This is a genomic window from Xanthomonas sp. LF07-6 (assembly GCF_034105445.1).
Lineage (GTDB): Bacteria > Pseudomonadota > Gammaproteobacteria > Xanthomonadales > Xanthomonadaceae > Xanthomonas_A > Xanthomonas_A sontii.
This window is the reverse complement of the sequence record NZ_JAXGGI010000016.1, coordinates 1-55,716: the sequence shown is the minus strand read 5'-3', so window position 1 is coordinate 55,716 and position 55,716 is coordinate 1. Positions and strand designations below refer to the sequence as shown.

Below are 55,716 nucleotides of genomic sequence, written 5' to 3'. Positions count from 1 at the left end.
GCCGCAGCGCAGCCGCGCCAGCTGGACCACGCGGGCGCTGGTCGCCGCCGCGCTGCTGCAGGCGGTGGGCCTGGGCGTGCTGGGCATGCGCCTGTCCGCCGAGCACGAACGCAGCACCGCCTACCGCACCCTCAGCGATGCCGCGCAGCCGCTGGCGGCCGACGCGATCCGGGTGGTGCCGGACGCGCGCATGACCCTGGCCGACTGGGACGCGCTGTTGCGCAAGCTGCAGCTGCGGGTGATCGGCGGCCCCAACGCCGCCGGCGCCTACACCGTGGTGCCGATCCAGGCCGGGTCGCCGGCGCAGCCGCAGCGCAGCGTGCAGCAGTTGCGCGCCACCGCCGGCATCCGCCTGGCGGAGCCGATCGCCGCGCCATGAAGCTGCGTCTCGCCAGCCTGCTCCTCGCCTGCCTGGGCCTGGGCGCCTGCGCCCATGCCGCGCCGGCGGCCGTCGCCGATCCGGCGCCTGCCACGGACGCCAAGGCGCCCAGCCTGGATCCGTCGCCGGCGCTGGACAGCCAGCGCCAGATCGTCCTCGCCGTGGCCAACCCGATGGCCGCGCCGAGCCGCCACGCCGGCTCCAACCTGCTCGGCTACGCCTCCGCCCGCTACTACGGCGCCGGCACCCAGGCGGTCGCCACCCTGGACGCGCTGAACAAGCGCTACGGCCTGCGCCAGGTCGCCGGCTGGCCGATCAAGGCGCTGGGGCTGTACTGCGTGGTGCTGGAGCCGGCGCCGGGCAGCGACCGCGCCGCGCTGCTGGCGCAACTGGCCAAGGACGACCGGGTGGCGCTGTCGCAGCCGCTGCAGGACTTCGGCACCTATTCGACCGACAGCCAGGCTGCGGCCGCACCGGCGCAGCCGCTGCGCTACAACGATCCCTACGTGGACATGCAGCGCGGCTTCGCCGCGACCAACGCGGCCACCGCGCAGGCGCTGAGCCAGGGCCAGGGCGTGGACGTGGCGATCGTCGACACCGGCGTGGACACCGCGCACCCGGACCTGCGCGGGCGCCTGCGCAACACCCGCGACCTGGTCGCCGCCGACCCGGGCGCGTTCAACCGCGACCACCACGGCACCGAGGTCGCCGGCATCATCGCCGCCGGCAGCAACAACCACCTGGGCATCGTCGGCATCGCGCCGAAGGCGATGCTCGACGTGTACAAGGCCTGCTGGTATCCGCAGCGCCCCGGCGCCGGCGCCGGCTGCAACTCCTTCACCCTGGCCAAGGCGCTGGCAGCGATCGGCGACACCCGCACCCGCATCGTCAATCTCAGCCTCGGCGGCCCGGCCGACCCACTCCTGCGCAAGCTGCTGGAACAGTTGCTGCGCGAGGGCCGCATCGTGGTCGCGGCGATGCCGCCCAACGGCCGCCTGGACGGGTTTCCCGACGGCATTCCCGGGGTGATCGTGGTGCGCAGCAGCGCCGCCGCCCCGGCGCCGGCGGGCGTGCTCAGCGCGCCGGGCGAGGACATCCTCACCACCCAGCCCAACGGCGGCTACGACTTCACTTCCGGCTCGTCGATGGCCACTGCCCACGTCAGCGGCGTGGTCGCGCTATTGCTGGCGCTGGCGCCGCAACTGGATGCGCGCAGCGTGCACGAGCTGCTGCTGCGCACCAGCCGCACGCGCGACGGCCTATTGCAGGTCGACGCCGCCGCCGCGGTACAGGCGTTGCCGCGCAGCGCTCCCCTCGCCCGCTGAAGGCCCCCATGCGTTCCTGGATTCCGCTCTGGTTGCACCGGCTCGGCGCGCCGCCGACCTTCTACCGCGTGGCCGGCGCGGTGCGCCCGTGGAGTCTGGCCGCGGCCGTGCTGCTCGGCGCCGTGGCCTGTTACGGCGGGCTGGTGCTGGCGCCGCCGGATTACCAGCAGCATGACGCCTACCGCATCATGTTCGTGCACGTGCCGTGCGCGTGGATGAGCCTGTTCGTCTACGCCGCGATGGGCCTGGCCGGCCTGGTCGCGCTGGTGTGGCGGGTGAAACTGGCGGAAATCGCCTGCATGGCCTCGGCGCCGATCGGCGCGGCCTTCACCTTCGTCACCCTGTGCACCGGCTCGCTGTGGGGCCGGCCGATGTGGGGCACCTGGTGGACCTGGGACGCGCGGCTGACCTCGGAACTGGTGCTGCTGTTCCTGTACCTGGGCGTGATCGGCCTGCACCGTGCCATCGACGATCCGCGCCAGGGCGCGCGCGCCGCCGCGCTGCTGGCGCTGGTCGGACTGATCAACCTGCCGATCGTGCATTACTCGGTGGTGTGGTGGAACACCCTGCACCAGGGCTCCACGGTGCGCGTGCTCGGCCCGTCGACGATGCCGCTGTCGATGCTATGGCCGCTGCTGACCGGCGTGGTCGCCAGCAAGTGCTACTACGTCGCCAGCCTGTGCGGGCGCATGCGCAGCGACCTGCTGGCGCTGGAGCGCGGCAAGGCCTGGGTGCGTGCGATCGCGCTGCAGGCCGCGCCGGTGCCGGCGACGCCCGCCGATGTCGTGCCGCTGCCCGCGGAACACGCGGCATGAACGCGTTCTGGGCGATGGGCGGCTACGCCGTCTACGTATGGAGCGCGTACGCGCTGGCCTTGCTGGTGCTGATTCTGGACAGCCTGCTGCCGCGCCGCCGCCAGCGCCGCCTGCTCGCCGACATCCGTGCGCAAGTGGCGCGCGAACAGGCACGCCGTGCCCGCGGCAACGTTGCGACCAATGGAGCGCACGATGCATCCCACCCGTAAGCGCCGCCTGCTGCTGGTGCTGCTGTTGCTCGGCGCCGCGGCGCTGGCCACCGGCCTGTTCGTGCTGGCCCTGCAGCACAACGTCAGCTACCTGTTCACGCCCAGCCAGGTGCAGGCCGGCGCGGCCCGGGACTACCGGGTGTTCCGGCTCGGCGGCATGGTCAAGGCCGGCTCGATCACGCGCAGCGCCGATGCGCTGCAGGTGCAGTTCACCGTGATCGACAAGGCCGGTGCCACCGCGGTCGCCTACACCGGCATCCTGCCCGACCTGTTCCGCGACAACCAGGCGGTGATCGCCACCGGCTCGATGCAGGGTGCGCGCTTCGTCGCCACCGAGGTGCTGGCCAAGCACGACGAGACCTACATGCCGCAGGAACTGAAGGACGCGATGGCGCAGGCGCATGCCGATCGCGCCCACGTCGGCAACACCGCGGCGGCCGCTGCAGCGACGGCACGGCCATGAGGCCGATCGCGCCCCACCGCGCCGGGAACGACGCGCGATGAGCGCCGAACTCGGCCAGTGCGCGCTGATCCTGGCCCTGCTGCTGGCATTGGTGCAGGCCGTATTGCCGCTGCTCGGCGCCTGGCGCGACCAGCGCGCCTGGATGGCGGTGGCGCGGCCGGCCGCCTACGCCCAGGCCGGCTTCGCCTGGCTGGCCTTCGGCCTGCTCGGCTACGTGTTGCTGCAACTGGATTTCTCGGTGCGCTATGTCGCTGCCAACGCCAACCTGTCGCAACCCTGGTACTACCGGCTGGCCGCGGTGTGGGGCGCGCACGAAGGCTCGCTGCTGCTGTGGATCGCCATCCTCAACCTGTGGACGGTGGCGCTGGCACGCAGCGGCCGGCATCTGCCCGAGGCCTTCGCCGCGCGCGTGCTCGGCGTGCTCGGGCTGATCTCCAGCGGCTTCCTGGCCTTCGTCCTGTTCACCTCCAACCCGTTCGTACGGCTGTCGCCGATGCCGCGCGACGGCAGCGAGCTCAATCCGGTGCTGCAGGATCCGGGCATGGTGCTGCATCCGCCGGTGCTGTACACCGGCTACGTCGGCTTCTCGGTGGCCTTCGCCTTCGCCATCGCCGCCCTGCTCGGCGGCGAGCAACAGCAGGCCTGGGTGCGCTGGGCGCGGCCATGGACCAATGTCGCCTGGGGCTTTCTCAGCGCCGGCATCGTTGCCGGCAGCTGGTGGGCCTATGCCGAGCTGGGCTGGGGCGGCTGGTGGTTCTGGGACCCGGTGGAGAACGCCAGCTTCATGCCGTGGCTGGTCGGCGCCGCGCTGATCCACACCCAGGCGGTCACCGAGAAACGCGGCGCGCTCGGCGCCTGGACCCTGCTGCTGTCGATCCTGGCGTTCTCGCTGTCGCTGCTGGGCACCTTCCTGGTGCGCTCGGGCGTGCTGACTTCGGTGCACGCCTTCGCCGCCGACCCGCGTCGCGGCCTGTACATCCTCGGCTTCCTGGTGCTGGTGGTCGGCGGCTCGCTGCTGCTGTACGCGCTGCGTGCGCCGCGCCTGGCCGCAGGCAAGCCGTTCGCCGCGCTGTCGCGGGAGACCGCGATCCTGGTCGGCAATCTGATGCTCAGCGTGGCCGCGGCGATGGTGCTGCTGGGCACGCTGTTCCCGCTGCTCGGCGATGCGCTGCGGCTGGGCAAGATCTCGGTCGGGCCGCCCTACTTCGGCCTGCTGTTCCCGCTGCTGATGCTGCCGGTGGTGCTGCTGTTGCCGTTCGGTCCCTACCTGCGCTGGGGCCGCACCGAACCTGGCGCACTGCGCGCGGTGGCCGCGCGCGCCGGGCTGGCCGCACTGGCCTGCGCGCTGCTGGCGTGGCTGTTGAGCGCGGGCACGCTGCGCGCGGTGGCCGGCGTCGCCGCCGCGGCCTGGGTCGGCGTCGGCACCGCCCTGTATGCGCTGACCCGCTGGCGCAGCGCCCCGCGCGGCCGGCGCTTTCCCGCCGAACTGGCCGGCATGCTGCTGGCGCATGCCGGGGTCGCGGTGTTCATGGCCGGTGTGCTGTTGTCGGAAAGCCTGTCGGTGGAACGCGATGTGCGCTTGGATCCCGGCCAGAGCGCGCAGATCGGCGCGCACAGCTTTCGCTTCGATGGCGTGCGCCTGGTCGATGGCCCCAACTGGAAGGCCGAGCAAGGCACGGTGAGCGTGCTGCGCGACGGCGCCGTAGTGGCGGTGCTGCATCCGCAGAAGCGCCTGTACAGCAGCGAGCGGATCCAGACCGAGGCGGCGATCGACGCCGGCGTGCTGCGCGACCTGTACGTCGCCCTGGGCGAGCCGGTCGACGACCAGCACATCGAGTACGGCTGGACCCTGCGCCTGTACGACAAGCCGTTCATCCGCTGGATCTGGGCCGGCGGCCTGCTGATGATGCTCGGTGGCTTCGTCAGCGCCGGCGCGCGCCGCTTGCGTGCGCAGCCGGCCGCGGACAACCCCGCCACGCCGGCCGCGCTCGCCGGAGCCGTACCATGAGCCGGTTGCTGCCGCTGGCCGCGTTCGTGCTGCTGGCCGCGTTGTTCGGGTTCGGCCTGTGGTGGAGCCGCAGCCACGATCCGCGCGAGGTCCCTTCGCCGCTGCTGGGCAAGCCGGTGCCGGCATTCGCGTTGCCGCGCCTGGACCGCCCGGACCTGCGCAGCGGCAGCCAGGAACTGCGCGGCCGCCCGTATCTGCTCAACGTGTTCGGCAGTTGGTGCATGGCCTGCAGCGAGGAGCATCCGCTGCTGATGGCGCAGGCCCGGCAACTGGGTGTGCCCCTGGTCGGCTACGCCTACCGCGACGCGCCGCACGACACCGGCGACTGGCTGGCGCAGCGCGGCAATCCGTATGCGCTGGTGCTGGTGGACGCCGATGGCCAGCAGGCGATCGACCTGGGTGTGTACGGCGCGCCTGAGACCTTCCTGATCGATCCCGAAGGCGTGGTCCGCTACAAGCACGTCGGCGTACTGACGCCGCAGGTGCTGGCAGACGAACTGCGTCCGGCGATTGCCGCGCTCAAGGGAGCACGTCGATGAGCGTGCTGGTCGCACGGACGCGCAGGCGCACGCCGTGGTGGCGGCTGTTGGTGCTGCTGTGGCTATTGGGCGGTGCATTGCCGGCCTTCGCCCAGGCAGTGGACCCACTCCCGTTCAAGGACCGCGCGCAGGAACAACGCTTCCAGCACCTGACCGCGCAGTTGCGCTGCCTGGTGTGCCAGAACGAGAACCTGGCCGACTCCGACGCGACGCTGGCGCGCGACCTGCGCCATCAGGTGTTCGCGCAACTGCAGGCCGGGCGCAGCGATGCGCAGATCAAGCAGTACATGGTCGATCGCTACTCCGCCTTCGTGCTGTACGACCCGCCGCTGGCGCCGGGCACCTGGCTGCTGTGGTTCGGGCCGGCACTGTTGCTGCTGGGCGGCGCCACGATAATGCTGGCGACGCTGCGGCAACGCCGCCGCGCCCTTGGCGCCGTCACGACGGAAGCGGAGGACGCCTGGTGACGCCCGGCTTTCTGCTCGCCGCCGCCGCGATGCTCGGCATTGCCCTGTTCGCGGTGTTGCGCCCGTTGCTCGTCCAGCGTTCCGGCGCAGGTCGGCAACGCGGCGTCGCGCTGCTGCTTGCGCTGCTGCTGCCGTTGCTGGGCGCCGGCCTGTACTGGCGGATCGGCACACCCGCGGCCCTGGCCGGCGTCCCGCTGCAACCGCTGCCGCCGCCCGCGCCGGACCAGACCGCGCAACTGCTGCAAGGCTGGCTGCAGCAGGCCTGGGATGCGCAACAGGCGCAGCACCCGCACGAAGCGCAGCAGGCCTATGCGCAGGCGCTGCGGGTCGCCCCGGACAACGTCGAGGCCCTGCTCGGCTGGGCCGAGACCGACATGGCGCAACGCGCCGATCTCACGGTGGGCAGCGCCGCACGCGCCATGCTCGACCGGGTGCTGGCGCAGCAGCCGGACAATCAGCGCGCGTTATGGATGCACGGCATCGCCGCCTTCCAGCAGCAGCGCTATGCCGATGCGGCCGGCGACTGGCACCATCTGTCTACCTTGCTGCCGGCGTCGTCGCCACTGCGCGAGGCGGTGACGCAGAAGATCGCCGCTGCAGAAGCGATGGTCACCACGCCCGTCCCAGCGGCTAGCACCGAGCCGCGTTGAAATCGTCGCATCGACCGAATGGACGCCGGCGGTCCGTTCAAACGAAATAGTCCAGGGTCTGCTTCAACGTGTCCGCCGTGAACGGCCTGACGAGGTACGCGCTCACTCCGGCCTCGCGGATTGAGATAATTTTCTCGCTGCGATCGTCCATTACTAGCATCACGAACGGCGTGTCTTTCAGTCCTGCGTCGTAGCGAACCCACTGCAACAACTCTAGGCCGCTCATCGGCTCCGTATTTGCGTCGGCAATGACCAAATCAATCCGTTGCGCGCGCATTGCCGCCAGCGCTGCCTCGCCATCGTTCACTTCCACCACGTCCTCGTAGCCGAGCTGGCGCAATAGATGGCGAGTGATGCGCCGCATCGTTCGGTTTTCATCGACTATCAAAATCTTCATGACATGCACCCGTTTGGTAAATGGCGTTGTCGATGGTGCAGAAGTCCGGCGGACACCGCCACCGTCAACTGGCTGGTCGCCCGTGCATATGCGCCGCACGTGCGCATCAGCGAGGCGCGATCACGGGACACGCAACGATGCATCCCTGCCCGGCGGCGTACCGCGACCTCTGTGTTGCCGCATTCGCTACCGGGACGGTGTTCACTCCACATTTGCGCCGCAATAATAAGAATGAGTATCATTAACCAACTGCCATCCACCACCGTCGCCACGCGCTGCCTCGCTGCCCAGCCGGTGCCTTTACCACGGGCCTGCATGTCTTCTTCCACTTCGCTTCGCGATCTTGACGCTTCGGCCAAGCCGCCAGGGCGCACCTGGCCGCCCTGGCTGAGCGTGCTGGCGCGGACCCTGGCCGCGATCGTCGGCGGCTATGCGCTGGCCGCGGCCACCTCCGTGCTGCTGCCATTGCTCTGGCCATCGGTGCGTGCGCAGGCGGTGTTGAGCGGCATGATGCTGGGCATCCTGGTCTGCGCCTGCACCGCGCTGTGGGCGTTCGCCGCGCGCAGCGCCGGGCGCGCCTGGCTGGGCATCGCCGCGCTGCTGGCGCCGATGGCGCTGGCCATCGCCTGGCTGCAGCAGCACGCGCCATGAAGCAGGGATTCCGCCAATCGATGGCCTGGCTGCACACCTGGAGCGGCCTGCTGGTGTCGTGGGTGCTGCTGCTGATCTTCATGGCCGGCACCGCCAGCTATTTCCGCAACGAGATCAGCCAGTGGATGCGCCCGGAACTGCCGCGTGCGCAGCCGAGTACCGACGTGGTGGCCGCACGCGCGGTGGCGCTGCTGCAGCGCGAGGCGCCGCAGTCGCCGCAATGGTTCGTGTCGCTGGCCAACCCGCGCGCGCCGTTCACCGACCTGTTCTGGCGCAATCCGCCGCCGGCCGACGGCAGCCGCCCGAGCCGCAAGGAACTGTTCGGCAACGCACTGCTCGACCCGGTCAGCGGCGAGGCCAGCGAGACACGCGAGACCCGCGGCGGCGACTTCTTCTACCGCCTGCACTTCGACCTGCACTACATCCCGGCGCTGTGGGCGCGCTACATCGTCGGCTTCTGCGCGATGTTCATGCTGGTGGCGATCATCAGCGGCGTGATCACCCACAAGAAGATCTTCAAGGACTTCTTCACCTTCCGCCCCGCCAAGGGCCAGCGCTCGTGGCTGGACTTCCACAATGCCAGCGCGGTGCTCGCCCTGCCCTACCACGCGATGATCACCTACACCGGGCTGGTCACGCTGATGTTGATGTACCTGCCCTGGGGCATCCAGACCGCCTATCCGGACGCCGAGCAGGCGTTCTATGCCGAAGCGTTCCAGGAGCCGCAGAACCTGCGCGAGGCCAGCGGCACGCCGGGGCACATGCTGCCGATCGCGCAACTGCTGGACGTGGCCCGCCGCGAATGGGGCGCGCAGGCGCCGATCGCCGGCTTCACCGTGTACAACGCCGGCGACGCCGCCGCGGCGATCCAGATCCGCCAGGGCGACGGCCAGCGGTTGGGCTACAGCACACCGTCGCTGCTGCTGGACGCGGCAAGCGGGCAGATCCTCGGCCGCAGCGGCGAACTCGGCGCCGCCGCGGAAACCCGCAGCACCCTGTACGGCCTGCATCTGGCGCACTTCGCCGGTCCCTGGCTGCGCTGGCTGTTCTTCGGCTGCGGCCTGCTCGGCTGCCTGATGGTGGCCAGCGGCGCGATCCTGTGGGCGGTCAAGGAGCGGCCCAAGCACGCCAAGGCCGGCCGCATCGGCCTGGGCCTGCGTCTGGTCGACGCACTCAACATCGGCACCGTGGCCGGGCTGCCGATCGCCTTCGCCGCCTATTTCTGGGGCAACCGGCTGCTGCCGCTGCACCTGGAATCGCGCCCGGAAAGCGAAGCGGCGGTGTTCTTCCTGGCCTGGGCCGCGGCCCTGGTCGCCGCGCAGGTGTGGCCAAAGCGCGCGATGTGGGCCTGGCAACTGTACGCGGGCGCGGCACTGTTCGGCCTGCTGCCGCTGCTCAACGCCGTCACCACCGATGCGCACCTGGGCGTGAGCCTGCTGGCCGGCGACTGGGCGCTGGCCGGATTCGACCTGGTCTGCCTGTTACTCGGTATCGCGCTGGCGCTGGCCGCGCGGCGCATGCAGCGCTGGCAACCGCCGCTGTCGGCGGCCGAACGCCGCGCCCGCGACCGCGGCGGATCTGGCAAGCCGGTCCTGGCCACGGAGGCCGCATGACCGTCCTCGGCCTGTGCCTGGCCTTCTCCGGCTTCGTCGCGCTGTGCCTGGGCATGGAGAAGCACCAACTCGACCTGTACGGCGCACGCCGCGCCACCGCGCCGCGCCTGCGGCAACTGCAGGCCGCCGGCTGGCTGCTGCTGGGCACGGCGTTCGCCTGCTGCGTGGCCGCGCGCGGCTGGGGCATCGGCCCGGTGCTGTGGGTGGGCTCGCTCAGCGCCAGCGCGGCGCTGCTGACCCTGGGCCTGCTGCCGTACCGGCCGCGGCTGATCGTGCCGCTGGCGTTGCTGGCGCCGCCGCTGGGCGTGGGCGCGGCCCTATTAGGCTAGGCGCCCCGCCTCGCTCAGCGGTCGGCGGTCACCGTCGGTGCCCGCAGTTCGGCCGCGGTGCGCGCGCCGGCGAACACCAGCACCAGCCCCGCCGCCAGGGTGATCGCCAGGTACAACGGCACCATGCCGAGGCGGCCGTTACGCACGAACACCATGCTTTCCATCATCAGCGAGGAGAACGTGGTCAGCCCGCCGACCAGGCCGACGATCAGCAGCGCCCGCCAGTACGGCGCGCTGGCGCCGCGACCCTCGATCCACACCAGCAGGAAACCGCCGACGAAGGCGCCGGCCAGGTTCACCGCCAGCGTACCCCACGGGAAGCCGGCGCCGTAGCGCTGCAGCAGCGCACTGCCCACCGCGAAACGCAGACCGGAGCCGACCGCACCGCCGGCCATCGCCAGCAGCAATTGCTGCCACCACAGGGTCAGGTTCATGCGCGCCTCCGCGAAACGAACGCGGGAGCGGCAGCAGAAAAAAGAGAAGGAACGGGCATCGGATTCTCCACAAGGACGATGCCGGGGCGCACGCCTGCCACCCCGGCGGGGGTTGGGCAGGCATCATCAGCGCGCAATGCTGCGGGCGGTTCGAGGAGGAATGCCATCTCCTGTACGCCGATTATGAAGCCGATCGCCCGGCCTTGTCAGCCCGCGCCTGCTCGCGCGCGGCGCGCAGGCGATCCAGCTTGTCCTTGAGCTTGATCTCCAGGCCGCGTTCCACCGGCCGGTAGTAGACGCGCTCGCCCATCGCATCGGGAAAGCCGGTCTGGTCCAGGGCGATGCCGCCCTCGGCATCGTGGTCGTACTGGTAGTCGGCGCCATAACCCAGGGTCTTCATCAGCTTGGTCGGCGCGTTGCGCAGGTGCAGCGGCACCTCCTGGGTGCCGGTCTCGCGCACTTCGGCCTTGGCCTGGTTGAACGCGGCATAGCCGGCATTCGACTTGGCAGTGCTGGCCAGGTACAGCACCAGCTGCGCGAAGGCCAGTTCGCCTTCGGGGCTGCCCAGGCGCTCGTAGATATCCCAGGCTTCCAGCGCCATCGACTGCGCGCGCGGATCGGCCAGGCCGATGTCCTCGATCGCCATGCGGGTCAGCCGCCGTGCCAGGTAGGACGGGTCGCAGCCGCCATCGAGCATGCGCGTGAGCCAGTACAGCGCCGCATCCGGATTGGAGCTGCGTACCGACTTGTGCAACGCCGAGATCTGGTCGTAGAACTGCTCGCCGCCCTTGTCGAAGCGGCGGGTGCGGTCGGCCAGCACCTGCTGCAGGGTCTGCGCAGTGATCTCCCCGCCCTCGTCCTGGGCCAGTTCGGCGGCGATTTCCAACAGGGTCAGCGCGCGCCGCACGTCGCCATCGGCGGCGCCGGCGATCTCCAGCAGCGCCGCATCGGAGACCCGCAACGGCTCGGCGCCGAGCCCACGCTCTGGATCGTGCAGCGCCCGCTGCAGCGCCTCGGCGATGTCCTGCGGCGACACCGCCTCCAGCACGTGCACGCGGCAGCGCGACAGCAGCGCCGAATTCAGCTCGAACGAGGGATTCTCGGTGGTGGCGCCGACGAACAGGATGGTGCCGCGTTCGATATGCGGCAGGAACGCGTCCTGCTGCGCCTTGTTGAAGCGATGCACCTCGTCGACGAACAGCACCGTGCGGCGCCCGTCGGCGAAACGCTGCGCGGCCTCGGCCAGCACCCCCCGCACCTCCGGCAGGCCGGACAGCACCGCCGAGATCGCCTTGAACTCGGCTTCGGCGTACTGCGCCAACAGCAGCGCCAGGGTGGTCTTGCCGCAGCCCGGCGGCCCCCACAGGATCATCGAATGCACCCGGCCGGACGCGACCGCACGGCGCAGCGCACTGGTCGGCGCCAGCAGGCGCTTCTGCCCGACCATCTCGTCGAGCGTGCGCGGACGCATGCGCTCGGCCAGCGGGCGCATGGCCTCGCGGTCGACGCTCAACAGGTCGGGGGTATCGGAAGCGAAGGGTCTGCGTTTGGCCATCTGCCCATTCTATCGCCGAGGCCCGTATACGCCGTGCCGCAATCCTGCGTGGCACCGACGCCAGCGCTAGAATCGCGGCGCCTCCCTGCCCGGCCGACCCCGCCATGAGCCACCACGACACCCTGGACGCGTTCACCCATCAGCACGACTTCCTCGGCACCCGCCACGAGCGCAATGCGCGCCGGACCTGGTCGGTGGTGGCGCTGACCGCCGCGATGATGTTCGTGGAGATCGTCGCTGGCTGGTGGACCGGCTCGATGGCGCTGCTGGCCGATGGCCTGCACATGGCCACCCATGCCGGCGCGCTGTCGCTGGCCGGCTTCGCCTACTGGTTCGCGCGCCGGCACCGGCACAACCCGCGCTTCACCTTCGGCACCGGCAAGGTCGGCGACCTGGCCGGCTTCTCCAGCGCGCTCATCCTGGCGCTGATCGCCCTGGGCATCGGCGTGGAGTCGGCACTGCGCCTGGCGCAGCCGGTCCATATCGCCTACGACGAGGCGCTGTGGATCGCGGCGCTGGGCCTGCTGGTGAACCTGCTCAGCGCCTGGATGCTCGGCGCCGATCACCACCACGATCACGGGCATGGCCATGGTCACGGTCACGGGCACGGGCACGGGCACGGGCACGGGCACGGGCATTATCACGACCACGCTCATGCCGCGCACCGGCATGGCAACCATGCGCACGCGCACCACGATGGGCACGACCACGATCACGACCACGATCACGCGCACGGTCACGGCCATCACCACCCGCACGATCACCACGGGCATGCGCACGCCCATGCCGCGCCTGCGCCGACGCACAGCCACGACCGCCACACGCACGCCGACCACAACCTGCGCTCGGCCTACATGCACGTGCTGGCCGACGCGCTGACCTCGGTGATGGCGATCGTCGCCCTGTTGCTGGCCAAGTACCTGGGCTGGACCTGGACCGATGCGTTGATGGGCATCGTCGGCGCCATCGTCATCGCCCGCTGGTCGCTGGCGCTGCTGCGCGACACCGGCGCGGTGCTGCTCGACGCCTCGGCGCCGGCGGCGCTGCAGGCGCAGATCCGGGACCGCCTGCAGCAGGACGACGAGCGCATCGCCGACCTGCACGTGTGGCGGGTCGGCCCCGGCCAGCATGCGGCGATCGTGTCGCTGGTGACGCACAAGCCGCGGCCGGCGGCGTTCTACCACGCACGCCTGCAGGGCGTGGCCACGCTGGGCCACGTCAGCATCGAAGTGCAGACCTGCCCCAACTGAGCGGAAAGGCCGCCGCGCACCGACCCGGCGCGCGGCGGCGGGGCGGCTGGCTCAGCGGTCGCCGACCACGTCCACGTCCTTGTCCGGGACGTAGCGGAAGGTGCCCGCGGCGAAGGCCGGATTGCGCTTCCAGTCGCTGAAGCTGATGTCGGTGCGCTGGCCGACCGGATCGACCACTTCCATACGCGCCAGGCCGTTGCGGTCGAAGCCGAGCTTGGCCATCTGGAAGCTGGCCTCGGTGTCCACCTTCGGGGTCATGGTCAGCCACTGCAGCCCGTCGCGGGCCACCGCCTCCTCGCTGACGTCGTACTGGCGGTCGAGCTTGCCTGGGTCGATCAGCGCGGTCAGCGGGCTGTTCTGCTCCTCGCTGCCCTGTGCGCGCACCGTGGCCTGCTTCAGGTCCGGGTCGTAGACCCAGACCTTGCTGCCGTCGGCGACGATCAGCTGGGTATACGGCTTGCGGTACTCCCAGCGGAACAGGCGCGGCGCCGACAGCGCGACGCGGCCGCTGGAGCTTTCCTTCAGCGTGCCCTTGCCGTCGTAGACCTTCTGCGCGAACTGACCGTCCAGGCCCTTCAGCCCGCGGGTGAAGGCGGTGAGGTCCTCGCGGGCGCCGGCGAAGGCGGAGCCGGCCAGCAGCGCGGTGGCGAGGACGGTGTAGCGGAGTGTGCGAAGCATGCGGATGGGTTTCCGGATGGAGTGTGGGAAGTGTGACGCGCCGCGCCTGAATAGGCGATCAGAGGATGGCCGGCCGCGCCAGGTCTACGGCCCGGTCTGCATCCGGCCGAGGTCGCCGTACAGGATCTGGCCGCGGAAGCCGCGCCGCACCTGCTGGTACAGCTCGCGGAAGGCGGCGTAGTCCTGCGGCTGGCACAGCGCCGCCGGGCCGTGGATCGCGCGGCGGTGCAGCGTATGCGTGGCGGTCACGGTCTGCCCGTCGCGCACCCAGGTCGCGGCGTACTCGCCGGCGGCGTTGCGGAAATGCGTGTCGGCCGGAATCGCGATGATCGGCACGCTGTCCGGGAAGGTGAGCCGGTAGGTCTCGCTGCGCGCGTTGTCGTTGCAGTAGAACGGGGTCAGGTTGCGCTCGGCCGAGGCGGTGCTGTAGACCCCGCGCACCGAATCGGCGCCGGGCATCAACGGCAGGCTCATGCCGCCAACCACGCCGAAGTCGACGTAGTCGTGGGCCTGGAAGCGGTAGGCGTAGCCGAACGGCCGGCTCAGGTCCTGCGGCGTGCCCTGCAGCAGCAACTCGCCGCTGCCGTCGAAGCCGGACGCGGCGATGATCGACTCCTCGATGCGGGTGCGGTTCTGCGCGTTGAGCTGCACGAACATCGTGCGCAGGCCGACCTCGCCGACGTCGCCGCTATCCAGCCGGGTGATGCCGCTGACGCCGCCGTCGGCGTCGAAGCGGTAGTCGGTCTCGGCCAGGTAGCGGTTGCGCTTGGCGTCGTCCGGCGGCGTGCGCGCCACGGTGCCGTCGGCCGTGTGCAGCACCGGCGCGCCCAGATCGCCGGCCGGCAACTGGCCGAAACGCGCGTATGGGCTGGTCGAATCCACGTACAGCTTGAACTCGGGCAGATAGGTGATGGCGTGGTTGAACCGGCCCAGCACCGGCACCTCCGGCAGGGTCGGCCCGCCCTGCGCGCCGATCAGCACCGGCGTACTGGCGATGCCCTTGGCCGCCAGCAGCGCTTCCAGCACCACGGTGTGGTCCTTGCAGTCGCCGTAGTGGTTGTCGAGGATGCTGTCGGCGCTGTTCGGCTGCAGCCCGCCGTTGCCCAGGTACACCGCCACGTAGCGGATGTTGCGCGCCACCCACTCGTACAGCGCCGCGGCCTGCGCGCGGCGATCGACGATGCCGGCGGTGATCTGCTCGGCGCGGGCGCGCACCTTGGGCGTGACCTGCGCGGCGGCGGCGCTGCTGTGCTGGTAGGCCTGGGCCATCTGCGACCAGCGGCGGAAGCTGCTGGCCATGATGGTCGGGCTGAATTCCCAGGTGGCCGCCGACCAGTTCTGGCTCTTCATCGGCTCGCGGCGGCTGTAGCGCCACTCCCAGCGGGCCTGTTCGCCGTCGATCGTCGGCGTATCGCTGCCCTGCACGCCGCGCGTGTACAGGTGCATCTGCAGGCGCCGCGGCGCCACCAGGGTCACCGTGGCGTCGTCGTACTGGGAGAACACGCTGAAGGTCTCCCATAGGCTGAAGTAGCCGGGGAAGTACGGCACGTTCTGGGTGCGCCGCACCCGGTACACCAGGCGCGCGCCGGGCATCAGGTTGGGGAACACCACCACCTTGACCTTGCGGTCGGCGTACATCGCCGCCGTCGCGCTGGAATAGCTCTCCTGGGTATAGATCTTGTCGGCCGGCACGTCGTGGCGCAGCCCGTCCGGAGTCAACGTGTAGGCGGCCAGCACCTCCAGCGTCTCCAGCTTCTCGCTGTAGCCCAGCCGCACCTGGCTGAACTGGTCGACGCCGGCCTTGGTCTTGAGCAGCAGCTCGTACTCGTCGGTCTCGACGCTGGTGGCGTCCTCGCGCACCTCGTAATCGGCACGGTAGCGCACGTAGCTGTAGTTGTTGCTGACCACGGGGGCAGTCGCCGCGCCCGCGGTCTGGTCGGCATTGGAATGCGCGGCCGGCGCCGGTTGCGCGCCGGCGAGGCCGGACAGCGCCAGCAGCGCCGCGCCGAACAGCCAGCGCGAGGCGCGCGCAGGCCTCCGGTCAGGCAGACGCCGGCCACGGCCGGCGGACGGCGCGGTGCGCGTCACTTCGGCGGCGGCGGCGCCAGCACGCTGCGGTCGCCGTTGTGTTCGGGCGGGCTGACCACGCCGGCGGCTTCCATCGCCTCGATCAGCCGCGCGGCGCGGTTGTAGCCGATCTTCAGCCGCCGCTGCACGCCGGAGATCGAGGCGCGGCGGGTCTCGGTGACGATGCGCAGGGCCTCGTCGTACAGCGGGTCGGATTCGTCGCCGCCACCGCCGCCGGCTTCGGGCAGTCCGGTGGCGCCGATCACGGTGCCGTCGCCCATGGTCTGCACTTCGTCGAGCACGCCCTCGATGTAGTCGGCCGGGCCGCTGGCCTTGAGGTGCTCGACCACCCGGTGCACTTCCTCGTCGCTGACGAAGGCGCCGTGCACGCGGTCCGGCATCGCCGTGCCCGGCGGCAGGTACAGCATGTCGCCATGGCCCAGCAGGGTCTCGGCGCCGGACTGGTCGAGGATGGTGCGCGAGTCGATCTTGGAGCTGACCTGGAAGGCGATGCGGGTCGGGATATTGGCCTTGATCAGGCCGGTGATCACGTCCACCGACGGGCGCTGGGTGGCCAGGATCAGGTGGATGCCGGCGGCGCGGGCCTTCTGCGCCAGGCGCGCGATCAGCTCTTCGACCTTCTTGCCGACGATCATCATCATGTCGGCGAATTCGTCGATGAAGATGACGATGAACGGCAGTGTGTCCAACGGCCTCGGCGCCTCGGCCAGGTCCGGGTTGGGCTTGAACAGCGGGTCCATCAGCGGCTGCCCGGCGTCCTGCGCATCCTTGACCTTCTTGTTGAAGCCGGCCAGGTTGCGCACGCCGACCGCGCTCATCAGCTTGTAGCGGCGCTCCATCTCCGCCACGCACCAGCGCAGGCCGTTGGCGGCCTCCTTCATGTCGGTGACCACCGGCGCCAGCAGATGCGGGATGCCCTGGTAGACGCTCAGTTCGAGCATCTTCGGGTCGATCATCAGCATCCGCAGGTCCTTGGCCGAGGCCTTGTACAGCAGGCTCAGCACCATGGCGTTGACCGCCACCGACTTGCCCGAGCCGGTGGTACCGGCGACCAGCAGGTGCGGCATGCGCGCCAGGTCGGCCACGGTCGGACGCCCGGCGATGTCCTTGCCCAGGGCCAGGGTCAGCGGACTGGCCGACTTGTCGTATTCCTTGGAGCGCAGCAGCTCGCTGAGATAGATCATCTCGCGGCTGACGTTGGGGATCTCCAGGCCGATCACCGACTTGCCCGGGATCACGTCGACCACGCGCACCGACTTCACCGACAGGCCGCGGGCGATGTCCTTGTCCAGCGAACTGATCTGGCTGACCTTGATGCCTGGCGCCGGTTCGATCTCGAAGCGGGTGATGACCGGGCCCGGATAGGCGCCGACCACCTGCGCCTCGATGCGGAAGTCCTTCAGCTTGAACTCGATCTGCCGCGACAGGGTTTCCAGGGTCTCCTCGGAATAGCCCTTGGCCTGCGGCTTGGGGTCGTCCAGCAGGGCCAGCGGCGGCACCCCGGACGGGTCGCTGCCGGTGCCGTGGAACAGCGGGATCTGCTGCTCGCGCTTGGCGCGCTCGCTCTTCTCCACCACCGGCGCCGGCGGCGGCTCGATCTTGACCGGCTCGCGCTTGGCGCGCTGCACCGCGTCGACCTTGCGCACTTCCTCGCGTTCCTCGCGCATGGCGCGGGTCTGCTGCCATTCGTTGGCCTGCTGGGTGCCGCGGCGGGCCAGCGCCGGCAGGGTCATCACCGCCTTGCCGATGCGCTCCATCACCGCGAACCAGGACAGCCCGGTGGCCAGGGTCACCGACACCAGCAGCAGCACCAGCACGAACAGGTTGGCGCCGAGCGCGCCGAAGCCGGCGCCCAGCGAATTGCCGACCAGCTTGCCGAGGATGCCGCCGGCCCCGGCCACGTCGCCGGCGAACAAGCGCAGGTGCAGCAGCCCGGTGGCGGCGATCAGGAAGCCGACGATGCCGACCAGGCGCAGCGCCGGGCCGAGATCGGCCTCGCCATCGCCGTCCTGGTCCATGCCGAACAGCGCGATCCAGGAGATCGCGCCGATCACCACCGGCAGCAGGAAAGCCACGTAGCCGAACAGTTGCAGCAGCACGTCGGCGATCCAGGCGCCGAACTTGCCGCCCATGTTGTGCACCGGCGCGACCACGCTGCCGGTATGCGACCAGCCTGGATCGGTCGCCGAGTACGTGGCCAGGCTGGCCAGCAGGTACAGCAACAGCGGCGCGATCGCGATCAGCGCCAGATCGCGCCACAGCTTCTGCCGGCGTGGGTTGGGCGCGGCGCCCTGCTTGCGTGCCGCCGCGTTGGCGCCCTGGGATTTGCCGCGTTCCGGAACCTGCTTCGCCACGCTATGACCAGACCTTAGAAATGCATCGTTAGTGATTGATAATAAACGACTCGCCCTTGCATTTCAGCAGTCGGTACCTGAATCGTCCGGACTTGCGCAGGCCGACGCTGGCAGCGCCCGATCGAGGCGGGCAACGACGCGCGAAATCCGCTGTCTGTCGCAGCGGGCCGCAGCGTTTCCGCCACGCGGCTTGATTCGTTCCAGGCCGGCCGCCACTCTATGCGCCTTCGCCGGAACCCGCGCTACGCCGCGTTTCCGCCGCCATTTCACCCTGTTCGCGAGTATACATGAGCCCCTCTGCCGCCAATTCCGCCAAGCATTCCCGCCTGCTGATCCTGGGTTCCGGCCCGGCCGGCTGGACCGCCGCGGTCTACGCCGCGCGCGCCAACCTCAAGCCGGTGGTGATCACCGGCCTGCAGCAGGGCGGCCAGCTGATGACCACCACCGAGGTCGACAACTGGCCCGGCGACCCGCACGGCCTGATGGGCCCGGACCTGATGGCGCGCATGCAGGCGCATGCCGAGCGCTTCGAGACCGAGGTGATCTTCGACCACATCCATACCGCCGACCTGTCGCAGCGCCCGTTCCGGCTCAGCGGCGACAGCGGCGACTACACCTGCGATGCATTGATCATCGCCACCGGCGCCACCGCCAAGTACCTGGGCATTCCCTCGGAAGAGGCGTTCAAGGGCCGCGGCGTGTCCGCCTGCGCCACCTGCGACGGCTTCTTCTACAAGGACCAGGACGTGGTCGTGGTCGGCGGCGGCAACACCGCCGTGGAAGAGGCGCTGTACCTGTCCAATATCGCCCGCAAGGTCTACCTGGTGCATCGCCGCGACACCCTGCGCGCGGAAAAGATCATGCAGGACAAGCTGTTCGCCAAGGTCGCCGCCGGCAAGATCGAGACCGTCTGGCATCACCAGGTGGACGAGGTGCTGGGCAACGAGGCCGGCGTCACCGGCGTGCGGGTCAAGTCGGTGCAGGACGGCAGCACCCGCGACCTGGAGGCGCACGGCTTCTTCGTCGCCATCGGCCATCACCCGAACACCCAGCTGTTCGACGGCCAGTTGACCATGCACAACGGCTACCTGGAGATCCGCTCCGGCCTCGGCGGCGCTGCCACCGAGACCTCGGTGCCGGGCGTGTTCGCCGCCGGCGACGTCGCCGACCAGCACTACCGCCAGGCGATCACCTCGGCCGGCTTCGGCTGCATGGCCGCGCTGGACGCCGAGCGCTATCTGGACAAGGGTGCCTGAGTCCGCGCACGCCTTGAACTGCCGGCGTCAGGCCGGCAGCGGCCGTGCGCCCGCGCGCGCGGCCGGTGACGCCAGCCGCCGCTGCGCCGCCTTCCACCGCGAGCAGCGCCGGCGATGAGCCGAATCCGCTGGCTGCGCCAGCTCGACACGGTCGCTGCCGCCGACTGGGACGCCCTGCACGACGGCCGCAATCCGTTCGTGGCCCACGCCTTCCTGGCAGGCCTGGAGCAGCATGGCTGCCTGCGCCCGGACTGGGGCTGGAGCCCGCTGCATCTCACCGTGTGGGACGGCGAGGCCCTGGTCGCGGCGGCGCCCGGCTACGTCAAAAGCAACTCGCACGGCGAATTCGTGTTCGACCATGCCTGGGCGCACGCCTACGCGCGCTACGGCCAGGACTACTTCCCCAAGTGGCTGTGCGCGGTGCCGTACTCGCCGGTCACCGGGCCGCGGCTGCTCGCCCGCGACCTGGCGGCGCAGCAGGACCTGCTCGCGGCCATGCGGGCGCTGACCGAGCGCACCGGCCTGTCCTCGGCCCACGTCAATTTCCACCGCGCCGACGAGGACGCCGCGTTCGGCACCGACTGGCTGGAACGCAACGACGTGCAGTACCAGTGGCACAACGACGCCGGCTGGACCGGGTTCGACGATTACCTGGGCGCGATGGACCACAAGCACCGCAAGAACATCCGCCAGGAGCGGGCCAAGGTGCAGCGCGCCGGCATCGGCTTCCGCGTGCTGCACGGCGACGAGGCCAGCGCCGCCGACCTGCAGGCGATGTACGGCTTCTATCTGCGCACCTTCGACGACTACGGCAATTCGCCGGCGCTGACCCTGGACTTCTTCTCGCATCTTGCGCGAACGATGCCGCGCAACCTGCTGATCTTCCTGGCCATGCATGACGGCGCGCCGGTGGCCGGTGCGTTCTGCCTGCGCGGCGGCGACACCCTGTACGGCCGGTACTGGGGCGGCGAGCCCCTGCCCGGCCTGCACTTCGAGACCTGCTACTACCAGGGCATCGAGTACTGCCTGCGCGAGGGCCTGACCCGCTTCGAGCCGGGCGCGCAGGGCCAGCACAAGATCGCCCGCGGCTTCCTGCCGCGGCTGGTGCGCAGCCGCCACTGGATCGCCGACCCCGGTTTCCGTGTGCCGCTGGCCGACTGGTGCGCGCAGGAACGCGCCGAGGTGCGCCAGCACGCGGCGGCGCTGCAGCGCCACTCGCCATTCCGCCACGACGCCTGAGGCATCGGCTACGCTGCCGACGATGCGTCGTCTCCCTGTCCTGCTCGCGGCCGATCCCGCCGCCCCGTTCCCGCCACCGTCCAGCGCCCTGCGCGAGCCGGACGGCCTGCTCGCGGTCGGCGGCGACCTGTCGCCGACGCGCCTGCTCGCGGCTTACGCCCAGGGCATCTTCCCCTGGTACTCCGACGGCGAGCCGATCCTGTGGTGGAGTCCGGACCCGCGCACCGTGTTCCGCAGCGACGGCGTACGCCTGTCCTCGCGCTTCCGCCGCAGCCTGCGCCACTGTCCGTGGACCGTGCGCGCCGACACCGCCTTCGCCCAGGTCATCGATGCCTGCGCGCAACTCCCCCGCCGCGGCCAGGACGGCACCTGGATCACCGCGCCGATGCGCGACGCCTATCTGGCCCTGCACCAGGCTGGCCACGCGCATTCGGTGGAAGTGTTCGACGGCGACGAGCTGGTCGGCGGCATCTATGGGGTGGCGCGCGGGCGCATGTTCTTCGGCGAGAGCATGTTCAGTGCGCGCAGCGGCGGCTCCAAGGTCGCGCTGGCGGCACTGGCGCGGCGCCTGCACGGCTGGGGCTGGCCGCTGATCGACGCGCAGGTGGAGAACGACCACCTGCTCAGCCTGGGCGCCGAGCGCTGGCCGCGTGCGCGGTTCCTGGACACCATCGCGTCGCTGGTGGCGGCGACTGCCGAGACCGCGCCGTGGACGCTGCGCTTCGGCGCCCTGGCGGCCGCGGAACTGGCCCAGGGCTGAGCGGGATTAACGCAAACTTTGCATGGCGCGGCCCAGGCGAGTAAAATCCTCGCTCTTCAGGCCTTTGGCCGTTCCGAATCGCACAGGATTACATGTCGAAAGACGACTCCATCGAATTCGAAGGCACCGTCAGCGAGACGTTGCCCAATACCACGTTCCGGGTCAAGCTGGAAAACGGGCACGAAATCATCGCCCACATCTCCGGCCGCATGCGCAAGAACTACATCCGCATCCTGACCGGCGACCGGGTGAAGGTCGAAATGACCCCGTACGACCTGACCAAGGGTCGCATCACCTACCGCATGAAGTAATCCGCCACGGGCGGACATGAAGAAGGCGGCCACTGGCCGCCTTTCGCGTCTGCAACGATGGAACGACGGTGACCTCGCCAGGCGGCTGCAGCCTCTGCAGCCGCCTTTCGTCGTGCCTGTCGGCCCGGCCTCAGTCCACCGTGGCCGGCAGCAGGCGCTCCGGCTCGGCCTGGGTCTCCACCACCAGCTCGCCGTCGCGCACGTCGATGGTGACGCGGCCGCCGTTGACCAGCTTGCCGAACAGCAGTTCGTCGGCCAGCGGACGCTTGACCTTGTCCTGGATCACCCGCGCCATCGGCCGCGCGCCCATCAGCGGATCGAAGCCGTGCTGGGCCAGCCAGTCGCGCGCGGTCGGGGTCGCCGACAGCGACACGTGCTTCTCCTGCAGCAGCATCTCCAGTTCGATCACGAACTTGTCGACCACGCGCAGGATGTGGCTGAAGGCCAGCGGCTGGAACTGCACCACCGCGTCCAGGCGGTTGCGGAACTCCGGGGTGAAGCTGCGGCGGATGATCTCCATCGCATCGGTGGAATGGTCCTGCTGGGTGAAGCCGATCGAGCGCCGCGAGGCCTGGGTGGCACCGGCATTGGTGGTCATCACCAGGATCACGTTCTTGAAGTTCGCCTCGCGCCCGTTGGTGTCGGTGAGCACGCCGCGGTCCATGACCTGCAACAGGATGTTGAAGATGTCCGGGTGCGCCTTCTCCACCTCGTCCAGCAGCAGCACGCAGTGCGGGGTCTTGACGATCTTCTCGGTCAGCAGGCCGCCCTGGTCGAAGCCGACGTATCCCGGGGGCGCACCGATCAGGCGGCTGATCGAATGCGGCTCCATGTACTCGGACATGTCGAAGCGCACCAGCTCGATGCCCAGTTGCAGCGCCAGCTGCTTGGTGACCTCGGTCTTGCCCACGCCGGTGGGGCCGGCGAACAGGAAGTTGCCGATCGGCTTTTCCGGATTGGCCAGGCCCGAGCGCGCCAGCTTGATCGACGAGGCCAGCGTCTCGATCGCCGGATCCTGGCCGAAGATCACCATCTTCAGGTTGCGCTCCAGGTGCTGCAGCACGTCCTTGTCGGTGGCGCTGACCTGCTTGGCCGGGATCCGCGCCATCTTGGCGACGATGGTCTCGATCTCCTCGATGTCGATCAGTTCCTTGCGCTGGCCTTCCGGCAGCAGCCGCTGGCGCGCGCCGGCCTCGTCGATCACGTCGATCGCCTTGTCCGGCAGCAACCGGTCGCCGATGTGCTTGACCGACAGGTCCACCGCCGCCTGCAACGCATCGTCGGCGTAGGTCACGCCGTGGTGCGCCTCGTACTTGGGCTTGAGGCCCTGCAGGATCTCGAAGGTCTCGCCCACGGTCGGCTCGACGATGTCGATCTTCTGGAAACGCCGCGCCAGGGCGCGGTCCTTCTCGAAGATGCCGCGATACTCCTGGAACGTGGTTGAGCCGATGCAGCGCAGCTCGCCCGAGGACAGCGCCGGCTTGATCAGGTTGGAGGCGTCCATGGTGCCGCCGGAGGCGGAACCGGCGCCGATGATGGTGTGGATCTCGTCGATGAACAGCACCGCGTTGGGCACCTTCTTCAGCGAGGTCAGCACGCCCTTCAGGCGCTTCTCGAAGTCGCCGCGGTACTTGGTGCCGGCGACCAGCGCGCCCAGGTCGAGCGAGAAGATCACCGCGTCGGCCAGCACCTCAGGCACCGTGCCCTCGACGATGCGCTTGGCCAGGCCCTCGGCGATGGCGGTCTTGCCGACACCGGCCTCGCCCACGTACAGCGGGTTGTTCTTGCGGCGGCGGCACAGCACCTGGATGGTGCGCTCGATCTCGTCGGCGCGGCCCACCAGCGGGTCGATGCGGCCGTTGCGGGCCTGCTCGTTCAGATTGGTGGCGTACTCGGCCAGTGCGTCGCCCTTGGGCTCGCCCTCGCCCGCCTCGCCCTTGGGCTCGCCGTCGGACGGCGCGGCGTGCTCGCCGTCCTCGCCCATCTTGGCGATGCCATGGGACAGGTAGTTGACGATGTCCAGACGGGTGATGTCCTGCTGGTTCAGGAAGTACACCGCGTGCGAGTCCTTCTCGCCGAAGATCGCCACCAGTACGTTGGCGCCGCTGACTTCCTTTTTGCCCGAGGACTGCACGTGGTAGACGGCCCGCTGCAGCACCCGCTGGAAGCCCAGGGTGGGCTGGGTGTCGCGGCCATCGTCGTCGGCCAGGCGCGCCACCGAGGCTTCGATGGCCTGTTCCAGGTCGCCGCGCAGGCGGTCGACGTCGGCGCCGCAGGCCTTGAGCACGGCCTGGGCGGAGGGATTGTCGAGCAATGCCAACAGCAGGTGCTCCACCGTCATGAACTCATGACGGGCTTCCCGGGCGCGCTTGTAGCACTGGCCGATGGTCTGCTCGAGATCTTTGCTGAACATGGTGTACTCCGACGTCTGTTGCCGACAATATGTGGCTTGAGTTGCGAATTTCCACAACCCTATCGGATCAGTGTGTTCACACCGCGTTAGTCCGGGCAAACCGGTGACCGACGCCTCCCACTATCAGGCTTTTTCCATCGTGCACAACAGGGGATGCTGGTTCATCCGCGAGAACTCGTTCACCTGAGCCACCTTGGATTCAGCCACCTCGCGGGTATAGACCCCGCACACCCCGCGGCCGCGGGTATGCACGTGCAGCATCACCTGGGTGGCGCGCTCCAGGTCCAGGGAGAAGAACTGCTGCAGCACGGTCACCACGAAGTCCATCGGGGTGTAGTCGTCGTTCAGCAGCAGCACCTGATACATGGGCGGGCGGGCGACTTCCGGCTTGCCGGTCTCCACCATGACGCCATGATCGTGCTCGGGGGAATTCTTGCGGGGCATCCGCCCATTATATACGGGGGCCGCCGGCCAGGATTGGACGATCGCCGGCCCTGCCCGCACAATTCCCCTCCTTTCGATGGCGCTCCGCATGCATTCGACGATGTTCCCCAAGCTTCCGCTGCTCGCCGCGCTGCTCGCCGCCACCCTGCCGGCCGCCGCCGAGACGCCGGATGCGGCGCTGGGCAAGCGCCTGCAGGCGCTGGGCTACGACGTACAGGCGGACGAGGACGGCGACTATCAGGTGCTGTTCGGCCTGCGCGACCACGGGCAGGAGCGCAAGCAGCTCACCTATGTGCGCTCGCCGGTGGAGACCTTCGGCAGCTACCGCATCCGCGAGGTGTGGTCGCCGGCCTACCAGGCGCAGGGCGACAGCCTGCCCGCCAAGGTCGCCAACCGGCTGCTGGAGGATGCGCAGTCGGACATCCTCGGCGGCTGGGTGCGCCAGGGCGGCACCGCGGTGTTCGTGGTCAAGATCCCCGCCGATGCCGACGATGCGGCGCTGCGCGAAGCACTGGAGGCGGCCGCGCGTGGCGCCGACGCGATGGACGCCGAACTGAACGGCGGCAAGGATCTGTTCTGATGACGGCGGCCGCGGAACCCTGGCAGCCGGACGTGACCGTGGCCACGGTGGTGGTGCGCGACGGGCGCCTGCTGCAGGTCGAGGAAGCCATCGCCGGTGCGCTGGTGTTGAACCAGCCGGCCGGCCACCTGGAGCCGGACGAGAGCCTGATCGAGGCCGCGGTGCGCGAGACGCTGGAGGAAACCGGCTGGCAGGTGCAGCCGACCGCGTTCATCGGCGCCTACCAGTGGAAGGCCGACACCGGCCGCCACTACCTGCGCTTCGCCTTCGCCGCCGATCCGGTCGCACACAATGCGCAGCGGCCGCTGGACACCGGCATCGTGCGCGCGCTGTGGATGACCCCGGCCGAACTGGAGGCCGAAGCGCCGCGCTGGCGCAGCCCGTTGGTGTGGCAGGTGGTGGCCGACTACCTGGCCGGGCGCCGCTACCCGCTGGATCTGCTGCGGCAGATGGCATGAGCGGCGCAGCGGTCATGGTCGGGGTCTCCGGCGGCGTGGATTCGTCGGTGGCGGCCTGGCAGCTGGTCCAGCAGGGCGCGGCGGTGTCCGGCCTGTTCATGCAGAACTGGGCCGACGACGGCAGCGGCGACTGCCGTGCCGACGACGACCGCCGCGATGCAGTGGCGGTGTGCGGGCGACTGGGCATCCCCTTCCATTTCCGCGACTTTTCGCAGGAGTACTGGCAAGGCGTGTTCGCGCACTTCCTGGCCGAATACGCCGCCGGGCGCACGCCCAACCCGGACGTGCTGTGCAACCGCGAGGTCAAGTTCAAGCATTTCCTGGACGCGGCGCGCGAGCTCGGCGCCGAGCGCATCGCCACCGGCCACTACGCGCGGGTGGACAGCCTCGGCGGCCGCTGGCGGCTGCTGCGCGGGCTGGACCGCAACAAGGACCAGAGCTACTTCCTGCACCAGCTGGGCCAGGCGCAACTGGCCGCGACCCTGTTCCCGGTCGGCGAACTGCCCAAGGAACAGGTGCGCCGCATCGCCCGCGAAGCCGGCCTGCCGACCCACGCCAAGAAGGATTCCACCGGCATCTGCTTCATCGGCGAACGCGATTTCCGCGAATTCCTTGGCCGCTACCTGCCGGCGCGGCGCGGCGAGATCCGCGACCCGCACGAGCAGGTCGTGGCCGAGCATCCGGGGGTGTTCTACTTCACCCTGGGCCAGCGCGAGGGCCTGAACATCGGCGGGGTACGCGGCCGCGCCGCGGCACCGTGGTACGTGGTCGGCAAGGACGTCGCCCGCAACGTGCTGTACGTCGACCAGGACCGCGACAGCCCCTACCTGATGGCCAACGGGCTGCAGTCCGAGGCCGCTCACTGGATCGCCGGTGCACCGCCGGCGCAGCGCTTCGAGTGCACCGCGCAGACCCGCTACCGCCAGGCCGACGAGCCCTGCACGGTCGAGGTCGGCGACGACGGCACTCTGTCGGTCCGCTTCGCGCGCCCGCAGCGCGCCGTCACCCCCGGGCAGTCGCTGGTGCTGTACCAAGGCGAGGAATGCCTGGGCGGCGCCGTGATCGCCACCACCGATGCCCCGCTGGAGCGCCGCCTGGCGCAGCAGGCCCCCGCCGTACACGAGGACCCCATTCGATGACCGATTCCATGGACGCGCGCATGCTGGCGCTGGCGGGCATGGCCCAGGCTCTGCAGCAGGTGCGGCGCATCGCCGAGACCGGCCAGTCCGAGGCGTCGCTGGTGCGTACCCTGCTCGACAGCGTGTTCCGCATCGACGCGCCCAGCCCCGAAGCGGTCTATGGCCGCCGCGCCGACCTGGCGCCGGGCCTGCGCCTGCTGCACAACTACTTCCGCAACCAGGGCCAGGACGAGGTGCTGCCGCGGCTGGCGCTGGCGGTGATCCAGCTGGAACGGCGCTTCGCCGGCGATGCCGAGACCGACGCCAAGGTCGATGCCGGCCTGGCCCGGATCGTGCCGCTGCTGGAGCGCCATGCCGACAGCACCCACCCCGAGGTGATCGCGGCGTTGGGCCAGCTCTACGCCGACACCATCAGCCACCTGCGCCCGCGGGTGATGGTGCAGGGCAACCCGCATTACCTGGGTCAGGCCGGGGTGGTGGCGGAGATCCGCGCACTGCTGCTGGCGGCGGTGCGTTCGGCGGTGCTGTGGCGGCAGATGGGCGGCAGCCTGTGGGATTTCCTGCTGGCCAAGCGGCGCATGCGCGAGACCGTGGACCGCGCCTTGCGCTGAGTCCCCGGGGTGCCGGCGCCGGGCCGGCAGCGCGCCGCCCGCGGTGGTTCTGCGACGCGGATCGTACGAATGTCGGCAGGTTTCGATGATCCGCGCACCACGTTGCTAAAGACCCGGGGGGGGCGGCCGATACAGCAATCGTGAATCTGCCGAGAACTTCCATGTACTCACGCCTCCTGATCCGTCTGGCCGCCCCGCTCGCCCTGACGCTGCTGTTCCCCATCGCCGCCGGCTTCGATTGGCCGGCCCCGGTCCGTTGGGCCATCCTCACCACCATGACGCTGAGCTGGCTCGGTTTCGCCGGCTGGACCGCGTACAGCCAGAGCCGGCGCTCGCCGGAGCAGGCCAAGGTCATGCGCGAGCAGGACCACCTGCTGACCGAGCTGCGCAGCTTCGTCGGCAACGAGATCGAGGGCTCGCGCTCGGAGATCGAACGTGCCCGCGAACTGATCCGCCAGGCGGTCAGCGGCCTGGGTGGCAGCTTCGAGGCGATGAACCGCAAGTCGCGGCAGCAGAGCGTGGCGCTGGCCCGCATCGTCGACCGCGCCGGCGAAGACGGCGGCGCCGGGGTGGACGTGGCCCGCTTCGCCCAGCATGCCAGCCAGCGCATGGAGCAGCTGGTGGAGGCGCTGGAGCAGGTCAGCGGCCAGAGCAGCACCACGGTGCACTACATCGACGACATGTCCCAGCACCTGGACGGCATCTTCGCCCTGCTGGAGGACGTCAAGTCGATCGCCGACCAGACCAACCTGCTGGCACTGAACGCGGCGATCGAAGCGGCGCGCGCCGGCGAGGCGGGCCGCGGCTTCGCGGTGGTGGCCGACGAGGTGCGCAACCTGTCCGAGCGTTCGACCACCTTCAACGAGCAGATCCGCAAGCTGGCGCACAGCTCCAAGGACGCCATCGCCAAGGTCCGCGAGACGGTCTCGAACATGGCCTCCCGCGACATGGACCGCTCCCGCGAGGCGCGGGCCGAGGCCGCGGCGATGCTGGACAACGTGGCCGCGATCAACCACTCGCTGGGCGACGGCATGCGCGAGATCTCCGAGTGCGGCCGCGCCATCGACAGCAGCGTCGCCGAAGCGGTGCGCGCCCTGCAGTTCGAGGACATCGCCACCCAGGCCCTGGGCGGCGTGCACACCCACCTGGACCGCCTGACCGCGATCAACCGCGAGGCCGTGGCGCTGCAGGAACTGCTGCACCGCAATGGCGGCGTGTTCGACCACGAACTGCTCGACGCCCTGCAGCGGGTCGGCAACCGCCTGCGCGACATGCGCACCGAGTGGGAGCGTCCGCCGCACAAGCCGGTGGCGCAGCAGAGCATGGGTGCCGGCACGGTCGAGCTGTTCTAAGTCTGCCTTGTCGCGCTCCGCGCCATGAACCGACGAGTCCCCGGCCCCTGCCGGGGCTTGTCGTCTCTGCCCTTCCCGTCCGGCCCCGTCGATGTCGATGCATCTCCAGTCCCTGTCCCGAGTTGCGGCCATGTCCTGCGATGACAGCAGCAGCGCGCACGTGCCTGCGTCCGAGCCGGTGGCCGCACCCGGCATCCGGCCGGTGACCGCGCCGCGCCAGCCCGGCCACGCCCTGCGACGGCTGGAGACGCTGGCCCAGGCCGAACTGCGGCAGTTGCTGATCGCACGCGCACCGGCGCAGCAGGACGCGCGCATCGCCGACCCGGTCTGGGCCGGCCTGGCCTGGGACATGGGCCTCAACGGCAGCGCGGTCGCCGCTGCCGGCACGCCGGCGCCGCTGGTGCACTTTCCGCTGTACGACGGCGATTGAGTCGATCGCGGCGGTTGCGATCGCGCGCGGCGAGCGGAGCCTGCGTCCAGCGCGTCGCCAAACGCTTCATCCCAGCTGGTTATTGTAGATTTCGCTTGACGCATAAGGCCCAGCCAGTCATGCGCGCTCCTGCAAGGAGACAGCTAATCTCGCTACACCACGCCAAAAGGCATCGATGCGCGATGCCATTCGGTCGCGAAACGCGAGCGACACGTGCCTGGCCGGCCGCATGCAGTCGGGACTGAAGTCCCTCCCACAACGACTCCGATCAGATCGCGACATCGTTGCTGCAAAGGCGCATTCGGCGGCGAGCTACGACACATCGACCGACCGACGTCGCATCCAGGCGCGCGCCTGAACCCTTCTCCCAATCGCGAGCGACCGGCCGTGGGCTGTGGGAGCGACTTGAGTCGAGACGCGCGATGCCGTCCAGCGCTTCGATGCGCCTGTAGTCGGGACTGAAATCCCTCCCACAACGACTCCAATCAGATCGCGACATCGTTGCTGCAAAGGCGCATTCGGCGGCGAGCTACGACACATCGACCGACCGGCGTCGCATCCAGGCGCGCGCCCGAACCCTTCTCCCAATCGCGAGCGCCCGGCCGTGGGAAAGCGTCGCTGTGGGAGCGACTTCAGTCGCGACGCGCGATGCCGTCCGGCGCTTCGATGCGCCTGAAGTCGGGACTGAAGTCCCTCCCACAACGACTCCGACCAGATCGCGACATCGTTGCTGCAAGGCGCAGTGAGCGGCGAGCAAGGTCATGCCTAGACGCCGTTCCTGCAATGTTGGCCGTCGGGTCGCGGCTGAAGCCGAAACTGCGCGCAGCCTGAAATCCCCCCGATCAGCTCGGATTCTCCAGCGAGAACAGGTCCGCCTGCTTGTCGTAGGCGAAGTACTCGGCGTAGCGCGCCCAGCTGGTGACCGCCTGCACGGTCTCCGCCGCGTAGGCCTCGGACATGTGGTCTTCCAGTTCGTCGCGGAAGCGGCGCGCCGGCGCGTGATGCGCCGGGCGTTCGTCGAGCACGCGGCGGATGTGCGCGGCCAGCGGCACGTAGGTGGCCAGGTGCTGGGCGAACAGTTGCTTGCGCGCGTCGGTCCCGAGTTCGGCGAAGCGCTGCCCGGCCGGGGTCAGCTGCAGGTCGCCCTGTTCGAACACGGCGAAACGCAGCAGTTGCAGGGTCTCGGCGATCGGGAACAGTTCGTCCACTTCCAGCTGCAGGCCGGCCGCCAACGGCGGCAGGTCGGCACGGCCGTGGTAGGGCTCGGCCGCCACCGCTTCGATCAGGCCGGCCAGCAGGTTGCTCGAGACGCGCGGCAACACCATGGCGATGCCGCTGCCCGGGAACACGCCCTCGCGGGTCTGCGGCCGCTGCGGGCTGGCGGTCATGCGCGCATAGATGTCGTCGACCAGGGCGCGGAACGCCGGCGCCAGGCGATTGCGCGGCTGCGGCAGGGTCACTTCGATCTCGCCGATCACCCGACCCGGATTGGCGCCGAAGATCACGATGCGATCGCACATCAGCACCGCTTCTTCGATGTTGTGGGTAACCATCAGGATCGATTCGATCGGCATGCGCCCTTCCGACCACAGGTCCAGCAGGTCGGTACGCAGGGTCTCGGCGGTCAGCACGTCCAGCGCCGAGAACGGCTCGTCCATCAGCAGCAGCTTCGGCCGTACCACCAGCGCCCGCGCCAGGCCCACGCGCTGACGCATGCCGCCGGACAGTTCCTTCGGGTAGGCGCCCTCGTAGCCGTCCAGGCCGATCAGGTCGATCGCCGCCAGGGCGCGCCGGCGGCGCTCGTCGGCGGCCACGCCGCGCGCCTCCAGGCCCACCTCCACGTTCTGCAGCACCGTCAGCCACGGAAACAGGGCGAAGCTCTGGAACACCATGGCGATGTCGTCGGCGACCTGGCCCGGCGCGGCATCGCGGAAGGCGATGCTGCCGGCGCTGGGCTGCAGCAGCCCGGCGATGGCGCGCAGCAGGGTCGACTTGCCCGAGCCGGAACGGCCGAGCAGGCCGACGATCTGCCCCGAGTGCAGGGTCAGGTCGACGTCCTCCAGCACCACCAGCGGCGTCGCCCCGCCCTTGTCGTAGGTCTTGCGCACACCCTGCACGCGGACCAGCGGGGCGCGCTCGGGCACGCTTGCGGAATAGCTCATGGTCGGTCTCCAGGAATCAGTCGAAACGCAGGCGGCGTTCGGCGAAGACGTACAGACGTCGCCAGACCGCACGGTTGAAGAGGGTCACGAACAGCGACATCACCGCCACCCCGAGCAGCACCCGCGGGCCGTCGCCGGCGGCGGTGGCGCGAGCGATGTAGGCACCGAGGCCGTAGGCCTGCACCTGGGTGTGGCCCCAACTGGCCAGCTCGGCCACGATGCTGGCGTTCCAGGAACCGCCCGACGCGGTCAACGCACCGGTGATGTAGTACGGGAAGATGCCGGGCAGGATCACCCGCCGCCACCAGGTCCACGAGCGCAGGTGGTAGATGGTGGCGGCCTCGCGCAGATCGGTGGGAAACGCGCTGGCGCCGGCGATCACGTTGAACAGGATGTACCACTGGGTGCCGAGGATCATCAGCGGCGACAGCCAGATGTTGGGATCGGCGCCGGTGCTGACGATGGCCAGCACCGCGAACGGGAACAGCACGTTGGCCGGGAACGCGGCCAGGAACTGCGCCAGCGGCTGCACCCGCTGCGCCACCTTCGGGCGCAGCCCGATCCACACCCCGATCGGCACCCACACCACGCTGGCCAGGGCGATCAGCACCACCACCCGCAGCAGCGTGGCCAGGCCGCCGCCGAAGGCCTCGGCCAGGTCGTGCAGGCCCAGGTGGCGGCGGCCATAGTCGTAGGCGAACCAGGCCGCGGCCGCGCCGGCCAACGCCAACGCCGCGCTCCACAGCCGGTCGCCCCACACCCCGCTGCGGCCGGGTGCCTGCGGCGCGGCCTGCAGTTGCGGCTGGCGCCGCGGCGTCCAGCGCACCAGCATGGCGCGCTGCCAGACCCAGGCCAGCGGCGCGACCAGGCGCTTGGCCAGGCGCGTGCGCCGTAGCAGGTCGTACAGCCACGACTGCGGCTTGTCCTGCGAGGCGGTGAGTTCGGCGCGGAACTTGTCCGACCAGGCCACGATCGGGCGGAACAGCAACTGGTCGTACAGGGCGATCAGCACCGCCATCGCCACCACCGCCCAGCCGACCGCGGCGAAGTTGCGCTGCGCGATCGCCAGCGCCAGGTACGAGCCGATGCCGGGCAATTCCAGGGTGTGGTCGCCGACGCTGATCGCCTCGGAAGCGACCACGAAGAACCAGCCGCCGGACATGGACATCATCATGTTCCAGATCAGCGAGGGCGTGGCGTACGGCGCCTCCAGCCGCCAGAAACGCTGCCAGGCGCTGAGCCCGAAACCGCGCGACACCTCGTCCAGGTCGCGCGGCACGTTGCGCAGCGACTGGTAGAACGAGAACGCCATGTTCCAGGCCTGGCTGGTGAAGATGGCGAAGATCGAAGCCAGTTCGGCGCCGATCTGCCGGCCGGGGAACAGGCCCAGGAAGAAGGTCACGGTGAAGGTAAGGAAGCCCAGCACCGGCACCGACTGCAGGATGTCCAGCGCCGGCACGATCACCCGCTCGGCGCGCCGGCTCTTGGCGGCCAGGGTCGCCACCACGAAGGTGAACACCAGCGAGGCGGCCATCGCCGCGAACATGCGCAAGGTGGTGCGCAGGCCGTATTCGGGGAGCTGCCACAGGTCCAGCGACACCGCGGCGGTGCCGGCCGGCGGCAGCGGCGCGCGCATGTCGGATGCGCCATGCAGCAGCAACGCACCCAGGCCCAGCAGCAGCGCGAACACCGCAAGATCGTGCAGGTTGGGCAGTACGCCGGGGCGTGCGGCGAGCTGTCCGGGCGCGGAGCGGTCGCGGGCGAATGGCAGCATGGGAAGATCCGGCAGGAGCGGCAGCGAACGCCGCAGGAAAAAGGACGCTGGCGCGGGTCGCGAAGCGGACCGCCCAGTGTGACCGGGGAAGATGTACGCCGTGCGTCAGCCGCTGCCGGCCGCGCGGGTGTCCCCAGACAATGCGGTGCACGCACGCCGTCGCCACACGACGCAACCGCGCAGCGACGGACGGCTCAGGGAGGATGGCGATGGCAGGCGCATGGGCGGCTCCGACGATGGGAACGCCAGGGGCTACGCTCGGAGTCCTCGCGGATCGGGCTTGCGCATTCTCGGAATCAAGGCCAGCCGCGCGGGGCTGGCGAACGATCCCGTCCTGAGCGGACGGGACCCATCTGGGACGACCCAGACCGTGGCGGTCCTGTCAGCTCTGTCGCTGCAGCGTCGGTCTAGGATGACTGTCCAAGGAAGGTGGCCTCTGGCCGGAAAACGATGGGCGCGCGCAGTATAGCCAGCTGCTGCGTCGCCGCAAGCCCGTGCGGCGCACGCGGTGCCGCACATTCACTGCGCAGCCAGCACCAGCCGCGGGTGTGTGGCCGGCGCCACCTGCTGGCGCGCGCGCAACCAGGCAGCCAGCTCGCGCGGCGGCAGCGGCCGCGCGTGCAGATAGCCCTGGATCTCGTCGCAGCCCTGCTCGCGCAGCAAGGCCTCTTCCTGCACGGTTTCCACGCCCTCGGCCACCACCTGCATGCCCAGCGCGTGGCCGAGCTGCACGATCGCCTGGGTGACCTTGGCGGTGCCGCTGTCGTGCAGCATGTCCTGCACGAAGCTGCGGTCGATCTTCAGGCGCTGCACCGGGAAGCGATTGAGGTAATGCAGGTTGGAGAAGCCGGTGCCGAAGTCGTCGACCGCCAGCAGCACGCCTTCCTGCTCGAACAGTTCGAAGCAGCGGCGCAGCGATTCGCTGTCGCGGATCAGCGCCGACTCGGTCAGCTCCAGCTCCAGCCGCTTCGGCGACCAGCCATTGCGCTGGCACAGCTCGATGACCCGTTCGGCGAAGCCGCGGTCGCGCAGCTGCATCGCCGAGACGTTCACCGAGACCCGGTCGAAGCTCAGCCCCGCCGCATCCCAGGCCGCGGCCTGGCGGCAGGCCTCGCCGATCACCCAGTCGCCCAGGCGCACGATCTCGCCGCATTCCTCGGCGATGGGAATGAACTCGGCCGGGTTGCAATGGCCGTGGCCGGGGCGATGCCAGCGCAGCAGCGCTTCCACCGCCGGCGCGCGCTCGCCCGCCGCGTGCACCAGCGGCTGGTACACCAGCGAGAACTCCTCGCGGTCCAGCGCGCCATGCAGCGCATGCTCGATCTCCAGGCGCCGCTGCGCGCGCAGCAGCACGTCCTGGCTGTAGTAATGGCAGGTGTTGCGTCCGGACTCCTTGGCCGCGTACATCGCCGCGTCGGCGGCGCGCAGCAGACCGTCGAAGTCCTGGCGCCCCTCCTCCATCAGCGCGATGCCGATGCTGGCGCCGATCTTGATCACGTTCTCGCCGCTGTGCAGCGGCTCGGCCAGCGCCGCGATCAGCTTGCGCGCCACGTGCCCGGCATCGCCCGGCTCGGCCAGGTCGCGCAGCACCACCACGAACTCGTCGCCGCTGAAACGGCCGAACAGGTCGCTGGTGCGCAGCTGCTGGTGCATGCGGGTGGCCGCCAGCTTCAGTAGCGCGTCGCCGGTGGCGTGGCCGAAGGAATCGTTGATGCTCTTGAAGCCGTCCAGGTCGACGAACAGCATCGCCAGCGTGGTGCCGCGCTCCACCGCCTCGTGCATCGCCTTCTCGGCCTGCTCGCGCAGCAGCTGCCGGTTCGGCAGGCCGGTCAGCAGGTCGTAATGGGCCAGCAGCTCGATGCGCTCGCTGGCCTCGCGTTCGCGGGTGATGTCGCGGAACAGCACCACGAAGCGCGGCGGCAGGCCGTCGCGTTCGTCCAGCTCGATCAGCACCTGCACCCAGATGCGCTGCCCGGACGGGCGGTGGAAGCACAGGTCCAGTTGCTCCGGCAGGCCGCCCTCGGTGATGCGCACCAGCGCGGACTCGAACGCATCGCGCGAGTCCTGGGTGTACAACGCCAGCGCATGGTCCAGATCGATGGCCTCCTTGCGCAGGCCATGGATGCGGTAGCACTCCTCGGTCCACTGCATGCGCCGGGTGCCGACCTCGATCTCGCAGCCGCCGATCTTGCCCAGCGCCGAGACCCGGTTGAGCAGCTCGGTGCGCCAGCGGATCAGGGCGTCGGTCTGGCGCTGCTCGGTGATGTTCTGCACCTGGCCGAGCACGCGCTGGATGCGGCCGTCGGCCTCCACCTGCGGCTGCGCCCACACCCGCAGGTGCAGCGGCGACTCGCTGCCACACACCAGCTCGACCTCGAAGTTGGCCGGCTTGGCCTCGCGGGCCATGCGCCGCCAGACCGAGATCAGCTGCGCCATCGAATCGCGGCTGAGCAGGCGCAGCCACCCGCGGCTGCTCGGCGCCTGCTGTTCGTCCAGCCCGGTGACGCGCAGGAATTCGCGCGAGCACCACACCCGGTCGCGCAGCGGATCCCAGGACCAGCTGCCCATGCGGGTCATGCGCTGCGCCTCGCGCAGCAGGGTCTGCTGGTCGCGCAGGCGCTGCTCGAGCAGCTTCTGCTCGTGGATGTCGGTGTGCGTGCCGATCATGCGCAGCGGGCTGCCGTCGGCGGTGCGCGCGACGATGCGGCCGCGGTCCAGGATCCAGTGCCACTGCCCGTCCTGCCGGCGCAGGCGGAACTCGCACATATAGGTTTCGGTGCGGCCCTCGAAATGCGCGCGGATCGCCTGGCGCAGGCGCTCCTGGTCGTCGCCGTGGACCAGCGGCAGCAACGCGTTCAGGCCGTCGGCCGGGGCATCGCCGGCGTAGCCGAGCATCCGCTTCCAGCGCTCGGAGCGGAAGATGGTGTCGCTGGGGATGTCCCAGTCCCACAGCCCGTGCTCGGCGCTGTCCAGGGCGATCTCCCAGCGGGTGGCGCCATCGCTGCCGACCGGTTCGGGCACGCTGAGGGTGTAGGCCAGCAGGCCGCCGCTGTCGTCGCGCACCGCGCGCAGCCAGCCGTCCAGGCGTCGCCCGGCGGTGCCGGGCAAGGCGCAGGCCAGCATGGTCTCGCCGCCGAACAGGCGCTCGCGGGCCGCACGCAACAACTCGGCGTACGCCTCCACGGTGCGCGGCAGCTCCAGTGCCTGCGCTGCCCGGTTCGCCGCCAGCGGCCTGCCGTCGGCGTCCAACAGGACGAGCGCCGAGGTGAGCGGGTGCTGCAGCAAGCTTGCGATGACGCCTTGATCCACGCCGAGATGCTCCGTTTCGCCGCCCTGAAGGCCAGCGGTCGAAGGTGATAACGGCACCCGGCGGCATTAATTGAGCGCCCGCACCGCCCGACCATGGGCCGCGGCGGCCGTCAGCGGCTAAGATGTCCGCCGGACACGGACCACCGCAGCAGGCTGCCGGGGCATGCAACCACAACGCGACAGCTCCCTGCCCCATCAGGCGACCTCCGGCATGCGCCTGGCGCAGCGCCTGGACCGCGGCATCTGGAGAGTGGTGCTGCTGTACGTGCTGCTGGGACTGGCGCTGTCGATCGGCAGCGACCTGGTTTTGGCGCATTTCGTAGACGATCCCCGCACGTTGATCGTCCTGCAGCTGGTCAACGACGCCCTGTTCCTGACCCTGACCGCAATCGCCCTGTACTACCTGCTGCGCCCGCTGGTGCGGGCCGCGGTGCAGGCGCACACCCGGCTGGCGCTGTCGGAGGCCGGCTACCGGCAGATGTTCCACGCCAATCCCAGCCCGATGCTGGTCTACGACCTGGAAAGCCTGCGCATCCTCGACGTGAACCCCACCGCGGTCGCCTTCTTCGGCTGGTCGCACGACGAGTTCGTCGGCCTGGAGCTGGCGCGGCTGTGGCCGCCCAGCGCCAGCGCCCGCCTGGCCGAGGTGATCGAGACGATCCGGCAGACCCCGTCCAAGACCTGCGTGGTGGCCGAGCCGCTGCGCCTGCGCGACGGCACCCAGTGCATGGCCGAGGCGCGCAGCACCAGCCTGGACTACCACGGCCGGCAGGCGCGGCTGGTGGTCATCAGCGACCGCAGCGCCGAGTACGACGCGCAGCGCCGCCGCGACCAGGCCCTGCAGCATCTGCAGGAAGCGCAGTCGATCGCGCGGCTGGGCTCCTGGCAACTGGACCGGGCCAGCGGCCTGGGCAGTTACTCCGAGCAGGTCTACCGCATGCTCGGCCGACGCGTGCCGGAACAGCCGCGCCAGCACCGCCTGGAAGAACTGCTGGTGCCGCCCGACGTGGCCTCGCAGGCGCGCATCCAGCGGGTGATCGAGGACCTGTGCGGCAGCGCGCCGCTGCAACTGGACATGCTGCTGCCGGTGCTGGCCGCCGACGGCCAGGCGCGCATGCTGCACCTGCGCGCCGAATCGTCCAGCGACGACGCAGGCGGCGCCTGCGTGCACGGCACCCTGCAGGACGTGACCGAGCACGAGCGCTCGCGGCGCCTGCTGCACGAGCGCGAGGAGCAGTTCCGCGAACTGGTGCGGGTGCTGCCGGACGGCGTGGCGATCCTGCACCAGGAACACGTGCTGTACGCCAACGCCGCCTGCGCCGGGCAGTTCGGCTTCGAGGGCGAGAACCTGCTCGGCGAGCCGCTGCAGGGTCTGGTCGACAGCGCCGACCTGGCGCTGGTACGGCAACGGATGGGCGCGGCCGGGGCCAAGGGCGAACGCGGCGCCACCGCACGCATGTGCCGCCGCGACGGCTCGCTGTTCCATGCCGGGCTGTCGTTCGGCAACGTCCGCTACAGCGGCCGCGACTGCAAGCTGCTGATCGTGCGCGACCTCAGCGAACCGGAGCGCATGCGCGACGCGCTGGCGCAGAGCAACCGCGAACTGCAGGCGATGGCCCGACGCCTGTTCTCGCTGCAGGAAGACGAGCGCCGCGCGATCTCGCGCGACCTGCACGACGACATCGGCCAGGCGATCACCGCGATGAAGCTGTCCGCGCACGCGGCGCTGGACGAGACCGACGCCGAGCGCCGCCGCGAGGACCTGAGCGAGATCGTGAGCCTGGCCGACAGCAGCATCACCAAGCTGCGCAACCTCTCCACGCTGCTGCGGCCGCCGCAGCTGGACGCGCTGGGCCTGGAAGCGGCGCTGCGCTGGCAGGCCGGCATGCTGTTCCGCGCGTCGCCGGTGCGCCTGCACCTGGACATCGCCACCCTGCCCGAGCGCCCCAGCGGCGAGGTCGAACAGGCCTGCTTCCGCATCGCCCAGGAGAGCCTGACCAACGTGCTGCGCCATGCCAGCGCCGGCGAGGTGCGGATGACCCTCGGCGACGAGGAACGCCAGCGCCTGCGCCTGGAAGTGGTCGACGATGGCGACGGTTTCGATCCGGCCGGGCCGCGTGGCCTGGGCCTGATCGTGATGCGCGAGCGCGCGCAGAGCGCCGGCGGTACCCTGCAGATCGACACCGCGCCCGGCGCCGGCACCCGGGTGACGCTGTGCCTGCCCTACACCACCGCGGCACCACCGTCGCCCCCGCCTGGAACCTGAGCCGATGTGGAATCCCGCCAGCGCCGTACCCGTGGACGACGAACTGCCGTCGCGCCTGGGTGCGGGCCATCCCGCCCTGACCGGCATGATCGCCGAGGCGCTCGCCGGTGGGCCGGGGGTGATGCTGCTGCACATCGACATCGACCACTTCGCCTCGATCAACGAGAACATGAGCCCGGAGGTCGGCGACCAGGCGCTGGCGCTGCTCGCGCACCGGCTGCAGGCGCACCTGCGCGGCCGCGGCCTGCTGTGGCGCCATGGCAGCGACGAACTGGTGATGGCGGTACCGCGCACCGCCGACGTGCCGCCGCCGGAAGCCTTCGCCGAGGAGATCCGGCAGCAGATCGAGCTGCCGCTGTCGGTGCTGCCCTATACCCTGTTCATGACCGGCAAGATCGGCGTGAGCCTGTGCCCGGAGCATTCCACGCGGCTGTCGACCCTGCTCGACTTCGCCGAGGACGCGGTCTACCAGGCCGCGCGCGAAGGCGGCAACCTGGTGCGCCTGTACGCCGCCGACGGCCCGCCCAGCGCGCACAGCGAGAGCATCATCTCGCGGCAGATCGTCGACGCCATTCCCAACGGCGAGCTGCGCCTGCGCTACCAGCCGATGGTCAGCGCCCGCGACGGCCGCGTGGTCGGCATGGAATCGCTGCTGCGCTGGCAGTCGCCGACCCTCGGCATCCTGGTGCCGGAACGCTTCATGCGCACCGCCGAGCGCCTGGGCGTGATCGTGCAGATCGGCACCTGGGTGATGGAAGGCGCGCTGCGCCAGGCGCGGCTGTGGCGCGACCAGGGCTTCGACGACTTCACCATCGCGGTCAACGTCTCCACCCTGCAACTGCTGCGCCCGACCTTCTTCAACGAGGTGATGTCGGCGCTGCAGGCGGCCGGGGTACCGCCGCAGATGGTGGTGCTGGAGATCAACGAGAGCGCGTTGACCAACAATGTCAACTTCGTCCACGAGACCCTGGCTAATCTCTGCCGCGAAGGCATCAGCCTGAGCCTGGACAACTTCGGCACCGGCGATTCCAGCCTCAGCGCACTGGTGCGCTACCCGGTGGACAAGCTGAAGATCGACCGCAGCTTCATCAAGAGCGCGCCGGCCGGCAACCGCGAGGCGGCGATCGCCCGCGCGATCATCGCCATGGGCCACCAGCTGGGCATGGTGGTGATCGCCAACGGCGTCGAGTCGCAGGCGCAGCTCGGCTTCCTGCGCCGTAACGATTGCGACATCTTCCAGGGCTACCTGTTCGGCGAACCGATGTCCGCCGAAGCCGCCGGCATGGCCCTGCGCCGGCGCTACCTGCGCCCGGAATCGTTCACCGAGACCCGACCGGACCGCACCCTGCTGCTGCTCGACGACGAAGAGAACGTGCTGCGCTCGCTGGTGCGCCTGTTCCGCCGCGACGGCTACCGCATCCTCGCCGCCGGCAACGTCCGCGACGCTTTCGACCTGCTCGCCACCAACGACGTGCAGGTGATCCTGTCCGACCAGCGCATGTCCGACATGAGCGGCACCGAGTTCCTGGGCCGGGTGAAGATGCTCTACCCCGACACCATCCGCCTGGTCCTGTCCGGCTACACCGACCTGGCCACCGTCACCGACGCGATCAACCGCGGCGCGATCTACCGCTTCCTGACCAAGCCGTGGAACGACGACGAACTGCGCGAACACATCCGCCAGGCCTTCCGCACGCACGACGAACAGCGGCGGGATGCGGGGCCCTGAGGGGCTGGGAGTGGGGAATCGGGAATGGGGAATGGGAAAAGCCGCATCGCGGCTTTTCATTTTTCAGGTCAGGTCACTGAGGCGAGATCGGCGACACGGAAAGCGAACAGCGTCAGCGCTCCCGCTTTTCCTAATCCCCATTCCCCATTCCCAGCTATTAGGACTGCCTAACAGGAATCACGATCCGGACCGTCGAGCCTTGAACAGCGGCGGGATGCGGGGTCCTGAGGGGCCGGGAATCGGGAACGGGGAATCGGGAATGGGAAAAGCCGCATTGCGGCTTTTCGTTTTTCAGGTCAGTTCATTGAAACGACATCGGGTGCGGAAAGCGGCAGCGGCAGTGTTCCCGCTGTTCCGATTCCCCATTCCCGATTCCCCATTCCCAGCTACTTCGGCTGCCTAACCGGAATCACGATCCGGAACGTCGAGCCCTCGCCGACGACGCTGCTGACGTCGATGCGGCCGTGGTGCTTGTTGACGATGCCGTAGGAGATCGACAGGCCCAGGCCGGTGCCGCTGCCGACCGGCTTGGTGGTGAAGAACGGGTCGAAGATGCGCTGCAGCAGATCCGCCGCAATGCCGGCGCCGGAGTCCTTGAACTCGATCCACACCTCCTCGCCGTCCTGGCCGGTGCTGACCACGATGGTGCCGCGCTCGCCGATCGCCTGGCCGGCGTTGAGCAGCAGGTTCATGTACACCTGGTTGAGCTCGGACGGCAGGCACTCCACCAGCGGCAGGTTGCCGTAGTGGCGCTCCAGGGTGACCTTGTACTTGAGCTCGTTCCAGATGATGTTGATCGTCGATTCCAGGCCCGAGTGCAGGTCCACCAGCTTCCACGACTCCTCGCGGCCGGAATAGGAGAAGTCCTTGAGGTCGCGGACGATGCGGGTCACCCGCTCGATGCCTTCGCGCGACTCGGCCATCAGTTGCGGCAGGTCGCGGCTGATGAAATCGATGTCGAAGCGGTTGCGGATGTCGTCGATCTCCGGGATCAGCGCCTTCGGATCCGGCGCGCGCAGGGCGCGCTCGTAGGCCTCGATCAGGGTGAACAGGCTGCGCAGGTATTCCTGCAGGCTGCCCAGGTTGGAATGGACGTAGCCGATCGGGTTGTTGATCTCATGGGCGACGCCGGCGGCGAGTTGGCCGATCGAGGCCATCTTCTCCGACTGCAGCAGTTTTTCCTGGGCGCCGTTGAGGCGCAGGTAGGCCTGGCGCAGCTCGGCGTGGCGTTGCTGCAGTTCCTGTTCGTAGTCCTGCTGGCCTTCGATGCCCTGGATCAGCATCAGGTAATGGCCGCCGTCCGCGTCGGCGTGGAAGTACAGGTGCGCCAGCACCACGTGCTGTTCGGTCGGCAAGCTGCCGCTCCAGCGGCCACTGCTGCGCGCCTGCGACAGCGCGTCGCCCGGCAGCCACTGCGCCAGATGCGAGGCCAATGCGCCGGTGTCGGCGCTGGAGGAGAGATGGCGGCGCGCGGCGCTGTTGGCGAGCAGCAACTGGCCGTCGGCGCGGAACAGCACCACGCCTTCGTACAGCAGTTCGCTCAGGGCGAGCAGGTTCTCGCGTGCGGGCAGGACGAGCGGTGCGTTGGGATTGATTTCGGCGAAATTCACGACAGGCGGCGGGCGATCGATGGATGCCCAATATACGCCGTTGCCGCCGGCGGATGCGCGTCCCGCAGTCGGACTGCGCCGCGGCTTAGGCGACCGCCAGCGGACGCTGGGAGAGCGGCGTGCTGGACTCGCCGTTGGCGTCGTAGGACGACGCGCTCTCGCTGCGGCCGAGGTGGCGCAGCGCCCAGTTGACCTCGCGTCGGCGCCGCGACAGCAGCGCGCCGTTGGCGCGATTGGCGTCGGCCAGCTCACGCAGCCGCAGTTCGGCCTCGGCGCCGGCGGGCACGTCGGCCTCCAGTGCGCGCAGTGCCGCCAGCTTGGCGCTGGTCGCCTGCATGAGGCCTTCCACGTTGTGATCCAACAACGCCTGGCGCTCGCCGGCGAGCGCGTCGCTGAGCTGCTGCAGGGGGTTGGTCACGGACATGTTCATGCGCCGAGTTGCCGATCCATGTCGATCATGCGGCTGGCGATCGCGTCGGGGTTGATCTTGTAGCTGCCATTCTGCAGCGCCGAGCGCACCGCATCGACGCGGCTGCTGTCCACCGCCGGCGCGGCCGACAGTTGGCGTTGCAGGGTCTGCAGACCGGACGCTTCGCCGGTCAGGCGCAGGCTATCGGTGGCTGCGGCCGCACCGACCGCACGCTCCTTGCCTTCCTCGGACGCGCCGGAGGCGGCCTTGGTCGAGACGGACGACGTGCGAAGGGTGGCCGGGCTCGGCAAACTCCCTTCAATTTTCTGGGTCATGACGGACATCCTGTTACGGGTTCGGTGTAGGTAACGGCACAGCGTCGGAGAACTTTAGCCGGATTCTTAGCGCGTCACTAAAACGTCGCCATTTTGTGACACAGTTCCCTGAACGATGCGCTTGGACGACAGGTTTTCGACGGTCACCCGCTCGTTCTCGCCCGCATCGCCCAGTGCACGTCCGGACATGCGCACTTCCAGGCCGCCACTGCGTGCCACCAGCGCCACATTGTCGCCGCGCCGGACCAGCCGCGGCGCGACCAGGTCGGTGGCGGACAGCAGGGTGCCGGCCGGCAGGGTTCGCCGCACCACCTTGCCGATCGCCGCTTCCGGCTCGGTCATCGCGGCGCCGACGATGCGCGCCGCGTCGCGCTTCTCGGGGACGATATCGGCCGCGCCGATGGTTTCTCCAGCGGACAGGCCGCGCGCCAGCACCAGCACATGCTGCATGCGCCGCACCTTGACCGGCACGAACAGCCGCCAGCCGGTGTCGCGCGGGCAGCTCACCTCCACGGTGGTGGTACCGGTCGGCTGCGCCTGCAACGGCACCGGGCACAGCGGCACCCGCACCGACGGGTCCAGGGTCGCCTCGGCATCGGCGTCGGCCCCGGCCAGGGACAGCGCCGCGGCGCGGATCGACTCCACCGACTGGAAGTCCGCGGCCCAGGCCGGCGTCGCCGCCAGCAGGACCAGCAATAGGATCGGGCGCATGGCCGTCTCTCTGGGAAAGGTCGCCGGCACCATGCAAAGGCCGTGCCGCAAACCGCACGACCGATCCGGACCGCGCCCTCAAGTTCCGCCGCGCAGGCGCCGATATGAACGCCATGAGTCATGACCTTCTCAACCGAATCGACCAGCGCACCCGCTTGGCGGGCCACAACCGGCTTGCCCTGCTGCTGTTCCGGCTGGGCGGTCGTCAGCTTTTTGGCGTGAACGTCTTCAAGGTGCAGGAAGTGCTGCGCCGGCCGGAGCTGTTCCAGGTGCCGGGGCTGCCGCTGCAATTCTCCGGCGTCGCCGACGTGCGCGGGCGCTCGGTGCCGGTGCTCGACCTGGGCCTGGCCATCGGCCATCCGGAGCGCGAGCCGAACGCGGACACCGCCCCAGGCTATCTGGTGGTGACCGAGTTCAACCGCTCGGTCCAGGGCTTCCTGGTCAGCGGCGTGGAACGCATCGTCAACATCGCGGTGGAGGACATCCATCCGCCGCCGGAACTGGGCGCCGAGTCCAGCTACCTGACCGCGGTGACCCGTTTCCAGGGCGAGTTGATCCAGGTGATCGACGTGGAAAGCGTGCTGGCCGACATCGCCCAGACCCGGGTCGAGGCCAACCTGGACCCATCGCTGGCGCTCACCGGCCCGCAGCTGCAGGTGCTGGTGGTCGACGACTCGCGGGTGGCGCGGCAGCAGATCCGCAGCGTGCTGGACCAGCTCGGGGTCGGCGCGACCCTGCTGTCGGACGGCCGCCAGGCCCTGGACCATCTCTTGCAGATCCACGCCGCCGGAGAGAATCCGGCCGAACGCTACGCCATGGTGATCTCGGACATCGAGATGCCGGCCATGGACGGCTACACGCTGACGACGGAAATCCGCCGTCACCCCGGGCTGGCCGGCCTGTACGTGCTGTTGCACACCTCGCTGTCGGGCGTGTTCAACAATGCGATGGTCGAGCGCGTGGGCGCCAATGCCTTCGTGGCCAAGTACAGCCCCAACGAGTTGGCCGAGTACGTGCTGACCCGGCTGCGGGTGGTCGCCGCGGCAGCGCAAGCGGCCGCCTGACCCGGGCAGCCCGACCCAGGCGCCGCGCCCCGTCAAGCGGCCGGGCTGACGCCCTATAGAAAGCGCGGACGCTGCCGGCGTCCCGCGACCGACCATCTGATCTTCCGGGCCCCGCGCCCCCTTTGGCACGCGCCTTGCCTGTGGTTTCGGCAACGAACCGCGGGATCGTGCCATGTCCAATCCGATCACAGCCTACTTCGGCGTCCATGGCGACGCCCTGCCACTGCGCGAGCAGCGCATGAAGCTGATCGCCAGCAACCTCAGCAACGTCGACACGCCCGGGTACAAGGCCCAGGACCTGGATTTCGACGCGGCGATGCGTGCCGCGCAGGGACAGCGCGAAGGCACCCAGCTCACGGTCGACGACAGTCGCCACATCGCCGTCGGCGGCGATGGCCTGAATCCGTTCCAGATCACCCGGGCCGCCAGCCAGCCCAGCATGGACGGCAACACCGTCGACCCGGACGCCGAACGCGCCGCCTACGGCCGCGCCGCGCTGGAGTACCGCGCCTCGCTGAGCTTCCTCGAATCCAAGGTGCGCAGCATGCTCACCGCGATCACGGGCCAATAAGCATGAGCAACCTGCCGATCTTCGACGTCGCCGGCTCCGCGCTGCAGGCGCAGTCGGTGCGCATGAGCACCATCGCCAGCAACCTGTCCAACGCCGATTCGGTGGCCGGTTCGGCGGAGGCGGCCTACAAGCCGATCGAGCCGATCTTCCAGGCGGTGCGTAACCCGCACGACAGCAGCCTGACCTCGGTCAACGTCAAGGAAATCGCCCAGACCAACGCACCGCCGATCAAGCGCTACGAACCCGGCCATCCGCTCGCCGACGCCGAGGGCTACATCTATTCGCCCGATGTGGACCCGGTCTCGCAGATGGTCAACCTGATCTCCGCCTCGCGCAACTACCAGGCCGGCGTGGAGGTGCTCAACACCGCCAAGGAACTGGCGCTGGCCACTCTGACCATGGGCCGCTGATCCGCCCTCCTTCCGCCGCGTCACGTCCCAGGACCGCTTCCATGAGCAGCGTCACCACCTCCACCGACACCTATTCCAGCCTGGGCCTGAGCGCCTCGGCCAACACCAGCACCACCAAGAACAAGGCGCTGCAGCAGGCGGACTTCCTGAAGCTGATGACCGAGCAACTGCAGCACCAGGATCCGCTCAAGCCGATGGACAACAGCCAGATGGTCGCGCAGATGGCGCAGCTGTCCACCGTGCAGGGCATCGGCGACCTCAACAAGACCGTCACCGCGCTGTCCTCGTCGATGAGCACCGACCAGGTGCTGCGCGGCGCCAACCTGATCGGGCACAAGGTGCTGGTGCCGTCGGCGACGCTGCCGCTGGGCGCCGAGGGCAGCACCGGCGGCCTGGTCGCGGCCAAGGCCGCCGGCGTGGTCGACGTCACCGTCAGCGACGCCACCGGCCAGCCGATCAAGAAGATCAGCCTCACCGCCGACAAGGCCGGCCAGCTCGATTTCGCCTGGGACGGCACCGACGCCAGCGGCAAGCGCATGCCGGCCGGCAGCTACAGCATCACCGCTGGGCAGACCGATGCCCAGGGCAACCAACTGTCCCTGTCCACCTACGTCCAGGCGCCGGTCGAGAGCGCCATCATCGGATCGGACGGCATCTATCTCGATCTGACCGGGCTCGGCACCACGCCGCTGACCAACGTCCTCCGCGTCAGCTAACGCCACGCCGACATCCACAGGAGTCCACCATGGGTTTCAATACATCGCTGTCCGGCCTCAGGGCGGCCAATACCGACCTCAACGTCACCGCCAACAACATCGCCAACGCCAACACCACCGGCTTCAAGGGCTCGCGCGCCGAGTTCGCCGACCAGTTCACGCTCAACGGCTACGGCCTGGCGCGCAACGCGGTGGGTTCGGGCGTGCGCGTCAGCAACGTCGCCCAGCAGTTCTCGCAGGGCACCATCGATCCGACCGGGCGCAGCCTGGACCTGGCCATTTCCGGCTCCGGCTTCTTCACCCTGTCCAACAACGGCGCCCGCGTGTACTCGCGCGCCGGCAACTTCCAGACCGACGCCAACGGCTATGTGGTCAATCCGCAGGGCGCGCGGCTGCAGGTGTTCCCGCCGGCGAGCAACGGCAACGGCTTCGCCGCCGGCACCTTGACCGACCTGCAGCTGCTGACCACCGACAGCCCGCCCAAGCAGACCAGCACGGTCAACCTGACCTTCACCCTGCCCGGCAACACCCAGCCGCCGACCGTGGCCACGTTCGATCCGAACGACGCCAACAGCTACAACAACTCCAGCGGCGGCACCACCGTCTACGACTCGCTGGGCGTGGCCCACGTGCAGACCTCGTACTTCGTCAAGACCTCCACGCCCAACCAGTGGACCGTCTACAACTACGTGGACGGCGTCGCCGCCGGCGGTGCCAGCACGCTGCAGTTCTCCAACAGCGGCGCGCTGGTCAGCCCGGCCGACGGCAAGATTCCGCTGGGCTCCTTCACCCCCGCCACCGGCGCCGGCACCCTGTCGCTGACCCTCAACGTGTTCGGGTCGACCCAGTACGGCGAAGCCTTCGCCCTGCGCGGCGCGACCCAGGACGGCTACGCCAGCGGCAAGCTCAACTCGATCAGCATCGACGAGAAGGGCATCGTCTACGCGCGCTACTCCAACAACGCCGACAAGGCGCTGGGCCAGATCGCGGTGACCAACTTCGTCAATCCGCAGGGCCTGAGTTCGCTCGGCGACAACGCCTGGGCGGAAAGCTCGGCCTCGGGCATCGCCCGCACCGGCTCGCCGGCGACCTCGGACTTCGGCAGCGTGCAGTCCGGCGCACTGGAATCCTCGACCGTCGACCTGACCGAGCAGCTGGTCAACATGATCGTGGCCCAGCGCAACTTCCAGGCGAACTCGCAGGTGATCTCGACCCAGGATCAGGTCACGCAGACCATCATCAATATGCGTTGATGACCACCGGGAATCGGGAATGGGGAAACGGGAATCGTAAACGCGGTTCCCGCCACCGACCTCCCGCTTTCCGCCATTCCCGATTCCCCATTCCCGGTTCCCTCCAATGGACAAAGCCCTCTACGTCGCCATGACCGGCGCCCGCGCGTCGCTGCAGGCGCAGGCCACCGTGTCGCACAACCTGGCCAACGTCGAGACCTCCGGGTTCAAGGCGGCGCTGGCCAATACCGAGGCCTATCGGATTCCTGGCGCCGGTTATCCGTCGCGGATCGATGCGCTGCACATCGACCAGGGGTTCAACCGCGACGTCGGCGCGCAGCACCAGACCGGCAATCCGCTGGATCTGTCGCTGGATGCCGATCGCTGGCTGGCGGTGCAGTCCGCCGACGGCAAGGAGGCGTACACGCGCGGCGGCGAATTGGCGCTGACCCCGAACGGCCAGCTGGTCACCGCCAGCGGCCATGCGGTGCTCGACGACCAGGGCAATCCGGTGGCGATTCCACCGCACCAGTCGCTGGAGATCGGCAACGACGGCACGGTGTCGATCGTGCCGCTGGGCGAAGCTCCCACCGCGATGAGCACCATCGCCACGCTGAAGGTGGTGCAGGCGCCGGCGGACCAGCTCACGCGCAGGCCCGACGGCCTGATGCGCAATGTCAGCGACGATCCGGCCAAGGCCTTTGCGCCGGCCACCGGCAATTCGCTGCGAACCGGGGTACTCGAGGGCAGCAACGTCGATGCCGCCGGCGCGCTGGTGCAGATGATCCAGTTGCAGCGCCAGTTCGAAATGCAGGTGAAGGTCATCAAGAACGGCGACGAGAACGCGCAGTCGGCCAACACCCTGCTGCGTCTGAACGGCTAAGGCACGCCGCGGCGCCAGCGGCGCCGGTTTGGCACGGCACGTGCATCACTCCCTGCGCCCCCGGCGCGTCGTGCCGGGGCCACCATCAGAGGAACTCGGGTCATGAATCAGGCTTTGTGGGTCGCCAAGACCGGACTGGATGCGCAGCAGACGCGCATGTCGGTCGTCTCCAACAACCTGGCCAACACCAACACCACCGGTTTCAAGCGCGACCGCGCCAACTTCGAGGACCTGCTGTACCAACAGCTGCGGCAGCCAGGCGGCGCCAGCTCCTCGCAGACGCAGCTGCCCTCGGGCCTGCAGGTGGGTACCGGCGTGCGCGTGGTCGCCACCGCCAAGGATTTCGAGCAGGGCAGCCAGCAGCAGACCGATCGCGCCCTGGACGTGATGGTCAACGGCCGCGGCTTCTTCGAAGTGCAGATGCCGGACGGCACCTCGGCCTACACCCGCGACGGCAGCTTCCAGATCGATGCGCAGGGCCAACTGGTCACCAACAGCGGCTACCCGATCCAGCCGGGCATCCAGATTCCGGAAGGCGCGCAGTCGGTGACCATCGGCTCCGACGGCACGGTGAGCGTGCAGGTCGCCGGTACCGCCGCGGCACTGCAGGTCGGCGCGCTGACCCTGACCGACTTCATCAATCCCTCCGGCCTGCAGGCCCAGGGCCAGAACCTGTATGTGGAAACCGCCGCCTCCGGGCCGGCGACGAACGGCACGCCCGGCCTCAACGGCCTCGGCAAGATCGCGCAGGGCGCGCTGGAAGGCAGCAACGTCAATGTGGTGGAAGAGCTGGTGAGCATGATCGAGACCCAGCGCGCCTACGAGATGAACGCCAAGGCCATCTCCACCACCGACTCGATGCTCGGCTATCTGAACAACAACGTCTGATCCCCTCGCCTCCGGAATCCGCCATGTCGCGCCTGTCCTCTCTCTCCTTCTCCGCCGCGCTGCTGCTGCCGGTCCTGCTCGGCGGTTGCGCCGGTCTGGGCGTGGCCGCCGGCGACGTGCGTCCGTACGCGCCGATGGCGCCGATCGTGCCGGTGATGGCGCCGCAGGCGCAGCCGACCGCGGGTGCGATCTACGCCGCCGGCCCCGGCCTGCAGCTGTACTCCGATCGCCGCGCCCGCGACGTCGGCGACCTGCTGACCATCACCCTGGTCGAAAGCACCAACGCCAGCAGTACCGCCAACACCAGCATCAGCAAGAAGGACGCGGTGACCATGGCCACGCCGACGCTGCTGGGCGCGCCGCTCACCGTCAACGGCACCAACATCCTCAACAACTCCACCAGCGGCGACCGCAGCTTCGCCGGCAAGGGCAACACCGCGCAGAGCAACACCATGCAGGGCAGCATCACCGTGACCGTGATGCAGCGCCTGCCCAACGGCAATCTGGTGATCCAGGGCCAGAAGAACCTGCGGCTGAACCAGGGCGACGAACTGGTGCAGGTGCAGGGCGTGGTCCGCGCCGCCGACATCGCCCCGGACAACACCATTCCCTCCAGCAAGGTGGCCGAAGCGCGCATCGCCTACGGCGGCCGCGGCGCGGTCGCGCAGTCCAACGCGATGGGCTGGCTGAGCCGCTTCTTCAACTCGCGCATCTCGCCGTACTGAGGCCCGCCATGACTCTTCTGTCCCTGCCCTGCCGCCTGCTCGCCGCCGTCGCCCTGTGCGCCGGTCTGGCCGCGCCGGCCGCGGCCGAACGCATCAAGGACCTGGCCCAGGTCGGCGGCGTGCGCAACAACGCGCTGGTCGGCTACGGCCTGGTGGTCGGCCTGGACGGCAGCGGCGACCGCACCAGCCAGGCGCCCTTCACCGTGCAGAGCCTGAAGAACATGCTCGGCGAGCTGGGCGTCAACGTGCCGGCCAACGTCAATCCGCAGCTGAAGAACGTGGCCGCGGTGGCGATCAGCGCGCAGCTGCCGGCGTTCGCCAAGCCGGGCCAGACCATCGACATCACCGTCTCCTCGATCGGCAACGCCATCTCGCTGCGCGGCGGCACCCTGCTGATGGCGCCGCTGAAGGGCGCCGACGGCCAGGTCTATGCGGTCGCGCAGGGCAACCTGGTGGTCGGCGGCTTCGGCGCGCAGGGCAAGGACGGTTCGCGGATCTCGGTGAACGTGCCCAGCGTCGGCCTGATCCCCAACGGCGCGACGGTGGAACGTGCGCTGCCGGACGTGTTCGGCAACACCGGCGAGATCACCCTGAACCTGCACCAGCCCGATTTCACCACCGTCTCGCGCATGGTCTCGGCGCTGGAAAGCACCTTCGGCCCCGGCAGCGCGCATGCGGTGGACGGGTCCACCGTGGCGGTGCGTTCGCCCACCGACCAGAGCGCGCGCATCGGCCTGCTGGCACGGATCGAGAACGTCGAGCTGTCGCCGGGTGCGGCACCGGCCAAGGTGGTGGTCAACGCCCGCACCGGCACGGTGGTGATCGGCTCGCAGGTCCGGGTCAGCCCGGCGGCGATCTCGCACGGCTCGCTGACGGTGACCATCAGCGAAGGCACCCAGGTCAGCCAGCCCAATGCGCTGAGTGGCGGCCAGACCGTGGCCACGCCCAAGTCCACCATCACCGCCACCAACGAAGGCAGCCGCATGTTCAAGTTCGAGGGCGGCACCTCGCTGGATCAGATCGTGCGGGCGGTCAACGAGGTCGGCGCCGCGCCTGGCGACCTGATCGCGATTCTGGAAGCGCTCAAGCAGGCCGGTGCCCTGAGCGCGGAGCTGGAGGTGATCTGAAATGCGTATCTCGGCCGCTCCCTTCGACCTGCACGCCTCTACCCAGAACGATCCGGCCAAGATCGACAAGGTCTCGCGCCAGCTCGAAGGGCAGTTCGCCAACATGCTGGTCAAAAGCATGCGCGAGGCCAGTTTCGGCAATTCGCTGTTCCCCGGCGAGAACCAGACCTTCCGCGACATGTACGACCAGCAGCTCGCCAAGGGCCTGACCGACGGCAAGGGGCTGGGCCTGGCGGCGATGATCTCCAAGCAGCTCGGTGGCGGCCAGCCGGCGGCGACCACGCCGGCCAATACCTCGCTGGGCGCGGCCAAGGCGGCCAAGGCCTACTCGCTGGTGTCCGGCCAGTCCGGCAACGGCCCGATGGCGCTGCAGGGCGAAGCCGCGCTTGCCGCCGGTGCCACGGCCGGCGCCGGCGTCGGCCCGTGGAGCGGCGGCGCCGAGGCGACCGCCGCCCCGCAGCAACAGGTGCTGGACATGATCGCCGGCCGCGAGAGCAGCGCCATGCACCAGGCCATTGGCAGCAGCCCGGCCGACGGCAGCGCCGGCCTGTCCTGGGCCGGTGCCGACGACCGCTGGTCGAACGTGCAGGCGGCCGCCGACAGCGGCACCGCCATCGATCCCAGCGCCGCCGCGGCCGCCAACGCCGCCGCGGCCAGCCTCGGCGAGCGCACCCCGGAAGGCTTCGTCGCCAAGATCTGGAACCATGCGCAGAAGGCCGCGCAGGAATTGGGCGTGGACGCGCGCGCCCTGGTCGCGCAGGCAGCGCTGGAAACCGGCTGGGGCCGCCGCGGCATTTCCCGCGGCGACGGCGCCAGTTCCAACAACCTGTTCGGGATCAAGGCCACCGGCTGGAACGGCGACCGCGTGACCACCGGCACCCACGAGTACGTGGACGGGGTCAAGCAGTCGCAGACCGCCGATTTCCGTGCCTATTCCTCGCCGGCGGAAAGCTTCGCCGACTACGTGCGCCTGCTGAAGACCAATCCGCGCTACCAGCAAGCACTGAAGGCCGGCACCGACATCCGCGGCTTCGCCCAGGGCCTGCAGCGCGCCGGCTACGCCACCGACCCCGCCTACGCAGCCAAGATCGCCGCCATCGCCGGCGGCCCGACCATCGGCCGTGCGGTGGCCGCGATCGGCAGCGCCGCCGCCGGCGGCATCGAGCGCGTGCTGGCCAGCACCGTCGATCCGTCCGGCCTCGTGCGCCGTTGAGGTAGCCGTCCATGTCCATCCTCTCCACCGGTACCGGCGCCCTGCTCGCCTTCCAGCGGGCCCTGTCCACGGTCAGCCACAACGTCGCCAACATCAATACCGACGGCTACAGCCGGCAGCGGACGACGTTCGCGACCACGGTCCCGAGCCAGTACGGCAGCGAGTTCATCGGCAACGGCACCCAGATCACCGACGTCTCCCGCGTCGCCGACCAGCTGGCGATCTCGCGCCTGTTCGACAGCACCGGCGAAGTCGCCCGGCTGAAGCAGCTCTCCAGCCTGTCCAGCCGCGTCGACGGGCTGTTCTCGGACAAGGCCACCAGCATCGCCGGGCAGTGGTCGAACTTCTTCGACGCCACCACCGGCCTGTCCTCCAACGCCTCGGCCAGCGCCAACCGGCAGAACCTGCTGGACGCCGGCAATTCGCTGGTCACCCGCTTCAAGCAGCTCAACGGCCAGCTCGACTCGCTCGGCAGCGAAGTCAACAACGGTCTGCTGGCCGGCACCGCCGAAGCCAACCGCCTGGCCACCGAGATCGCCAAGCTCAACGGCCAGATCGGCTCCAACGCCAATGCCGCCGCACCGGACCTGCTCGATCGCCGCGACCAGATGATCGGCCAGCTCATCGGCTACACCGGCGGCAGCGTCATCCAGCAGGACGGCGGGATGATGAACGTCTACACCTCCGGCGGCCAGGCGATGGTGGTCGGCACCAATGCGTCGACGCTGGTCACCAGTCCCGATCCCTACCAGCCGGAAAAGCTGCAGATCGCGCTGAAGACGCCTGGCGGCTCGACGCCGCTCAACAGCAAGGCGCTGGGCGGCCAGCTCGGCGGCTTCCTGGAGTTCCGCAGCAACGTCCTGGATCCGACCAAGGCCGAACTCGGCCGCATCGCCACCGGCGTGGCCAGCAGCTACAACCAGCAGCACCACGCCGGCATGGACCTGTACGGCCAGATGGGCGGCGATTTCTTCAACCTGCCGGCGCCGACCGTGGACGGCAACAGCGCCAACACCGGCACCGCGGCGTTCACCGCCAACGTCAGCGACTTGAGCAAGCTCGACGGGCAGAACCTGCTGCTGACCTACAACGGCACCGCCTGGAGCGCCAGCCGCGCCGACACCGGCGCCAGCGTCCCGATGAGCGGCTCCGGCACCAACGCCGATCCGTTCGTGGTCAACGGCGTGACCCTGCAGGTCTCCGGCACCGCCGCCAGCGGCGACAAGTTCCTGCTGCAGCCCACCGCCAATGCCATCAGCAAGCTGTCCGTAGCCATCAGCGACCCTTCGCGCATCGCCGCGGCGACGCCGATCCAGGCCAGCGCCACGCTCAGCAACCAGGGCACCGGCAAGGTCAGCAATGTCGCCGCGACCAACGCCACCAACGCCAACCTGCTGACGCCGGCGAACATCGCCTTCATCGATTCCACCCATTACTCGATCAACGGCGGCGCGCCGCAGACCTACACCGCCGGCCAGACCATCAGCGCCAACGGCTGGAGCCTGACCATGGACGGGGTCCCGTCCGCCGGCGACAGCTTCGCGGTGGGCCCGACCGGGGTCGGCTCGAGCAACAACGGCAACGCCCTGCTGCTGTCCAACCTGGACGATGCCAAGGCCTTCAACGGCGGCACCATCACCCTCAACGGTGCGGTGGCCGGTCTGACCACCACGGTCGGCTCGGCGGCGCGCCAGGCCAAGTACGCGGCCGATGCGCAGGACGTGATCCAGAGCAGCGCACAGGACGCGCGCGACTCGCTGTCCGGCGTCAACCTCGACGAGGAAGCGGCGGACATGCTGCGTCTGCAGCAGGCCTACCAGGCGGCCTCGCGCCTGATCTCCACCGCCGACACCCTGTTCCAGTCCATCCTGAGCGCGGTCCGATGAGCAATCGCATCTCCAGCGGCATGATCTTCAATCAGTCGCTCAACACCATGCTCGGCAAGCAGGCGACGATCTCGCACCTGCAGCAACAGCTCTCCACCGGTCAGCGCATCGTCAGTGCGGCCGACGATCCGGTCGCCGCGGGCACCGCGGTCAGCCTAGACCGCACGGTGGCCGCGCTGGCGCGCTTCGGCGACAACGCCAACAACGTGCAGAACCGGCTCAACCTGCAGGAAAACTCGCTGGCGCAGGCCGGCGACCTGATGGCGCGGGTCAAGGATCTGACGGTGGAAGCCAATAGTTCGGCGCTGACCACGCCCGACCGCAAGGCCATCGCCGCGGAGCTGAAGACCCTGCACGACAGCCTGCTGAGCCTGTCCAACAGCACCGACGGCTCCGGCCGCTACCTGTTCGGCGGCACCGCCGACGATGCGGCCCCGTTCGCCGTGGTCTCGGGCAACGTGGTCTACAGCGGCAACCAGACCCAGCGCAGCGTGGAAGTGGCACCTGACACCAAGGTCTCCGACACCCTGCCCGGCAGCGAGATCTTCATGCGCGTGCCCACCGGCGACGGCACCGTGGACGCGCATGCGGCCGCCGGCAACACCGGCACCGGCCTGCTGCTGGATTTCAGCCGCGACGGCTCCGGCAGCGCCTGGAACGGCGGCAGCTACAGTGTCGTGTTCACCGCCGCCACCACCTACGAGGTGCGCGACAGCAGTGGCGCGGTGGTCAACACCGGCACCTATGCCGCCGGCGAGAGCATCGGCCTGCCCGGCTTGAAGATGCGCGTGGACGGCGCCCCCGCCGCCGGCGACAGCTTCCAGATCGGCGCCTCGACCACCAAGAACGTGTTCTCCACCATCAGCAACCTGGTCAACCTGCTCAACACCGATCCGATCACTCCGGCCGCCAAGGCTGCGCTGCAGAACGGTCTGCAGTCGTCGATGCGCGACATCACCCAGGCCTCGTCGAAGATGATCGACGCGCGCGCCGCCGGCGGCGCCCAGCTCGCGGCGATCGACAACGCCACCGACCTGCGCGCCTCCAACGACGTGACCCTGAAGACCACCCTGTCCTCGCTGCGCGACCTCGACTACGCACAGGCGATCTCCCAGTACCAGCTGGAACAGTCGGCGCTGAAAGCGGCACAGACCATCTTTACCCAGATGCAGAGAATGTCGCTGTTCGACCGGCTCGGCTGATCGGCGATATACCGGATATACAGAAAGGCCCGGAGCGCGGCAACGCTTCCGGGCCTTTCGCGTTATACAAAGATCGTCATCGCCGCTGGATAGGTAGACAACGCGCAGGCAGCCCTAAAGTTTGCCGAAGTGCGGCCGAGAAAGGCTCTCCGCGGTGTTCCTGGTGTTTTGCGCATCGCCGGAACGGCAAATTTTCTGCAGTGAATCGCTAAAGGTTGCGAGCCTGTCGCCGTTACTTATATCACCAGCCGCACTGGCCAAATTGATGGCCCCCTGCGGAGACTCCAGGCACCAACC

Annotated in this window: 53 protein-coding genes and 1 riboswitch (1 of these 54 only partly in view); of the genes, 37 read left to right on the top strand and 16 right to left on the bottom strand. The window is 69.5% G+C overall.

What is annotated here, in order from left to right:
- The 9 genes in view from SLW56_RS18500 to SLW56_RS18460 are tightly spaced (at most 37 nt apart) and all read left to right on the top strand, a layout consistent with a single transcriptional unit that may run on beyond the window.
- A protein-coding gene (locus tag SLW56_RS18500; protein ID WP_043092005.1) for a zf-HC2 domain-containing protein crosses the window boundary here: on the top strand, positions 1-379 show its 3' portion. Its footprint begins 263 nt before the window's first position; the window shows 379 of its 642 coding nt (coding positions 264-642); the start codon falls outside the window, past its left edge; the stop codon is at positions 377-379.
- Complete coding sequence (locus tag SLW56_RS18495; RefSeq protein ID WP_267085311.1) at positions 376-1,704, top strand: S8 family serine peptidase; 1,329 nt, start codon at positions 376-378, stop codon at positions 1,702-1,704. The genes SLW56_RS18500 and SLW56_RS18495 overlap by 4 nt, the downstream gene beginning before the upstream one ends.
- 8 nt (positions 1,705-1,712) lie before the next feature.
- Positions 1,713-2,519: a heme ABC transporter permease gene (locus SLW56_RS18490; RefSeq protein WP_267085310.1), complete on the top strand. Its 807-nt coding sequence runs from the start codon at positions 1,713-1,715 to the stop codon at positions 2,517-2,519.
- Positions 2,516-2,728, top strand: a complete 213-nt coding sequence (gene ccmD / locus SLW56_RS18485; protein WP_267085309.1) for a heme exporter protein CcmD — start codon at positions 2,516-2,518, stop codon at positions 2,726-2,728. Before SLW56_RS18490 ends, ccmD begins: the two co-directional genes overlap by 4 nt.
- Positions 2,712-3,191, top strand: coding sequence for a cytochrome c maturation protein CcmE (ccmE, locus tag SLW56_RS18480; protein ID WP_153752750.1), 480 nt, complete (start codon positions 2,712-2,714; stop codon positions 3,189-3,191). The genes ccmD and ccmE overlap by 17 nt, the downstream gene beginning before the upstream one ends.
- A gap of 37 nt (positions 3,192-3,228) precedes the next feature.
- Positions 3,229-5,199 carry a heme lyase CcmF/NrfE family subunit gene (locus SLW56_RS18475; protein ID WP_320695275.1) on the top strand — a complete coding sequence of 657 codons (1,971 nt, stop codon included), beginning with the start codon at positions 3,229-3,231 and terminating at the stop codon, positions 5,197-5,199.
- On the top strand, positions 5,196-5,738 hold the full coding sequence (locus SLW56_RS18470; RefSeq protein WP_295918512.1) for a DsbE family thiol:disulfide interchange protein: 543 nt from the start codon (positions 5,196-5,198) through the stop codon (positions 5,736-5,738). Before SLW56_RS18475 ends, SLW56_RS18470 begins: the two co-directional genes overlap by 4 nt.
- Entirely contained in the window at positions 5,735-6,205 is a 471-nt protein-coding gene (locus SLW56_RS18465; protein WP_320695274.1) for a cytochrome c-type biogenesis protein, read from the top strand. Before SLW56_RS18470 ends, SLW56_RS18465 begins: the two co-directional genes overlap by 4 nt.
- Positions 6,202-6,855 carry a tetratricopeptide repeat protein gene (locus tag SLW56_RS18460; RefSeq protein ID WP_295918506.1) on the top strand — a complete coding sequence of 218 codons (654 nt, stop codon included), beginning with the start codon at positions 6,202-6,204 and terminating at the stop codon, positions 6,853-6,855. Before SLW56_RS18465 ends, SLW56_RS18460 begins: the two co-directional genes overlap by 4 nt.
- A 37-nt stretch (positions 6,856-6,892) precedes the next feature.
- On the opposite strand, the gene SLW56_RS18455 is transcribed toward SLW56_RS18460, so the two are convergent.
- On the bottom strand, positions 6,893-7,252 hold the full coding sequence (locus tag SLW56_RS18455; protein ID WP_295918503.1) for a response regulator: 360 nt from the start codon (positions 7,250-7,252) through the stop codon (positions 6,893-6,895).
- A 315-nt stretch (positions 7,253-7,567) separates the two neighbouring features.
- Here SLW56_RS18455 and SLW56_RS18450 point away from each other — a divergent pair, with 315 nt between their 5' ends.
- From SLW56_RS18450 to SLW56_RS18440, 3 genes are read left to right on the top strand one after another with little or no spacing between them, the layout of a single operon-like run.
- The gene (locus SLW56_RS18450; RefSeq protein WP_295918500.1) at positions 7,568-7,903 is read left to right on the top strand and encodes a DUF3649 domain-containing protein; all 336 of its coding nucleotides are present in this window, start codon (positions 7,568-7,570) and stop codon (positions 7,901-7,903) included.
- Complete coding sequence (locus tag SLW56_RS18445; protein WP_267099847.1) at positions 7,900-9,516, top strand: PepSY-associated TM helix domain-containing protein; 1,617 nt, start codon at positions 7,900-7,902, stop codon at positions 9,514-9,516. The genes SLW56_RS18450 and SLW56_RS18445 overlap by 4 nt, the downstream gene beginning before the upstream one ends.
- Positions 9,513-9,845: a DUF3325 domain-containing protein gene (locus tag SLW56_RS18440; RefSeq protein ID WP_043091995.1), complete on the top strand. Its 333-nt coding sequence runs from the start codon at positions 9,513-9,515 to the stop codon at positions 9,843-9,845. Before SLW56_RS18445 ends, SLW56_RS18440 begins: the two co-directional genes overlap by 4 nt.
- Before the next feature lie 14 nt (positions 9,846-9,859).
- On the opposite strand, the gene crcB is transcribed toward SLW56_RS18440, so the two are convergent.
- Together crcB and SLW56_RS18430 are read right to left on the bottom strand one after the other, a co-directional pair.
- Positions 9,860-10,279, bottom strand: coding sequence for a fluoride efflux transporter CrcB (gene crcB / locus SLW56_RS18435; RefSeq protein WP_017909551.1), 420 nt, complete (start codon positions 10,277-10,279; stop codon positions 9,860-9,862).
- Between the two features lie 110 nt (positions 10,280-10,389).
- A riboswitch (Fluoride riboswitch) is annotated at positions 10,390-10,459 on the bottom strand.
- Between the two features lies 1 nt (position 10,460).
- Positions 10,461-11,834, bottom strand: a complete 1,374-nt coding sequence (locus SLW56_RS18430) for a replication-associated recombination protein A (RefSeq protein WP_150409089.1) — start codon at positions 11,832-11,834, stop codon at positions 10,461-10,463.
- A 104-nt stretch (positions 11,835-11,938) separates the two neighbouring features.
- On the opposite strand from SLW56_RS18430, the gene dmeF reads away from it, so the two are divergent.
- The gene (dmeF, locus tag SLW56_RS18425; protein ID WP_320695273.1) at positions 11,939-13,084 is read left to right on the top strand and encodes a CDF family Co(II)/Ni(II) efflux transporter DmeF; all 1,146 of its coding nucleotides are present in this window, start codon (positions 11,939-11,941) and stop codon (positions 13,082-13,084) included.
- A gap of 51 nt (positions 13,085-13,135) precedes the next feature.
- Here dmeF and lolA read toward each other — a convergent pair whose 3' ends face one another.
- The 3 genes from lolA to SLW56_RS18410 all read right to left on the bottom strand — a co-directional run bounded on the left by lolA (position 13,136) and on the right by SLW56_RS18410 (position 18,204).
- A complete protein-coding gene (lolA, locus tag SLW56_RS18420) occupies positions 13,136-13,762 on the bottom strand; it encodes an outer membrane lipoprotein chaperone LolA (RefSeq protein WP_152236884.1) in 627 nt (208 codons plus the stop codon).
- A gap of 84 nt (positions 13,763-13,846) precedes the next feature.
- Positions 13,847-15,646: a DUF3857 domain-containing transglutaminase family protein gene (locus SLW56_RS18415; RefSeq protein WP_320695290.1), complete on the bottom strand. Its 1,800-nt coding sequence runs from the start codon at positions 15,644-15,646 to the stop codon at positions 13,847-13,849.
- A gap of 200 nt (positions 15,647-15,846) precedes the next feature.
- On the bottom strand, positions 15,847-18,204 hold the full coding sequence (locus SLW56_RS18410; RefSeq protein ID WP_017909556.1) for a DNA translocase FtsK: 2,358 nt from the start codon (positions 18,202-18,204) through the stop codon (positions 15,847-15,849).
- Positions 18,205-18,491: 287 nt separating this feature from the next.
- Here SLW56_RS18410 and trxB point away from each other — a divergent pair, with 287 nt between their 5' ends.
- From trxB to infA, 4 genes are all read left to right on the top strand, one after another.
- Positions 18,492-19,460 carry a thioredoxin-disulfide reductase gene (gene trxB, locus SLW56_RS18405; protein WP_209248633.1) on the top strand — a complete coding sequence of 323 codons (969 nt, stop codon included), beginning with the start codon at positions 18,492-18,494 and terminating at the stop codon, positions 19,458-19,460.
- A 114-nt stretch (positions 19,461-19,574) separates the two neighbouring features.
- Entirely contained in the window at positions 19,575-20,699 is a 1,125-nt protein-coding gene (locus SLW56_RS18400; RefSeq protein ID WP_320695272.1) for a GNAT family N-acetyltransferase, read from the top strand.
- A gap of 22 nt (positions 20,700-20,721) precedes the next feature.
- Positions 20,722-21,459 carry a leucyl/phenylalanyl-tRNA--protein transferase gene (gene aat / locus SLW56_RS18395; RefSeq protein ID WP_295907266.1) on the top strand — a complete coding sequence of 246 codons (738 nt, stop codon included), beginning with the start codon at positions 20,722-20,724 and terminating at the stop codon, positions 21,457-21,459.
- Positions 21,460-21,551: 92 nt separating this feature from the next.
- Entirely contained in the window at positions 21,552-21,770 is a 219-nt protein-coding gene (infA, locus tag SLW56_RS18390; RefSeq protein WP_004425677.1) for a translation initiation factor IF-1, read from the top strand.
- Positions 21,771-21,900: 130 nt separating this feature from the next.
- Here infA and clpA read toward each other — a convergent pair whose 3' ends face one another.
- Positions 21,901-24,183, bottom strand: coding sequence for an ATP-dependent Clp protease ATP-binding subunit ClpA (gene clpA, locus SLW56_RS18385; RefSeq protein ID WP_043091985.1), 2,283 nt, complete (start codon positions 24,181-24,183; stop codon positions 21,901-21,903).
- Positions 24,184-24,306: 123 nt separating this feature from the next.
- Complete coding sequence (gene clpS / locus SLW56_RS18380) at positions 24,307-24,627, bottom strand: ATP-dependent Clp protease adapter ClpS (protein ID WP_010341728.1); 321 nt, start codon at positions 24,625-24,627, stop codon at positions 24,307-24,309.
- 76 nt (positions 24,628-24,703) lie between these two features.
- On the opposite strand from clpS, the gene SLW56_RS18375 reads away from it, so the two are divergent.
- The 6 genes from SLW56_RS18375 (at position 24,704) to SLW56_RS18350 (ending at position 29,197) form a co-directional block, all read left to right on the top strand.
- A complete protein-coding gene (locus tag SLW56_RS18375; protein WP_152236881.1) occupies positions 24,704-25,207 on the top strand; it encodes a hypothetical protein in 504 nt (167 codons plus the stop codon).
- A complete protein-coding gene (locus SLW56_RS18370; protein ID WP_295907269.1) occupies positions 25,207-25,665 on the top strand; it encodes an NUDIX hydrolase in 459 nt (152 codons plus the stop codon). The genes SLW56_RS18375 and SLW56_RS18370 overlap by 1 nt, the downstream gene beginning before the upstream one ends.
- On the top strand, positions 25,662-26,804 hold the full coding sequence (gene mnmA / locus SLW56_RS18365) for a tRNA 2-thiouridine(34) synthase MnmA (RefSeq protein ID WP_320695271.1): 1,143 nt from the start codon (positions 25,662-25,664) through the stop codon (positions 26,802-26,804). Before SLW56_RS18370 ends, mnmA begins: the two co-directional genes overlap by 4 nt.
- Entirely contained in the window at positions 26,801-27,415 is a 615-nt protein-coding gene (gene hflD / locus SLW56_RS18360; RefSeq protein WP_320695270.1) for a high frequency lysogenization protein HflD, read from the top strand. The genes mnmA and hflD overlap by 4 nt, the downstream gene beginning before the upstream one ends.
- Positions 27,416-27,576: 161 nt before the next feature.
- On the top strand, positions 27,577-28,767 hold the full coding sequence (locus SLW56_RS18355; RefSeq protein ID WP_017908265.1) for a methyl-accepting chemotaxis protein: 1,191 nt from the start codon (positions 27,577-27,579) through the stop codon (positions 28,765-28,767).
- A gap of 130 nt (positions 28,768-28,897) precedes the next feature.
- Entirely contained in the window at positions 28,898-29,197 is a 300-nt protein-coding gene (locus SLW56_RS18350) for a hypothetical protein (RefSeq protein ID WP_043091980.1), read from the top strand.
- Positions 29,198-30,039: 842 nt separating this feature from the next.
- On the opposite strand, the gene SLW56_RS18345 is transcribed toward SLW56_RS18350, so the two are convergent.
- From SLW56_RS18345 to SLW56_RS18335, 3 genes are all read right to left on the bottom strand, one after another.
- On the bottom strand, positions 30,040-31,359 hold the full coding sequence (locus tag SLW56_RS18345; protein WP_010341738.1) for a nitrate/sulfonate/bicarbonate ABC transporter ATP-binding protein: 1,320 nt from the start codon (positions 31,357-31,359) through the stop codon (positions 30,040-30,042).
- A gap of 16 nt (positions 31,360-31,375) precedes the next feature.
- Positions 31,376-33,133, bottom strand: a complete 1,758-nt coding sequence (locus SLW56_RS18340) for an ABC transporter permease subunit (protein ID WP_152246626.1) — start codon at positions 33,131-33,133, stop codon at positions 31,376-31,378.
- A 519-nt stretch (positions 33,134-33,652) separates the two neighbouring features.
- Positions 33,653-36,442 (bottom strand): bifunctional diguanylate cyclase/phosphodiesterase, encoded by a 2,790-nt coding sequence (locus SLW56_RS18335; RefSeq protein ID WP_267094077.1) that lies wholly within the window; start codon positions 36,440-36,442, stop codon positions 33,653-33,655.
- A 163-nt stretch (positions 36,443-36,605) separates the two neighbouring features.
- On the opposite strand from SLW56_RS18335, the gene SLW56_RS18330 reads away from it, so the two are divergent.
- Positions 36,606-38,708, top strand: coding sequence for a PAS domain-containing sensor histidine kinase (locus tag SLW56_RS18330; protein ID WP_267085296.1), 2,103 nt, complete (start codon positions 36,606-36,608; stop codon positions 38,706-38,708).
- Positions 38,709-38,712: 4 nt separating this feature from the next.
- A complete protein-coding gene (locus tag SLW56_RS18325) occupies positions 38,713-40,437 on the top strand; it encodes an EAL domain-containing protein (RefSeq protein ID WP_010341742.1) in 1,725 nt (574 codons plus the stop codon).
- Positions 40,438-40,823: 386 nt separating this feature from the next.
- On the opposite strand, the gene SLW56_RS18320 is transcribed toward SLW56_RS18325, so the two are convergent.
- The 4 genes from SLW56_RS18320 to flgA all read right to left on the bottom strand — a co-directional run bounded on the left by SLW56_RS18320 (position 40,824) and on the right by flgA (position 43,502).
- Positions 40,824-42,047, bottom strand: a complete 1,224-nt coding sequence (locus SLW56_RS18320; RefSeq protein WP_017908564.1) for an ATP-binding protein — start codon at positions 42,045-42,047, stop codon at positions 40,824-40,826.
- An 85-nt stretch (positions 42,048-42,132) separates the two neighbouring features.
- Positions 42,133-42,471, bottom strand: coding sequence for a flagella protein (locus SLW56_RS18315; RefSeq protein WP_026143350.1), 339 nt, complete (start codon positions 42,469-42,471; stop codon positions 42,133-42,135).
- Positions 42,472-42,473: 2 nt separating this feature from the next.
- Positions 42,474-42,791, bottom strand: a complete 318-nt coding sequence (flgM, locus tag SLW56_RS18310) for a flagellar biosynthesis anti-sigma factor FlgM (RefSeq protein ID WP_026143351.1) — start codon at positions 42,789-42,791, stop codon at positions 42,474-42,476.
- A gap of 66 nt (positions 42,792-42,857) precedes the next feature.
- Positions 42,858-43,502, bottom strand: coding sequence for a flagellar basal body P-ring formation chaperone FlgA (gene flgA / locus SLW56_RS18305; RefSeq protein WP_295925810.1), 645 nt, complete (start codon positions 43,500-43,502; stop codon positions 42,858-42,860).
- 113 nt (positions 43,503-43,615) lie between these two features.
- Here flgA and SLW56_RS18300 point away from each other — a divergent pair, with 113 nt between their 5' ends.
- From SLW56_RS18300 to flgL, 12 genes are all read left to right on the top strand, one after another.
- Positions 43,616-44,566, top strand: a complete 951-nt coding sequence (locus SLW56_RS18300) for a chemotaxis protein (RefSeq protein ID WP_026143352.1) — start codon at positions 43,616-43,618, stop codon at positions 44,564-44,566.
- A gap of 172 nt (positions 44,567-44,738) precedes the next feature.
- Complete coding sequence (flgB, locus tag SLW56_RS18295; RefSeq protein WP_152236878.1) at positions 44,739-45,137, top strand: flagellar basal body rod protein FlgB; 399 nt, start codon at positions 44,739-44,741, stop codon at positions 45,135-45,137.
- A gap of 2 nt (positions 45,138-45,139) precedes the next feature.
- Entirely contained in the window at positions 45,140-45,547 is a 408-nt protein-coding gene (gene flgC, locus SLW56_RS18290) for a flagellar basal body rod protein FlgC (protein WP_017908570.1), read from the top strand.
- A gap of 41 nt (positions 45,548-45,588) precedes the next feature.
- Positions 45,589-46,263: a flagellar hook capping FlgD N-terminal domain-containing protein gene (locus SLW56_RS18285; RefSeq protein WP_017908571.1), complete on the top strand. Its 675-nt coding sequence runs from the start codon at positions 45,589-45,591 to the stop codon at positions 46,261-46,263.
- A 29-nt stretch (positions 46,264-46,292) separates the two neighbouring features.
- Entirely contained in the window at positions 46,293-47,516 is a 1,224-nt protein-coding gene (flgE, locus tag SLW56_RS18280; RefSeq protein WP_267094075.1) for a flagellar hook protein FlgE, read from the top strand.
- A gap of 106 nt (positions 47,517-47,622) precedes the next feature.
- Positions 47,623-48,378 carry a flagellar basal body rod protein FlgF gene (locus SLW56_RS18275; protein WP_017908573.1) on the top strand — a complete coding sequence of 252 codons (756 nt, stop codon included), beginning with the start codon at positions 47,623-47,625 and terminating at the stop codon, positions 48,376-48,378.
- A gap of 102 nt (positions 48,379-48,480) precedes the next feature.
- Complete coding sequence (gene flgG, locus SLW56_RS18270; protein WP_017908574.1) at positions 48,481-49,266, top strand: flagellar basal-body rod protein FlgG; 786 nt, start codon at positions 48,481-48,483, stop codon at positions 49,264-49,266.
- A 23-nt stretch (positions 49,267-49,289) separates the two neighbouring features.
- On the top strand, positions 49,290-49,991 hold the full coding sequence (flgH, locus tag SLW56_RS18265; RefSeq protein ID WP_017908575.1) for a flagellar basal body L-ring protein FlgH: 702 nt from the start codon (positions 49,290-49,292) through the stop codon (positions 49,989-49,991).
- Positions 49,992-49,999: 8 nt separating this feature from the next.
- On the top strand, positions 50,000-51,118 hold the full coding sequence (locus tag SLW56_RS18260) for a flagellar basal body P-ring protein FlgI (protein WP_017912877.1): 1,119 nt from the start codon (positions 50,000-50,002) through the stop codon (positions 51,116-51,118).
- A 1-nt stretch (position 51,119) separates the two neighbouring features.
- Positions 51,120-52,331 (top strand): flagellar assembly peptidoglycan hydrolase FlgJ, encoded by a 1,212-nt coding sequence (flgJ, locus tag SLW56_RS18255; RefSeq protein ID WP_267110235.1) that lies wholly within the window; start codon positions 51,120-51,122, stop codon positions 52,329-52,331.
- 11 nt (positions 52,332-52,342) lie between these two features.
- Positions 52,343-54,217: a flagellar hook-associated protein FlgK gene (flgK, locus tag SLW56_RS18250; protein ID WP_320695269.1), complete on the top strand. Its 1,875-nt coding sequence runs from the start codon at positions 52,343-52,345 to the stop codon at positions 54,215-54,217.
- Positions 54,214-55,419, top strand: a complete 1,206-nt coding sequence (gene flgL / locus SLW56_RS18245) for a flagellar hook-associated protein FlgL (protein WP_017914297.1) — start codon at positions 54,214-54,216, stop codon at positions 55,417-55,419. Before flgK ends, flgL begins: the two co-directional genes overlap by 4 nt.
- A 114-nt stretch (positions 55,420-55,533) precedes the next feature.
- On the opposite strand, the gene SLW56_RS18240 is transcribed toward flgL, so the two are convergent.
- A partial coding sequence (locus SLW56_RS18240; RefSeq protein ID WP_320695268.1) for a hypothetical protein occupies positions 55,534-55,716 on the bottom strand: 183 nt, incomplete at its 5' end.

What these genes read in the sequence shown, in the direction of transcription:
- SLW56_RS18430 (WP_150409089.1), bottom strand. Translation starts at nt 11,834, where the DNA reads ATGGCCAAACGCAGACCCTTCGCTTCCGATACCCCCGACCTGTTGAGC.
- clpA (WP_043091985.1), bottom strand. Translation starts at nt 24,183, where the DNA reads ATGTTCAGCAAAGATCTCGAGCAGACCATCGGCCAGTGCTACAAGCGC.
- SLW56_RS18375 (WP_152236881.1), top strand. Translation starts at nt 24,704, where the DNA reads ATGGCGCTCCGCATGCATTCGACGATGTTCCCCAAGCTTCCGCTGCTC.
- SLW56_RS18465 (WP_320695274.1), top strand. Translation starts at nt 5,735, where the DNA reads ATGAGCGTGCTGGTCGCACGGACGCGCAGGCGCACGCCGTGGTGGCGG.
- SLW56_RS18355 (WP_017908265.1), top strand. Translation starts at nt 27,577, where the DNA reads ATGTACTCACGCCTCCTGATCCGTCTGGCCGCCCCGCTCGCCCTGACG.
- SLW56_RS18345 (WP_010341738.1), bottom strand. Translation starts at nt 31,359, where the DNA reads ATGAGCTATTCCGCAAGCGTGCCCGAGCGCGCCCCGCTGGTCCGCGTG.
- SLW56_RS18455 (WP_295918503.1), bottom strand. Translation starts at nt 7,252, where the DNA reads ATGAAGATTTTGATAGTCGATGAAAACCGAACGATGCGGCGCATCACT.
- flgA (WP_295925810.1), bottom strand. Translation starts at nt 43,502, where the DNA reads ATGCGCCCGATCCTATTGCTGGTCCTGCTGGCGGCGACGCCGGCCTGG.
- SLW56_RS18490 (WP_267085310.1), top strand. Translation starts at nt 1,713, where the DNA reads ATGCGTTCCTGGATTCCGCTCTGGTTGCACCGGCTCGGCGCGCCGCCG.
- trxB (WP_209248633.1), top strand. Translation starts at nt 18,492, where the DNA reads ATGAGCCCCTCTGCCGCCAATTCCGCCAAGCATTCCCGCCTGCTGATC.
- mnmA (WP_320695271.1), top strand. Translation starts at nt 25,662, where the DNA reads ATGAGCGGCGCAGCGGTCATGGTCGGGGTCTCCGGCGGCGTGGATTCG.
- dmeF (WP_320695273.1), top strand. Translation starts at nt 11,939, where the DNA reads ATGAGCCACCACGACACCCTGGACGCGTTCACCCATCAGCACGACTTC.
- flgH (WP_017908575.1), top strand. Translation starts at nt 49,290, where the DNA reads ATGTCGCGCCTGTCCTCTCTCTCCTTCTCCGCCGCGCTGCTGCTGCCG.
- lolA (WP_152236884.1), bottom strand. Translation starts at nt 13,762, where the DNA reads ATGCTTCGCACACTCCGCTACACCGTCCTCGCCACCGCGCTGCTGGCC.
- aat (WP_295907266.1), top strand. Translation starts at nt 20,722, where the DNA reads ATGCGTCGTCTCCCTGTCCTGCTCGCGGCCGATCCCGCCGCCCCGTTC.
- SLW56_RS18300 (WP_026143352.1), top strand. Translation starts at nt 43,616, where the DNA reads ATGAGTCATGACCTTCTCAACCGAATCGACCAGCGCACCCGCTTGGCG.
- crcB (WP_017909551.1), bottom strand. Translation starts at nt 10,279, where the DNA reads ATGAACCTGACCCTGTGGTGGCAGCAATTGCTGCTGGCGATGGCCGGC.
- flgB (WP_152236878.1), top strand. Translation starts at nt 44,739, where the DNA reads ATGTCCAATCCGATCACAGCCTACTTCGGCGTCCATGGCGACGCCCTG.
- SLW56_RS18340 (WP_152246626.1), bottom strand. Translation starts at nt 33,133, where the DNA reads ATGCTGCCATTCGCCCGCGACCGCTCCGCGCCCGGACAGCTCGCCGCA.
- SLW56_RS18470 (WP_295918512.1), top strand. Translation starts at nt 5,196, where the DNA reads ATGAGCCGGTTGCTGCCGCTGGCCGCGTTCGTGCTGCTGGCCGCGTTG.
- SLW56_RS18370 (WP_295907269.1), top strand. Translation starts at nt 25,207, where the DNA reads ATGACGGCGGCCGCGGAACCCTGGCAGCCGGACGTGACCGTGGCCACG.
- flgE (WP_267094075.1), top strand. Translation starts at nt 46,293, where the DNA reads ATGGGTTTCAATACATCGCTGTCCGGCCTCAGGGCGGCCAATACCGAC.
- hflD (WP_320695270.1), top strand. Translation starts at nt 26,801, where the DNA reads ATGACCGATTCCATGGACGCGCGCATGCTGGCGCTGGCGGGCATGGCC.
- SLW56_RS18450 (WP_295918500.1), top strand. Translation starts at nt 7,568, where the DNA reads ATGTCTTCTTCCACTTCGCTTCGCGATCTTGACGCTTCGGCCAAGCCG.
- flgJ (WP_267110235.1), top strand. Translation starts at nt 51,120, where the DNA reads ATGCGTATCTCGGCCGCTCCCTTCGACCTGCACGCCTCTACCCAGAAC.
- flgG (WP_017908574.1), top strand. Translation starts at nt 48,481, where the DNA reads ATGAATCAGGCTTTGTGGGTCGCCAAGACCGGACTGGATGCGCAGCAG.
- SLW56_RS18350 (WP_043091980.1), top strand. Translation starts at nt 28,898, where the DNA reads ATGTCCTGCGATGACAGCAGCAGCGCGCACGTGCCTGCGTCCGAGCCG.
- flgM (WP_026143351.1), bottom strand. Translation starts at nt 42,791, where the DNA reads ATGACCCAGAAAATTGAAGGGAGTTTGCCGAGCCCGGCCACCCTTCGC.
- SLW56_RS18475 (WP_320695275.1), top strand. Translation starts at nt 3,229, where the DNA reads ATGAGCGCCGAACTCGGCCAGTGCGCGCTGATCCTGGCCCTGCTGCTG.
- SLW56_RS18315 (WP_026143350.1), bottom strand. Translation starts at nt 42,471, where the DNA reads ATGTCCGTGACCAACCCCCTGCAGCAGCTCAGCGACGCGCTCGCCGGC.
- SLW56_RS18260 (WP_017912877.1), top strand. Translation starts at nt 50,000, where the DNA reads ATGACTCTTCTGTCCCTGCCCTGCCGCCTGCTCGCCGCCGTCGCCCTG.
- SLW56_RS18330 (WP_267085296.1), top strand. Translation starts at nt 36,606, where the DNA reads ATGCAACCACAACGCGACAGCTCCCTGCCCCATCAGGCGACCTCCGGC.
- flgL (WP_017914297.1), top strand. Translation starts at nt 54,214, where the DNA reads ATGAGCAATCGCATCTCCAGCGGCATGATCTTCAATCAGTCGCTCAAC.
- ccmE (WP_153752750.1), top strand. Translation starts at nt 2,712, where the DNA reads ATGCATCCCACCCGTAAGCGCCGCCTGCTGCTGGTGCTGCTGTTGCTC.
- flgC (WP_017908570.1), top strand. Translation starts at nt 45,140, where the DNA reads ATGAGCAACCTGCCGATCTTCGACGTCGCCGGCTCCGCGCTGCAGGCG.
- SLW56_RS18445 (WP_267099847.1), top strand. Translation starts at nt 7,900, where the DNA reads ATGAAGCAGGGATTCCGCCAATCGATGGCCTGGCTGCACACCTGGAGC.
- SLW56_RS18325 (WP_010341742.1), top strand. Translation starts at nt 38,713, where the DNA reads ATGTGGAATCCCGCCAGCGCCGTACCCGTGGACGACGAACTGCCGTCG.
- SLW56_RS18495 (WP_267085311.1), top strand. Translation starts at nt 376, where the DNA reads ATGAAGCTGCGTCTCGCCAGCCTGCTCCTCGCCTGCCTGGGCCTGGGC.
- SLW56_RS18275 (WP_017908573.1), top strand. Translation starts at nt 47,623, where the DNA reads ATGGACAAAGCCCTCTACGTCGCCATGACCGGCGCCCGCGCGTCGCTG.
- flgK (WP_320695269.1), top strand. Translation starts at nt 52,343, where the DNA reads ATGTCCATCCTCTCCACCGGTACCGGCGCCCTGCTCGCCTTCCAGCGG.
- SLW56_RS18285 (WP_017908571.1), top strand. Translation starts at nt 45,589, where the DNA reads ATGAGCAGCGTCACCACCTCCACCGACACCTATTCCAGCCTGGGCCTG.
- SLW56_RS18440 (WP_043091995.1), top strand. Translation starts at nt 9,513, where the DNA reads ATGACCGTCCTCGGCCTGTGCCTGGCCTTCTCCGGCTTCGTCGCGCTG.
- infA (WP_004425677.1), top strand. Translation starts at nt 21,552, where the DNA reads ATGTCGAAAGACGACTCCATCGAATTCGAAGGCACCGTCAGCGAGACG.
- ccmD (WP_267085309.1), top strand. Translation starts at nt 2,516, where the DNA reads ATGAACGCGTTCTGGGCGATGGGCGGCTACGCCGTCTACGTATGGAGC.
- clpS (WP_010341728.1), bottom strand. Translation starts at nt 24,627, where the DNA reads ATGCCCCGCAAGAATTCCCCCGAGCACGATCATGGCGTCATGGTGGAG.
- SLW56_RS18400 (WP_320695272.1), top strand. Translation starts at nt 19,575, where the DNA reads ATGAGCCGAATCCGCTGGCTGCGCCAGCTCGACACGGTCGCTGCCGCC.